The sequence below is a fragment of the Sphingobium sp. WTD-1 genome (genome assembly GCF_030128825.1).
Lineage (GTDB): Bacteria > Pseudomonadota > Alphaproteobacteria > Sphingomonadales > Sphingomonadaceae > Sphingobium.
The window spans coordinates 1-56,848 of the sequence record NZ_CP119130.1; the positions used below are offsets into that span (position 1 = coordinate 1).

The 56,848-nt window shown below is 63.0% G+C and carries 51 protein-coding genes and 5 pseudogenes (1 of these 56 cut by a window edge); 22 read left to right on the top strand and 34 right to left on the bottom strand.

The annotated features are described in order from the left end of the window. Positions 1-139 precede the first annotated feature (139 nt). Positions 140-595, top strand: coding sequence for a hypothetical protein (locus N6H05_RS27815; protein WP_037474351.1), 456 nt, complete (start codon positions 140-142; stop codon positions 593-595). A gap of 72 nt (positions 596-667) precedes the next feature. Here the strand turns inward: N6H05_RS27815 and N6H05_RS27820 are convergent, their stop codons facing one another. Next, complete coding sequence (locus N6H05_RS27820) at positions 668-1,381, bottom strand: TonB-dependent receptor (RefSeq protein ID WP_004212917.1); 714 nt, start codon at positions 1,379-1,381, stop codon at positions 668-670. Here N6H05_RS27820 and istB point away from each other — a divergent pair. The 3 genes and pseudogenes from istB to N6H05_RS27835 form a co-directional block, all read left to right on the top strand. Then, positions 1,302-1,640 (top strand): annotated as a pseudogene (istB, locus tag N6H05_RS27825) (IS21-like element ISSsp5 family helper ATPase IstB); the annotation flags it as partial. The gene N6H05_RS27820 and the pseudogene istB sit on opposite strands and share 80 nt — an antisense overlap. A 72-nt stretch (positions 1,641-1,712) precedes the next feature. Continuing rightward, positions 1,713-2,867 (top strand): TonB-dependent receptor, encoded by a 1,155-nt coding sequence (locus N6H05_RS27830; RefSeq protein WP_004212916.1) that lies wholly within the window; start codon positions 1,713-1,715, stop codon positions 2,865-2,867. Next, complete coding sequence (locus N6H05_RS27835; protein WP_004212915.1) at positions 2,867-4,567, top strand: alkaline phosphatase D family protein; 1,701 nt, start codon at positions 2,867-2,869, stop codon at positions 4,565-4,567. The genes N6H05_RS27830 and N6H05_RS27835 overlap by 1 nt, the downstream gene beginning before the upstream one ends. Here N6H05_RS27835 and N6H05_RS27840 read toward each other — a convergent pair. Then, the gene (locus tag N6H05_RS27840; protein WP_004212913.1) at positions 4,560-4,829 is read right to left on the bottom strand and encodes a hypothetical protein; all 270 of its coding nucleotides are present in this window, start codon (positions 4,827-4,829) and stop codon (positions 4,560-4,562) included. The genes N6H05_RS27835 and N6H05_RS27840 overlap by 8 nt on opposite strands. A gap of 171 nt (positions 4,830-5,000) precedes the next feature. Between N6H05_RS27840 and N6H05_RS27845 the strand changes: the two genes are divergently transcribed. Beyond that, complete coding sequence (locus tag N6H05_RS27845; RefSeq protein ID WP_143058613.1) at positions 5,001-5,183, top strand: hypothetical protein; 183 nt, start codon at positions 5,001-5,003, stop codon at positions 5,181-5,183. 455 nt (positions 5,184-5,638) lie between these two features. On the opposite strand, the pseudogene N6H05_RS28365 reads toward N6H05_RS27845, so the two are convergent. Next, positions 5,639-6,429 (bottom strand): annotated as a pseudogene (locus tag N6H05_RS28365) (IS5 family transposase). 74 nt (positions 6,430-6,503) lie between these two features. Here N6H05_RS28365 and N6H05_RS27860 point away from each other — a divergent pair. Both N6H05_RS27860 and N6H05_RS27865 read left to right on the top strand, forming a co-directional pair. Beyond that, the gene (locus tag N6H05_RS27860; protein ID WP_502958988.1) at positions 6,504-8,909 is read left to right on the top strand and encodes a TonB-dependent receptor; all 2,406 of its coding nucleotides are present in this window, start codon (positions 6,504-6,506) and stop codon (positions 8,907-8,909) included. Next, positions 8,909-10,027 (top strand): glycerophosphodiester phosphodiesterase, encoded by a 1,119-nt coding sequence (locus N6H05_RS27865; RefSeq protein ID WP_004212909.1) that lies wholly within the window; start codon positions 8,909-8,911, stop codon positions 10,025-10,027. Before N6H05_RS27860 ends, N6H05_RS27865 begins: the two co-directional genes overlap by 1 nt. Before the next feature lie 727 nt (positions 10,028-10,754). Here N6H05_RS27865 and N6H05_RS27870 read toward each other — a convergent pair. The 3 genes from N6H05_RS27870 to N6H05_RS27880 form a co-directional block, all read right to left on the bottom strand. After that, positions 10,755-13,238: a TonB-dependent receptor gene (locus N6H05_RS27870; protein WP_004212907.1), complete on the bottom strand. Its 2,484-nt coding sequence runs from the start codon at positions 13,236-13,238 to the stop codon at positions 10,755-10,757. A gap of 81 nt (positions 13,239-13,319) precedes the next feature. Next, a complete protein-coding gene (locus N6H05_RS27875) occupies positions 13,320-14,219 on the bottom strand; it encodes a FecR family protein (protein WP_051156939.1) in 900 nt (299 codons plus the stop codon). Further along, positions 14,216-14,791, bottom strand: a complete 576-nt coding sequence (locus tag N6H05_RS27880) for an RNA polymerase sigma factor (RefSeq protein ID WP_004212904.1) — start codon at positions 14,789-14,791, stop codon at positions 14,216-14,218. Before N6H05_RS27880 ends, N6H05_RS27875 begins: the two co-directional genes overlap by 4 nt. Positions 14,792-14,915: 124 nt before the next feature. Between N6H05_RS27880 and N6H05_RS27885 the strand changes: the two genes are divergently transcribed. Then, entirely contained in the window at positions 14,916-16,412 is a 1,497-nt protein-coding gene (locus N6H05_RS27885; protein WP_037472268.1) for an alkaline phosphatase D family protein, read from the top strand. Positions 16,413-16,486: 74 nt separating this feature from the next. On the opposite strand, the pseudogene N6H05_RS27890 reads toward N6H05_RS27885, so the two are convergent. Both N6H05_RS27890 and N6H05_RS27895 read right to left on the bottom strand, forming a co-directional pair. After that, positions 16,487-17,929: pseudogene (locus tag N6H05_RS27890) on the bottom strand (catalase); the annotation flags it as partial. Continuing rightward, positions 17,928-18,794, bottom strand: coding sequence for a recombinase family protein (locus N6H05_RS27895; protein WP_004212898.1), 867 nt, complete (start codon positions 18,792-18,794; stop codon positions 17,928-17,930). The gene N6H05_RS27895 and the pseudogene N6H05_RS27890, both read right to left, overlap by 2 nt. 321 nt (positions 18,795-19,115) lie before the next feature. Here N6H05_RS27895 and N6H05_RS27900 point away from each other — a divergent pair. Beyond that, positions 19,116-19,778, top strand: a pseudogene (locus N6H05_RS27900) (Tn3 family transposase); the annotation flags it as partial. Between the two features lie 294 nt (positions 19,779-20,072). Here N6H05_RS27900 and N6H05_RS27905 read toward each other — a convergent pair. Beyond that, positions 20,073-21,244 (bottom strand): IS3 family transposase gene (locus N6H05_RS27905; protein ID WP_116462942.1). Its coding sequence is split into 2 segments (ribosomal slippage): positions 20,073-20,980 and positions 20,980-21,244, totalling 1,173 coding nucleotides; the frame shifts between segments, so codons are not numbered across the junction. 25 nt (positions 21,245-21,269) lie between these two features. On the opposite strand from N6H05_RS27905, the gene N6H05_RS27910 reads away from it, so the two are divergent. Continuing rightward, complete coding sequence (locus N6H05_RS27910; RefSeq protein WP_349666234.1) at positions 21,270-21,617, top strand: GNAT family N-acetyltransferase; 348 nt, start codon at positions 21,270-21,272, stop codon at positions 21,615-21,617. 89 nt (positions 21,618-21,706) lie between these two features. On the opposite strand, the gene N6H05_RS27915 is transcribed toward N6H05_RS27910, so the two are convergent. From N6H05_RS27915 to N6H05_RS27935, 5 genes are all read right to left on the bottom strand, one after another. Further along, the gene (locus N6H05_RS27915) at positions 21,707-22,819 is read right to left on the bottom strand and encodes a replication initiator protein A (RefSeq protein ID WP_062069515.1); all 1,113 of its coding nucleotides are present in this window, start codon (positions 22,817-22,819) and stop codon (positions 21,707-21,709) included. A gap of 733 nt (positions 22,820-23,552) precedes the next feature. Next, on the bottom strand, positions 23,553-25,229 hold the full coding sequence (locus tag N6H05_RS27920; RefSeq protein WP_066268898.1) for a type IV secretory system conjugative DNA transfer family protein: 1,677 nt from the start codon (positions 25,227-25,229) through the stop codon (positions 23,553-23,555). 6 nt (positions 25,230-25,235) lie between these two features. Next, positions 25,236-25,526 (bottom strand): hypothetical protein, encoded by a 291-nt coding sequence (locus N6H05_RS27925; protein ID WP_062346066.1) that lies wholly within the window; start codon positions 25,524-25,526, stop codon positions 25,236-25,238. Next, a complete protein-coding gene (locus N6H05_RS27930; RefSeq protein WP_066268892.1) occupies positions 25,523-25,747 on the bottom strand; it encodes a conjugal transfer protein TraD in 225 nt (74 codons plus the stop codon). Before N6H05_RS27930 ends, N6H05_RS27925 begins: the two co-directional genes overlap by 4 nt. A 37-nt stretch (positions 25,748-25,784) precedes the next feature. Continuing rightward, complete coding sequence (locus N6H05_RS27935) at positions 25,785-26,090, bottom strand: conjugal transfer protein TraD (RefSeq protein ID WP_066268908.1); 306 nt, start codon at positions 26,088-26,090, stop codon at positions 25,785-25,787. Between the two features lie 174 nt (positions 26,091-26,264). On the opposite strand from N6H05_RS27935, the gene traA reads away from it, so the two are divergent. The 3 genes from traA (at position 26,265) to fliE (ending at position 31,010) form a co-directional block, all read left to right on the top strand. Beyond that, positions 26,265-29,369 carry a Ti-type conjugative transfer relaxase TraA gene (gene traA, locus N6H05_RS27940; protein ID WP_066268888.1) on the top strand — a complete coding sequence of 1,035 codons (3,105 nt, stop codon included), beginning with the start codon at positions 26,265-26,267 and terminating at the stop codon, positions 29,367-29,369. A 14-nt stretch (positions 29,370-29,383) separates the two neighbouring features. Next, the gene (locus N6H05_RS27945; RefSeq protein ID WP_066268885.1) at positions 29,384-30,094 is read left to right on the top strand and encodes a DUF6118 family protein; all 711 of its coding nucleotides are present in this window, start codon (positions 29,384-29,386) and stop codon (positions 30,092-30,094) included. A gap of 469 nt (positions 30,095-30,563) precedes the next feature. Then, a complete protein-coding gene (fliE, locus tag N6H05_RS27950; protein WP_251652458.1) occupies positions 30,564-31,010 on the top strand; it encodes a flagellar hook-basal body complex protein FliE in 447 nt (148 codons plus the stop codon). A gap of 356 nt (positions 31,011-31,366) precedes the next feature. Here fliE and N6H05_RS27955 read toward each other — a convergent pair whose 3' ends face one another. After that, a complete protein-coding gene (locus N6H05_RS27955) occupies positions 31,367-31,837 on the bottom strand; it encodes a YybH family protein (RefSeq protein WP_043150629.1) in 471 nt (156 codons plus the stop codon). Between the two features lie 295 nt (positions 31,838-32,132). Here N6H05_RS27955 and N6H05_RS27960 point away from each other — a divergent pair, with 295 nt between their 5' ends. After that, on the top strand, positions 32,133-32,339 hold the full coding sequence (locus N6H05_RS27960) for a DUF6118 family protein (protein WP_051519908.1): 207 nt from the start codon (positions 32,133-32,135) through the stop codon (positions 32,337-32,339). A 63-nt stretch (positions 32,340-32,402) separates the two neighbouring features. On the opposite strand, the gene N6H05_RS27965 is transcribed toward N6H05_RS27960, so the two are convergent. The 4 genes from N6H05_RS27965 to copC all read right to left on the bottom strand — a co-directional run bounded on the left by N6H05_RS27965 (position 32,403) and on the right by copC (position 38,628). Beyond that, complete coding sequence (locus N6H05_RS27965) at positions 32,403-34,340, bottom strand: FTR1 family protein (protein WP_066269063.1); 1,938 nt, start codon at positions 34,338-34,340, stop codon at positions 32,403-32,405. Positions 34,341-34,576: 236 nt separating this feature from the next. Continuing rightward, the gene (locus N6H05_RS27970; protein WP_037475977.1) at positions 34,577-37,264 is read right to left on the bottom strand and encodes a vitamin K epoxide reductase family protein; all 2,688 of its coding nucleotides are present in this window, start codon (positions 37,262-37,264) and stop codon (positions 34,577-34,579) included. A gap of 64 nt (positions 37,265-37,328) precedes the next feature. Further along, entirely contained in the window at positions 37,329-38,255 is a 927-nt protein-coding gene (gene copD / locus N6H05_RS27975; RefSeq protein ID WP_037475979.1) for a copper homeostasis membrane protein CopD, read from the bottom strand. A 4-nt stretch (positions 38,256-38,259) separates the two neighbouring features. Further along, positions 38,260-38,628 (bottom strand): copper homeostasis periplasmic binding protein CopC, encoded by a 369-nt coding sequence (copC, locus tag N6H05_RS27980; RefSeq protein ID WP_037475981.1) that lies wholly within the window; start codon positions 38,626-38,628, stop codon positions 38,260-38,262. Between the two features lie 207 nt (positions 38,629-38,835). Between copC and N6H05_RS27985 the strand changes: the two genes are divergently transcribed. Continuing rightward, on the top strand, positions 38,836-39,834 hold the full coding sequence (locus N6H05_RS27985) for an NAD(P)/FAD-dependent oxidoreductase (protein WP_052027673.1): 999 nt from the start codon (positions 38,836-38,838) through the stop codon (positions 39,832-39,834). Positions 39,835-40,114: 280 nt separating this feature from the next. Further along, positions 40,115-40,519, top strand: coding sequence for a four-helix bundle copper-binding protein (locus tag N6H05_RS27990; protein WP_082736288.1), 405 nt, complete (start codon positions 40,115-40,117; stop codon positions 40,517-40,519). An 88-nt stretch (positions 40,520-40,607) separates the two neighbouring features. Here N6H05_RS27990 and N6H05_RS27995 read toward each other — a convergent pair whose 3' ends face one another. The 9 genes from N6H05_RS27995 to N6H05_RS28035 all read right to left on the bottom strand — a co-directional run bounded on the left by N6H05_RS27995 (position 40,608) and on the right by N6H05_RS28035 (position 49,812). After that, entirely contained in the window at positions 40,608-41,399 is a 792-nt protein-coding gene (locus tag N6H05_RS27995; protein ID WP_231725740.1) for a DUF2231 domain-containing protein, read from the bottom strand. A gap of 86 nt (positions 41,400-41,485) precedes the next feature. After that, the gene (locus N6H05_RS28000; RefSeq protein WP_047100380.1) at positions 41,486-41,935 is read right to left on the bottom strand and encodes a DUF411 domain-containing protein; all 450 of its coding nucleotides are present in this window, start codon (positions 41,933-41,935) and stop codon (positions 41,486-41,488) included. A 58-nt stretch (positions 41,936-41,993) separates the two neighbouring features. Further along, positions 41,994-42,377: a DUF305 domain-containing protein gene (locus N6H05_RS28005; RefSeq protein ID WP_037472990.1), complete on the bottom strand. Its 384-nt coding sequence runs from the start codon at positions 42,375-42,377 to the stop codon at positions 41,994-41,996. Between the two features lie 48 nt (positions 42,378-42,425). Next, positions 42,426-43,700, bottom strand: a complete 1,275-nt coding sequence (locus N6H05_RS28010) for a copper resistance protein B (protein ID WP_066269059.1) — start codon at positions 43,698-43,700, stop codon at positions 42,426-42,428. After that, positions 43,690-45,705 (bottom strand): copper resistance system multicopper oxidase, encoded by a 2,016-nt coding sequence (locus N6H05_RS28015; RefSeq protein WP_066269052.1) that lies wholly within the window; start codon positions 45,703-45,705, stop codon positions 43,690-43,692. Before N6H05_RS28015 ends, N6H05_RS28010 begins: the two co-directional genes overlap by 11 nt. Positions 45,706-45,793: 88 nt before the next feature. Further along, positions 45,794-46,366 carry an RNA polymerase sigma factor gene (locus N6H05_RS28020; protein WP_066269048.1) on the bottom strand — a complete coding sequence of 191 codons (573 nt, stop codon included), beginning with the start codon at positions 46,364-46,366 and terminating at the stop codon, positions 45,794-45,796. Next, on the bottom strand, positions 46,363-46,782 hold the full coding sequence (locus N6H05_RS28025; protein WP_037473048.1) for a periplasmic heavy metal sensor: 420 nt from the start codon (positions 46,780-46,782) through the stop codon (positions 46,363-46,365). The genes N6H05_RS28020 and N6H05_RS28025 overlap by 4 nt, the downstream gene beginning before the upstream one ends. A 20-nt stretch (positions 46,783-46,802) precedes the next feature. Next, positions 46,803-47,087: a hypothetical protein gene (locus N6H05_RS28030; protein ID WP_004212939.1), complete on the bottom strand. Its 285-nt coding sequence runs from the start codon at positions 47,085-47,087 to the stop codon at positions 46,803-46,805. Between the two features lie 580 nt (positions 47,088-47,667). After that, entirely contained in the window at positions 47,668-49,812 is a 2,145-nt protein-coding gene (locus N6H05_RS28035; protein ID WP_066269041.1) for a TonB-dependent siderophore receptor, read from the bottom strand. Between the two features lie 294 nt (positions 49,813-50,106). On the opposite strand from N6H05_RS28035, the gene N6H05_RS28040 reads away from it, so the two are divergent. The 3 genes from N6H05_RS28040 to N6H05_RS28050 are packed head-to-tail and all read left to right on the top strand — an operon-like array spanning position 50,107 to position 51,864. After that, a complete protein-coding gene (locus tag N6H05_RS28040; RefSeq protein ID WP_004212937.1) occupies positions 50,107-50,472 on the top strand; it encodes a DUF7673 family protein in 366 nt (121 codons plus the stop codon). Between the two features lie 37 nt (positions 50,473-50,509). Further along, positions 50,510-50,905, top strand: coding sequence for a hypothetical protein (locus N6H05_RS28045; protein ID WP_062069509.1), 396 nt, complete (start codon positions 50,510-50,512; stop codon positions 50,903-50,905). Then, positions 50,902-51,864 carry a tyrosine-type recombinase/integrase gene (locus N6H05_RS28050; RefSeq protein ID WP_004212934.1) on the top strand — a complete coding sequence of 321 codons (963 nt, stop codon included), beginning with the start codon at positions 50,902-50,904 and terminating at the stop codon, positions 51,862-51,864. Before N6H05_RS28045 ends, N6H05_RS28050 begins: the two co-directional genes overlap by 4 nt. On the opposite strand, the gene N6H05_RS28055 is transcribed toward N6H05_RS28050, so the two are convergent. The 3 genes from N6H05_RS28055 to N6H05_RS28065 are packed head-to-tail and all read right to left on the bottom strand — an operon-like array spanning position 51,861 to position 53,025. Further along, the gene (locus N6H05_RS28055) at positions 51,861-52,481 is read right to left on the bottom strand and encodes a histidine phosphatase family protein (RefSeq protein WP_037492298.1); all 621 of its coding nucleotides are present in this window, start codon (positions 52,479-52,481) and stop codon (positions 51,861-51,863) included. The two genes, N6H05_RS28050 and N6H05_RS28055, sit on opposite strands and share 4 nt — an antisense overlap. A gap of 9 nt (positions 52,482-52,490) precedes the next feature. After that, on the bottom strand, positions 52,491-52,772 hold the full coding sequence (locus N6H05_RS28060; RefSeq protein ID WP_004212931.1) for a type II toxin-antitoxin system YafQ family toxin: 282 nt from the start codon (positions 52,770-52,772) through the stop codon (positions 52,491-52,493). Next, positions 52,759-53,025: a type II toxin-antitoxin system RelB/DinJ family antitoxin gene (locus tag N6H05_RS28065; protein WP_004212930.1), complete on the bottom strand. Its 267-nt coding sequence runs from the start codon at positions 53,023-53,025 to the stop codon at positions 52,759-52,761. Before N6H05_RS28065 ends, N6H05_RS28060 begins: the two co-directional genes overlap by 14 nt. A gap of 403 nt (positions 53,026-53,428) precedes the next feature. On the opposite strand from N6H05_RS28065, the pseudogene N6H05_RS28070 reads away from it, so the two are divergent. From N6H05_RS28070 to N6H05_RS28080, 3 genes and pseudogenes are all read left to right on the top strand, one after another. Further along, positions 53,429-54,069: pseudogene (locus N6H05_RS28070) on the top strand (transcription elongation protein SprT). 75 nt (positions 54,070-54,144) lie between these two features. Beyond that, complete coding sequence (parA, locus tag N6H05_RS28075; RefSeq protein ID WP_004212927.1) at positions 54,145-54,798, top strand: ParA family partition ATPase; 654 nt, start codon at positions 54,145-54,147, stop codon at positions 54,796-54,798. Next, positions 54,795-55,109 carry a ribbon-helix-helix domain-containing protein gene (locus N6H05_RS28080; protein WP_066269038.1) on the top strand — a complete coding sequence of 105 codons (315 nt, stop codon included), beginning with the start codon at positions 54,795-54,797 and terminating at the stop codon, positions 55,107-55,109. Before parA ends, N6H05_RS28080 begins: the two co-directional genes overlap by 4 nt. Before the next feature lie 672 nt (positions 55,110-55,781). Here N6H05_RS28080 and N6H05_RS28085 read toward each other — a convergent pair. The 3 genes in view from N6H05_RS28085 to N6H05_RS28095 are tightly spaced (at most 28 nt apart) and all read right to left on the bottom strand, a layout consistent with a single transcriptional unit that may run on beyond the window. Next, positions 55,782-56,078, bottom strand: coding sequence for a GNAT family N-acetyltransferase (locus N6H05_RS28085; protein ID WP_257011066.1), 297 nt, complete (start codon positions 56,076-56,078; stop codon positions 55,782-55,784). Positions 56,079-56,106: 28 nt separating this feature from the next. Beyond that, the gene (locus N6H05_RS28090) at positions 56,107-56,706 is read right to left on the bottom strand and encodes a GNAT family N-acetyltransferase (RefSeq protein ID WP_004212923.1); all 600 of its coding nucleotides are present in this window, start codon (positions 56,704-56,706) and stop codon (positions 56,107-56,109) included. Next, positions 56,703-56,848, bottom strand: the end of a protein-coding gene (locus N6H05_RS28095) for a YgjV family protein (RefSeq protein ID WP_004212921.1). 409 nt of this gene lie beyond the right edge of the window; the window shows 146 of its 555 coding nt (coding positions 410-555); its start codon lies beyond the right edge, outside the window; the stop codon is at positions 56,703-56,705. Before N6H05_RS28095 ends, N6H05_RS28090 begins: the two co-directional genes overlap by 4 nt.

Sequence of the window (56,848 nt, forward strand, 5' to 3'; positions counted from 1 at the left end):
TGCCTTCTCCAGCTCGACGTAGGTGATTACGGCTACGGCCATCATAGGGGTGGCGTGCCGTTGTTTCCCGCCCGGCATCAGGCGCCCGCGCCGCCTCCGCCTATCGCCACGCAGGACTAAGGTCGGCTAAAGTTCACTGATGCCCCATCGTCCTGACCTATTGATCTACGCACTTTCGCTCGGAAGCGCAGCGCCCGTGGCGGCTCAGCAGGTGGTGCCCGCCAAACCACGAACCGCCGCGGGTGCGTCGAAGTTCGTCCAGGACATGCTGACCCGCGGCACAGCCGTCGCAAAGCCTTGGCCGGGTTTCGTGCGGAACAGCAGGATCACGAGCGTAGGAGTGAAAGGTGGTTGCCTCGTTACGCTCACGCTCGCCGACAAAAGCGCCCTCAGCGTGAAACTAGATCAGGTGGTTGCGATCCGACCGCTTTACTCGGCCAACGCGCCCCAGGCGTCGGTGGAGATCAAAGGGGGCGCGCAGCCCTACGAGGGTCTCGATATATTCGTCGGGGACAACGACGCGGTGCGCCGCGTCGGTGATGCCCTGGAGTTCATGCGCCAGTCCTGTGATCCATCGGCGAAGACTGGTTTCTAAACCGGCCAGCGGCGTCTCACCGACTTTTGCGAGGGCGGCTTGATCCGCACCCGACCAAGTTGGCCAACACCGTTATAATCTCATTCTAACCGTTGCGCGCACCGTCGTCGGCGCGCCGGGCATGATGTTGTTGTCGTTGTAGGCGGACGAGAAATAATCGCTGTTAAGCAGATTCTCGACGTTGATTTGCGCCTCGATCTGGGGGGTGAGCTTGAAGAATGCGGCGGCATCGACGCGGGTGAAGGCGGGCAGGATGGCGGTGTTGCTGATGGACGTGAAGCTTTTCGACTGGTGGTAGACACCGGCGCCGGCCCCCAAGCGTGGGGTGAGGTCGTAACGCGTCCAGAGCGAAGCCTGTTGTTTTGGAACCAGCGGAACCTCGCGCCCGGCCGGGGCGGCACTCGTCGTTTTGCGAATTGTCGCGTCCTGCAGCGCATAGCCCGCGCTGATCTGCCACTGGGGTGTGATCGCGCCGCTAAGGCCGAGTTCGAGCCCTTTGCTGCGCTGCGCGCCCGTGAGCACCGTCCGTGCGGGGTCATTGGGGTCGGCCGCGCGGGTGTTGGTGCGGTCAAGCTGGTAGATGGCGGCGGTCAGGTTCAGCGTCGGGCGGATATCCCATTTGAGGCCAAGCTCGTAATTGTCGAACCTCTCCGGCTCCAGCGCGGCGCTGGTGACATCGAGCGATGAGAATTGATCCCCCGACTGCAGCGAAATGATGGAGGCCCGCGACGAGCGCCGTCTTCTGCGCTTCCAGAAGCAGATGGCCGGATACAAGCTGCTCATCATCGACGAACTGGGCTTTGTGCCGCTCTCCAAGACCGGCGCCGAACTGTTGTTCGAGCTGATCTCCCAGCGTTACGAACGCGGCTCCACCTTCATCACCAGCAACCTGCCCTTCGACGAATGGACCGAAACCTTCGGATCTGAGCGTCTCACAGGCGCGCTCCTCGATCGCCTGACCCATCACGTCAGCATCCTCGAGATGAACGGCGAAAGCTATCGCCTCGCGCACAGCCGGGCCCGCAAGGCCAAAACCAGACCCTGAAAATTACACCAATGCCGGGGGGAGTGGCCCTCGGGCTACGCCCTCACGCCACTCCCCCCGGCATGTAACACGATGGCCTGGTTTTACGCCGCCGAATGGCCGACTTTTGCTCCGCCGTTGACAATCGAGGCACGGCTGCAGAATCGCGACAAGGGCAACATCAACTGGACGGTCGGCGGTGCCTGGTTCAAGGACAAGATCAGCCTGTTCAGCACGCTGGACGGCGCCGACACCTTCCGTACCGTGTTCGAAGCGAACTATCTGCAGCGGCGCGAAAGCCTCGCGGCCTTCGCAGACGTCGATTTCAAGGTCGCGCCGCGCCTTCGTGCCGATCTGGGCGTGCGCATCAGCAACGAAAAGAACCGCTTCAGCGGCTACACGCATGATCTCAACCCCTATGGCGTGTCGATCGGATCGCTGGTGTTCGCCCTGCCCGCCGAATTCGACAACAAGCTCAGTGAGACGAGCCCTTCGGGTCGCGCCACGGTCACGTATGAACTGAGCGAGGATGCACGGGTCTATGGCTCGGTCGGACGCGGCTTCCGTGCCGGCGGTTTCGACGGCAGCACGATCTGGTCGACCCCCGAAGCCGATGCATTCAAGTCGGAAAGCGTATGGGCCTATGAAGGCGGGGTGAAGTTCATGCCTGCGCGCGGCCCTGTGCAGTTCGAAGTTGCGGGCTTCTATTATGATTTCTCGAACATTCAGGCCGGTTCCTTCCGCACCTATGATGGCGCCACCACCAGCGTACGCACCAATGTGGGCAAGGCGCGCAGCTATGGCGGCGAGGCCAGCTTCACGATCCGCCCGGTGCGCCCGATGACCATCAATTTCGGCGTCGCGCTGCTCGACACGAAGGTCACCGCGATCGAGGCGATCACCGCTGCCGAAAAGGCGCGCCTGGGCAACGACTTGCCGTTCGCGCCGAACATGACGCTGAACGGCTCGATCCGCTACGAGTTCGCGCTGAACGATCGCATGACGCTGACGCCTCAGGTCGATGCCCGCTACGTCGATGCCTATTATGGCGATCTCGACAATACGGCGCCGGTCGGGGACTTCGCGCTCGTCAATGCGCGCATCGATCTCAAGATCGACCAGCGCTGGACCGTGGCCGGCTTCGTGCGCAACATCGCCGATGTCGATTACACGACCGGCGGATCGGCGACGCAGGCATTCAGCGGCACGCCGCGCACCTGGGGCGTTTCGCTCGGGGCGCGTTTCTGATGGCGCTGACGCGGCGCGGCGTTCTTGCGGGATCGGCGGCGGGCGGGCTTTTGCTCGCCGCCGGTCCCGCCGGGGCAAAAACGAACATGGTCTTCGCGCATGGCGTGGCGAGCGGCGATCCGCATGCCGACAGCGTCCTGCTGTGGACCCGCGTGACCGATCCTGCCCATGGGCCGGTCAGCGGCACATGGGAAATGGCCGAGGATGAACTGTTCACGCGCATCGCTGCGCGCGGATCGTTCAGCACATCGGCGGCGCGGGACCATACGGTCAAGGTGATCGCCTCCGGCCTGAAGGCGGGCCGCGAATATTTCTACCGCTTCCGTGCCATGGACACGGTATCGGCGATCGGGCGGGCAAAAACCCTGCCAACGGGACGCATCGATCGTCTCGATATCGTGCTCGCCTGCTGCGCCATGTATATGTTCGGCGAATTTCACGCCTACCGGGCCATTGCCGATCGGGAAGCGGTGGACCTCATCCTCTTCGTGGGCGACTATATTTACGAATATGGCGCCAACTCGATGCCCGCACTCATGGATGTTCGGGCGATCGAGCCAACGCACGACACGGTCACGCTCGCCGACTATCGCGCACGCTATGCACAGTGGCGTCGTGATCCGGCCCTGCGCGACGCCCATGCCCGCGCGTCGTGGATTTGCATGTGGGACGACCATGAAATCGCGAACGACGACTGGATGCATGGTGCCCAGCATCACGATCCGGCGGCCAACGGCGACTGGGAGGAGCGCAAGGCTGCGGCGGTTCATGCCTATCTGGAATGGATGCCGATCCGCGATCCTGTCACTTCCGATCCCTATGGCATCACCCGCAGCTTCGCGTTCGGCGATCTCGCGACGCTGGCCCTGCCCGAAACCCGGCTCAAGGCCCGCCAGCAGCAATTGTCGCTGGCCAAGGATCTCGACTGGCATGTTGTCGACCGGCGCGGCAGTGGGGAGCGGGTGATATCCGACCCGGCGGAACTCAAGACACTCGACCTCAAGGCCCTGCCGCAAGGCGTCACGCGCGAACCCGATGTCGCAGCCTTCCGCGAGAAACTTGCCGATCCCGCGCGCGAAATGATCGGCGCGGAACAATGCGCATGGCTGGCGGACGAACTGAAGGCCCATAAGGATGCTCGCCGCCCGTGGTTCCTGTTCGGCAGCGCGACCATCCTGTCCAGCTACGTCTATCCCGATCTGACGAAGTTTCCCGATGGCAAGGTAGCGCTGGCGCCGATGTACGCCCTGACGCGCTATGGCCTGCCGCTTCTCAATGTCGATTCCTGGGACGGCTATGCCGGCGAGCGGGACAAGCTGTACGACCAGTTCGAGAAAAGCGGCGCGAACCTGCTCGTGCTGTCGGGCGACAGTCACATGGCCTGGATCAACGAACCCCATCGCGGGGACCGCCGGATTGGTCTCGAGCTTTCCGCCTCCACGCTGACCGGTCCTTCGATCGGGGAACTGCTCCTGCCGTCGGGGCCGGTCGGCGACGCCTTTGTCCACGACAATCGCGATATACGCTGGTGCGACACCAATGCCGTTGGTTTCGTAACGGTATCGCTGACACGCGACCGGGTGGAGGCCGACTTCGTCCGCGTCCTAACGCCGCGCCAGGCGATCGGAAAGCTCGACATCGCGCGCCATGCCAGCGCACGGATCGCCGAAGATGGGTTGAGCGGCTGGGAGATCAGCTGACCGAACGGCACTGCGTCGGAGCGATCCGGCGCAGTGCCAGCAGGCCGATGAGGCCAGCCAGGCATGAGGGCAGCGCGTAGATCGCCCGCAAGGTGGTTTCGCCTAGCCCATGCGCGGCACCCGGCAGGAAGCCGATAAAGGCGAGCGCCGTGAGCGCCCCGAAAACGCCCAGCGCGGCGGCGAGCTTGTTCGCGACATTGAACGGCGCATAGTGCGTGGCAGCAAAGCCATTGCCGCCCGATCGCACCAGATCCGACACCATCGCCCGCAGCAGCTATATAGTCCGCACCCCATGCGAAACTGCGGATGAGCAGATGGGCCAGCAGCAGCGCCCCGGTCCACCCGTGAATCCCCAGTGCCTCCTCTATGAAGAAGAGCGTCACCGCCCCTTCTGCCGCGTCGGCGGCGCCGAGCGCCCGCATAGAGCAACAGGATGAGCACCAGTTCCCGGCGCAGCAGTATCGGGACCAAGGAGTCTCGATTGCCTTGGTACATCCACATCGACGAGGAAAAGACCGCGAGGTCGCTGGCGCTCAAAGGCGCTTTTCTTGCTCCTTTCATGAACGGCTTGTCGCTGACATGGAACGACCGCCTTGCAGGATCTGATGATGATTGAGTTACAAATTACGACGCGGACTTTTTTGTACGAGAGATTCTATCCGTAAAACTGACTCACGGCATAGCAACCGGGCACAACAACTATCGGCTCGGGAGAAAATAGTCTCTGAGCCCAACCCACTATCGTCATTTGCTGCACAATGCCCGATGCTCGCCTGCGAACTTTCCCCTTACCGAAAAGCTTGGGCTACTTACTGAGCGCAGACGGACCAATACACAGCCACGCCTGATATCTCTCGCCGAAATTCGGACCTACACCGCACCTTGACCGCCATCATAAGCGTCAGGACGCAATGCAACATGTCCGCCGCCCAAATGTCATCAAATCGACCCGAAACGGACCGGAAATCGCAACTCGCTCCATTTAACGCGATGCTGCAAGTGCGAAATTGCGCGCTGCTTTGGGGATATTGGGTCATGAATATTTTGCACACGCGTTCGCGCGCCTGCCTGCTAGGTTTCGTGGACAAAGGGTATCCATTGCAGGGCTGAGACGAGATTGACGAAGCCGAGGTAGGACTCTTTGGTTTTGTCGTATCGAGTTGCGATACGCCGCCAGTTCTTGAGTTTGTTGAAGAGGCGTTCGACAAGATTGCGCCAACGGTATTTTTCGCGATCGTGTGGGATTGGATCGCGCCGATTGCTTTTGGCGGGAATGACAGCCTCAACGTCAGCATTGGCCAATTCCTCGCGGATGGCATCTGCATCGTAGCCCTTGTCCGCCAACAATGCCTCGATCTTATGAGCAATCAAACGGAACAGCGGGCCAAAGCCTTGGATATCGTGGCTCTGGCCCGGCGTCAGGACAAAGCCGAGCGGTCGGCCTTTGGCATCGCAGCGGGCGTGGAGCTTTGTGCTGAATCCGCCTCGCGATCGGCCAAGCGCCTCGGTTTCCTGAGTCCCTTTTTTATGCCGACGGCACAATGATGTGCTCGGACCACGGTGCTGTCGATCATGTCCGCAGTGGCATCACGAGCCACCATTTCGCCCAGTGTCTCGAGCATCGCCTCGAACACCCCGGTCGTAACCCAGCGCCGGTAGCGGCGGAAAACGCTGTTCCACTTGCCATATTCATCCGGCAAGTGGCGCCATTGCGAACCTGTGCGGGCGATCCACATCATGCCTTCGAAATACAGCCGGTTGTCCTGTGCTGGACGACAGCCACGACCACGCTCAGATGGCAGTAATGTGCCGATGATCCCCCACTCGTCCTCCGTCAGCCCAATACGCTCGCCCAACGCCACCTCCAAAAGGCAGCCTTGAATCAACGCCCGATCCTGCTGTCAACCTTTGTCCACGAAACCTAGGCAGTGCCGGCCTGCTCGCTCTGGTAGTAAGCGCGCCCGCTTTTTCGCAGACGCCCACGCCCGCAGCAGACCAAGCGGCGCAGGTCGATGGCGAGGCAACGTCCATCGTCGTGACCGGTGTTAAGGCTACACGCTCTGCGACCGCCATTACCACAACCGAAATCCAGAAGATCCTGCCGGGCGTTGCGCCGTTCAAGGCGATCCAGACCCTGCCGGGTGTCATGTATGTGACTGCCGATCCGTGGGGCAACAACGAGCAGAACGCCTCGCTCTTCATCCATGGCTTCAGCGCTCAGCAGTTGGGCCATACCCTGGACGGCGTGCCGCTGGGCGATCAGAGCTACGGCAATTTCAACGGCCTCTCTCCGCAGCGCGCTATCATCTCCGAAAATGTCGGCAGCGTCGTTGTCGCCACCGGCACCGCGGAACTGGGCATCGCGTCGACCAGCAACCTGGGCGGCGGGATCGAGAATTTCTCCAGCGATCCGCGCCAGCAGATGGGCGCACAGTTGAACCACACTTTCGGCAGCTACGGGACGGCCCGCACATTCGTTCGCCTCGACAGCGGCGAGTTTGGCGACGGCAATAGCGGCTATGTCTCGGTCCTGCGCCATCGTGCGCGCGCCTGGGATTTCCGCGGCAAGCAGAAGGGCTGGGCCGCCAACGCCAAATTCGTCCATGACGACAGCAATGGCAAGCTGACCGCCTATTTCAGCTATTCCGACAAGCAGGAACCCAATGAGGACGCGACCACCGTCTTCAAGAACCCTACCAATGCGGCGCAGGCCTATCAGCCCTATACCCGCCCCTTCTTCTACCCCGATTTCGCCGGCGCGGTCGCTTATCTGAACGCCAGCGGCAATGTGCCGGCCGCCGAGGCGCAGAATTATCGCAACTATTACAGCGCCGCGATCCGGACCGATTATCTGGGCTACATCAAATATCAGGCCCATCTGTCCGACCAAGTCGACTGGTCGAACCAGGTATATTATCATAATAATGACGGCGCGGGCATCGTCGCCGGACCGATCACGGTCGCGGGCCTGCCCAACCTGTTCTCGCTCTATTTCCCCGGCCAGAATCTGAAGACGGCCACCGGCAATTCGGGCTATGCGATCCGTACCACCGAATATCGCATCGATCGCGGCGGCATCCTGTCCTCGATCGACGCGACGTTGGGCAACCATCAGATTCAGCTTGGTGCGTGGTACGAATATAACAGCTCGGCCGCCTATCGGAACTGGTATGCGCTCAATGTGACCCGGCCGCAGGACTACAACCCCTATTCGCTGCCGCCGCATGATCCGCTGTTCACCCAATATGCCAGCGAGATGCGCACCAATGTTCTGCAACTTCATGTGCAGGACAGCTGGCAGGTCACGCCCAGCCTGCTGGTCCAGGGCGGTTTCAAGTCCAGCCTGCAATTTGCCAGCGGCACCTTCCCGGTCCAGCCGATCATCGGATCGCTGCCTGGTTCGGCAAGCGCCCTGCCCGAAGGCGAGATCAACACCAAGCGCTGGTTCCTGCCCGCGATCGGCGCGAAGTGGGACTTCACCGACAGCGAGCAGGTCTATGTCAACGTGCAGAAGAACCTGCGCCACTTCCAGCCTTATGGCGGCGGCGGCGTCACGCCGTGGAGCAGCGGCAGCCAGGCGGCATTCGACAATCTGAAGTTCAATGGCCGCCCCGAAACCTCCTGGGTCTATGAAATCGGCCTACGCAGCCGCCGGACCATCGACAGTTCGTTCCTGACCGGGATCGAAGCGCAGGTGAACTATTATCATGTCGATTTCAGCGATCGCCTGCTTGGCATCACGCCTCCCGGCGCGATCGGCGGCATCGGCGGCAGTGGCATCAGCGGCGGCACACCCGCCGTGTTCAACGTCGGCGGCGTGAAGACGGACGGTATCGACGCGGCGCTGACGCTGCGCTTCGGGCAGGTCTTCTCGCTCTACAACGCCGTGTCCTACAACCGCTCCATCTACGACAGCGACTATAGCACTATCACTGGCGCCGCGACTGGCACGCGGATCGGCGGCATCGCGACCGTGGGCGGCGTCGTGCCCACCGGCGGCAAGCTGATCCCTGTCAGCCCGAAGTGGATGAACAAGACGGTTGCGACGCTGACGCTCGGCGATTTCGATGCCCAGATGATCGGCGACTATGTCGGCCGCCGTGTCACCACCTTCACCAACGATGCATCGGTCAAGTCGGTGTTCCAGGCCAGCGCCCGGATCGCTTATCGCCTGCCCGCCAGCATGGTCGGCCTGCAAAAGGCGGAGATCAGCCTGAACGTCACCAACCTGTTCGACACGACGGGTGCATCGACGGTGCAGGCGAGTGCGAACACCAACAATTACAATGTCTACCCAATCCCGCCGCGCCAGTGGTTCGCCACATTGTCGGTGAACTACTGATGCAGGACAGGTCGGTATCCCGCCGTTCGCTGCTTCAGGCGGGTGCCGGCCTGACCGCCGCATTTGCGACGGATGTGGGGGCAGCGATCGCCGCCCCTGCCCGTCGCAAGGGTCCGCCGCTGCTCATCGCCCATCGCGGCGCATCGGCGCTGCGCCCAGAACATACGCTTGCCGCCTATGCCAAGGCGATCCAAGACGGGGCCGACTATGTCGAGCCTGACCTGGTCGCTACGAAGGACGGCGTGCTGGTCGCGCGGCACGAGAATAATATCGCGGAAACCAGCGACGTTGCCGCCCGGGCCGATTTTGCCGCGCGCAAGACGGTCAAAACGATCGACGGCGAGCGACAGGAAGGTTGGTTCACGGAGGATTTCACCTTCGCGGAACTCAAGACGTTACGCGCGAAAGAGCGGCTGGGCGCCATACGGCCCGAAAGCCAATCCTATGACGGCGCATTCCAGATCGTGTCGATGGAGGAAATCGCCGATTTCGTGGCGGCCGAATCCGCCGCGCGCGGCCGGACCATCGGCCTGATCCCGGAGATCAAGCATTCCACCTATTTCGCAGGCATCGGCCTGCAACAGGAGCAGCGGCTGATCGATATCATCGGCAAGAGCGCCTATCTGCAACGCGCGCCGTTCGCCATCCAGTCGTTCGAGGTCGCTAATCTACGCGCGTTGCGCGGCAGGATCGGCGCCTATCCCAACATCCAGCTGGCCCAGTTGATCGGCGACCCGGCCCAGATGCCGGCCGATGTGCAGGCGGCGGGCAACAAGCGCTTCTATCGCGATATGCTGACGCCCGCAGGTCTTTCCGAAATCGCCAGCTATGCAGATTATCTTGCGCCCCATGTCCGGATGATCATTCCTGTGGACGAGGATCAGCGCCTGACAAAACCCACGGGGCTCGTCGATGCCGCACATGCGGCGGGCCTTCTCGTCAGCATCTGGACCTTCCGCCCGGAAAATCAGTTCCTGGCCGCCGATTTTCGCAGCGACAAAGGCGTTTCCGCGCGCAACGAAGAAGGCAGCATTGCAGAGATGCAGCGCTATCTTGCAACGGGTGTCGATGCGATCTTCACAGACGATCCGGCTTTGGGACGGCGTGCGATTTCCTAGGATAGAGAGAATAAAAACTGCCTATTCCAAATTCACCTCTACCGGTCATTTGATCGCCATCTGGACTGGCCAGCCACAGCAAGTCCACTTCTCTTGACCATCTGCAAGCCCGATCGCAGTTTCGGATCTTCGCGCCGCTTGTGGTCGAATTGCAGCCGTTGGTTGCGCCACCCGAGCCGGCGCGCGCAGTTGCTCCCAACGTCGATCGGCTTTCCAGTCACGTCAGGCCTGATTGGGAAAGCCTGATCCTAGTGCATCTGGAACCCGGCCCGCGCCCGTGCAATTCGTCAGCAGGGCACCGCCCATATATGCTTCGGCGTGAACCGCGTCCGCATGGTGCCATCCTCTGCTATCGTCGGGGAATCGTGATCTTTCGACCTGGATCAGGCCGCACTCGATATGCTCATACGTGCCCAGCCCCTGCCGGCAATTCCCGCCGAGAGCCTGATGTCGTCGAGCTGACGATCCTCGTCGCTTTCAGCCTGCGGTGATCCATGCCATCTGAAGCTGCCACGGTGATGGATAGGCGTCGGCAATGAAGCCGCCTCGTCACCTAGCGCTACCTCCGGCCCGTTTGGCTGCCGATATCGACCGATCTCTTCTACCCGTCAGGACAAATGCGCCATAATGACAAGGCGCCACCTGCCAAGGCATTGGCAGATGGCGCCTCACCGGGCGACCCGAAGGCTGGAGGCCCCGCATAAGCGGAGCCACCTTCGGCCGGTTTTTAGAAGCTCATGCGAACGCCCATCGCATAGGTGGCGGGCGCACCGACCATACGCGACGCGCCGTTCATTTCGGGATAATAGACTTCGTCCGTGATGTTTCGGCCCATGGCATAGATCGACCAGCCATGCGGCGATTCCAGCTCGATCCGGGCATTGAGCAGCGTGTAAGCCGGCGAGGTGTTGCCGACGACCGCGTTCAGGCGGTTCGATTCCTTGCCATGATGGAAGATGTTGGCGCGGCTCTTTAGCACCCAGCCATCACCGAATCTGTAGCTGTGGACGAGGCCGACCCGACCGGTCCATTTCGGCGCACCGGGCAGCGGATCGCCGACAGTCGCGGTCACATCGGCGATGCGGTTGGAATTAAACTCGGTGATCTTCGAATAGAGATAGGTGCCCGATGCGTCGAAATCGAGTTTGTGCCCGCCGCTGTTCAGCAGGTTGACGTCCAGTGCGGCTTCGAAGCCGCGGGTCTTGGCCTTACCGACATTAGTGCGGCCGTTGGTGTCATTGTCGAGGCGCGTCGTCGCCTGAAGATTGTCGAAATCATTGGCGAAGGCGTCAAGCGACAGACGGATCGGCCCTTTATAATAACGCACGCCCGCTTCATAAGCCCAGACCGTCTCGGACTGGAACGGCTCCGTCTCGGCCAGCGTCATGATCGACGTGCCATCAAAGCCGCCCGAACGATAGCCGCGCGCGACCGACGCGAAGACATTCAAATCGTCGGTGATGAACCACTGCGCGGCAGCACGGCCGGACAGGTCGTCATCCTTGAACTGCTTGTCCCACTGAAAATTGGGCGTCGTCGCGAAAAATGTGGCGTAATTGGATATGCCCCAAGGGTTATCGTCGATGTTGCGGCCCTGCGAATCCACATCGTCCTTGGTATAGCGCAGGCCCAGCGTCAGCTTGATCTTGGGCAACAACTCATAATCAGCCTGACCGAACAGCGCGGCGCTACGGCGGCGCTGATTATGGACATTATGATATATGGTCCGCGCGGCCCAGCTGGTCCATTGGCTCTGATAGTCGATCTTGTCGCTCATGTAGAAGCCGCCGATCAACCAGTTGAAACGCCCCTGCTGCTCGTTGCGCAGGCGCATTTCGAGCGATGCCTGGCTCAGATCTTCATCGAACAGATATTCATATTGGGGATAGGGCGTGCCATCGCCATTGCCGCCGATATTGCGCTGGCTCGACTGCCAGCCGGCGACCATGTCGAAGCGGGTGGCATCGTTCAGCAGGTGCGAAAATTGTGCGGACGCGCCTTTGATGTCGATCCGTTGCTGAAAATAGGCCCGCGAATAGAAGCTGTAGGGGTCTTTATCTTCGCCGGCATTGAGAACACTGCTGTCCTCCGCTGCGCTGATGCGGTCATATTGACGGGCATCGCCACGGTCGCGACTGGCAAAGGCCTTCAGCGTCAGACTGGTATCTGGACCGAAATCGATATCCACCGTACCGCGCGCGGCGAACAGATCCTTGTCGCCAAAGCCCTTGCGTGCGCCCGGATCGTTGATCGCAGGCACCTGTCTCTGGACCACGCCGCCGACGCTCAGTTGCGCGCCCGCCAGATCGCCCGCGCCCTTCCCGTTCATGAAGCCGCCGCCCTGATCGGTCATCACTGCCAGTCGCACGCGCATATTGTCGCTGACCGGACCGCCGATCGCCGCTTCCGCGCGCAGGCTGTCATAGCTGCCATAACGCACATCGGCATAGCCGTCGAACGTGTCGCGGCCGCCGCGCGTGATCGCGTTGACGACGCCGGCCGTGGTGTTGCGGCCATAGAGAGTGCCCTGCGGCCCACGCAGCACCTCGATCCGCTCCAGATCGAACAGAGGCATGCCGAGATAGGCGTTGGAGCTTTGATAGACGCCGTCCACATGAAGGGCGACCGACGGGCTGCCATTGGGCTTGTAGTCGTCGGCGCCGCCGATCCCGCGGATGGTCAGCAGGCCATAGCTTTCGCCGCCCGTGCTGTAGTTGATCGACAGGCCCGGTACTTCATCGACCAGACTGGCGAAATCGGTAATCTTGCGTTCTGCCGCTTCCACGCCCGAAACGACGGTGATCGCCTGCGGTACTTTCGACAGGTCTTCGACCCGCTTTTGCGCGGTGACGATGATGTCACCGCCACCCGCAACGCCCGCCCCCGCTTCGGCAGCCGACAATTCGGTCGGCGCCTTGGCGACGGCGAGCGAGATCATCGCCGCGCCCTCGTAGGAAATGGCCACGCCTCGTCCGGCGATCAGGCGGCGCAGCGCCTCGGCACGGGAAAAGCGCCCCTTGAGCGCGATCGAGCGGCGACCGGCGATGGCGTCATAGGGGAAGACCATCTGCACGCCGGCCTGCCGACCGAACTCGTTCAGCGACGTCGCCATATTCTGCGCCGGGATGTTGAAGGCGATAGCGCGATCGCTCGCGGCACTGGCGGGCGCCGCGGCGAGGATCAAGGGTAGTGCGACGACATGAAAACTCATTATTGCCCTCCGATGGAAGCGTCTCTCGGAGGATGGGATGGGTGGGCGCGGCACGACCTCTATCGCAGCTGCAAAAAATTATCAGCCGGCCGTGAGGGTAATGGCTCCATTTTCGCTGCGCTGCGATCGGATGCCGAACGACGCATGCAATGCGGTCAGCAGATCATTGGGGTTGGTGGTCGTAAAACGCCCCCCCAGCCGAATGCGCGACAGCGCCGGATCGGCGATGACGATCCTGGGGTCGAGATAGCGATTAAATTCGGCCACGACGAAGTCGAGGCTCTCGCCTTCGAACACCAGTTGACCATCTTTCCAGCTGCGCGCCCGGTCCAGCGTTACCGGGTCGGCCGGTCCGATAGCCACGTTCTGGCCGATCACGCGCGCCATCGCCCCTGCTGTAAGCCCATCGCCCCGTACGCTATCGGCCATGCCATTCAGCACGAGAAAGTCGAAGGATTCAGGTTGCTGTCGCGCATTGAAGCTGCCGGTGCCGAGTGTGAATCGTGCGCTTCCTGCCTCCAATGTCAGCTTGCCGCGCAGCGAAGCCGGAACCGTAAGGCCGATCTCGCCACGCTCCAACCAGATGCGGCTTTCCCCCTTGTCGATCCGCCAACTGATCCGCGTGCCTGTATTAAGTTCGATCCGGGTGCCATCGTCCAGCACCAGCGCGCGCCGTTCACCTATCGCCGTTTTGGCATGTTCGCGCGCAGTGGCGCGTACCGCCAGCAGCGCGCCGGCGACCGACGCACCACCGGCCAAGACGCCGGCACGCAACATCCCACGGCGGTTGATGGCGGTGGGCGCCGGTTCGGCCGGACGGTCCTCGACCGCGCGTAGACGCTCCACCTGCTCGAAGGCATGAGCCACCTGGGCAAAGGCGATGGCATGGCGGGGATCGGCCGCACGCCATTGTTCGAAAGCCTGCGGCGTGACCGAGCCTGCATCGAGCGCCGCCAGCCAGCCGGCGGCTTCCTCCATCATTTTCTCTGGTGTCGGTGGCGTTGCCATAAGCGCGAAAACGGGGCCCTTTCTTCCTGCGGTGGCGCTTCCTGCATCGCATAGGCAAGAATGGCCAGCCCTTTGGCAAGATGCTTCTCTACAGTAGAGACCGACAAACCCATCCGCACCGCTATATCGCCCGGCAATAATCCTTCGATCCGCCGCATCTTCACCACCGCGCGCGCCTGTGGCGGCAATTGCTCCATCAGCGCGATCAGCCGTGCCAGCTCCATATTGCCCGATAGCACTGCAAATTGATCCGGCGCGCTATCGGCAATTTCCATCGCTTCCATATCGGCCAGATGCTCGAACCGCACGACGGTGGCGCGACGATGACGTTCATGCGCCAGATTGCGGATGATGGTGAGGACGAAGCTGCGGGGATTGACGATCTCGCGATGATGCGACGCATTGATCGCGCGGGCATAGGCCTCCTGCACCAGATCCTCGGCCTCGGCCGTGGGGACCAGCCGAGCCGCCTGCCGCCGGAAAGCGACCCGGTGCGGCAATATCTCATCAATGAACCAGCGGTCTACATCCCTCAACCAGGTCACGGCGGCTTCCCCCTTCAGATGAGCGGGGCGGTTAGTCAGTCGGCATGACAATATCGGGACAATATCCACATTCGTCGGGGGTCGCTGTCGCATTACTGTCAAACGCCGCCGATAGGGCCGCCCGATGCAAGCCTCTCCCTGGCATCGCCGCGCCGTGCTGGGCGCCATGGTCGCGCTTGGCGCCACGCCGCTCCGGGTGCTCGCCGCACCCTTCACTGCGCAGGCCGACCCCTTTGCGCTCGGCGTCGCCAGCGGCGATCCATCCCGCGACGGCTTCGTTTTGTGGACGCGCCTCGTCGGCCCCGACGCCCACCCTCTTCGGGCCGGATCGATCCCGGTCCGTTACGAGGTCGCCGAGGATGAAGGATTTCGCAACATCGTCCGGACCGGCGCATTGAACGCGCATCCCGAGGCGGCGCACAGCATCCATCTCGAACTGACCGGACTACGACCGGGGCGCCCCTATCATTATCGCTTCCATGCGCTTGGCGCGACCAGCCCGGTCGGGCGTACCGCAACCGTGCCGGACCGCACCAACCGGTTGCGGCTGGCGCTCACATCCTGCCAGCATTGGGAATTGGGATGGTTCGGCGCCTATCGCGACATGCTGGCGGGCGATCCCGACCTGATCGTGCAGGTCGGCGACTATATTTACGAAACATCCTATCCCGACCAGCCCAAGGTCCGCGATTTCGGCGCGCCCGAACCACGCGATCTGGATGGGTACCGCGCCCGCTACGCCCTCTATCGCACCGATCCGGATTTGCAGGAAGCGCACCGGCGCGTGCCCTGGCTCGTCACATGGGACGATCATGAGGTGCTGAACGATTATGCCGCGCTCGCCAATCGAGAGGGGCTACCTCCCGAAATTTTCGCGGCGCGGCGAGCGGCGGCCTATCAGGCCTATTTCGAACATATGCCGATCCGCCCCAGCCTGTGGCGCTCCATGGCCAGCCCGCGCCTCTATCGTGGGGTGGACTGGGGCGAACTGGCATCGCTTTCCATGCTCGACACGCGCCAATTCCGGTCCAACCCGCCATGCGCGGCGCCGTCGGTAGCCCGCAACGTCCGGCTCGATCATTGCGCCGAACGGTTGGCGCCCGATCGGACCATGCTGGGACAGGCGCAGGAGGCATGGCTGGCTCAGCGCCTTTCCCAAGAGCGGCGCCCTTGGACTTTATTGGCGCAGGGCGTGTTTTTTGCGCCGCTGGCGCTCGATGGCGGGGGTGACGCTGTCTATAGCGACCAGTGGGACGGCTATGTCGCAGGCCGCTCACGGCTGCTGGATCAGCTCGCCCGCCCCAATGTCCGCAATCCCCTAATTCTAAGCGGCGACGTCCACAGTTTTTGGCTGAATGATCTGCATCGGGCGGATGGCACCCCGCCAGTGGCGACCGAAATCGTCACCTCCGCCCTTGCTGCCCAATCGCCGCCAGCCGGCCGCTTCGGCGAGGTTCGCGCAAATAACCCCCACATCCGCTTTCATGACCTGAACCATAGCGGCTACGTCCGCATCGAGATCGAACCGACGCGACTAGTGGCACAATTTCGTGCACTGAATCTGAAATCGGCCCGGGCAAAGCCCAAGATCCTGCAACAGGTGGAACAGGATATCAGGTAGGCGACAACTGCATTTAGCCCGGCTAAAAGACATGAGCGACCAGGCGTTAAACTGATCGCTCATCATGTCTTCTCTCAAGCCAGCATACGCAGCGATGGTTCGCGGTCATAGAAGCGGAGAGCCGCCGCCTTGACGAACGCTGCATCGACCCCCGTGACGCCCGCGTCGGGCACCACGCCGGCCTTGTCGAGCAAGGGCTGCGCTGTCTCATTCGCGCCAATCGCCTTGAGATGGCCAAAGGCGTTCATCACAAATTCGACCGCCGCGCCTTCGTTCAGCAGCGTCGCGCAGCCCTCCTGCGACACTATGATCGCCACGGCATCGAAAATCTGACTCGGCGATCCTGCCAGCTGACCATCGGCCTTCTGCTGCTTGCCGTTGGAGAGCTTTGCGCCACCGACTTTGGGCGCGACGATCACAGCCTTGCCCTTGGCTTTTTCTACTGCCGTGACGATTGCTGCCAGTTCGTCCGCATCGCTGCCGTCCGCGATCAGAATGCCGACTTTGCGCCCCTCAAGCGTCGCCAGCATATTCTTATGGATCGAAAGTGCGTCCGAAGGCGGCATGTCGATCGGCTCCTTGGCGGCGGGCGTCTTTTTCGGCAGATCGATCGCTAAGCCGTCCGCAACCCGGCTCGCCAGGTCTTCGTCCACATTGCGTAGATTGGCCACCATCCGGCCGGGCACCTGATCGAGCTGTGCCACCTTCGAGAGTTCGAACACGAAGGACGAGGCGATATGGGCTTGTTCACTGATCGTCTGTGAACGGTAGAATAAACGCGCCTGACTGTAATGATCGGCGAAGGTTTCCGCCCGCACGCGCAGCTTGTCGCCGCTCTCTTCAGGGCCAGTGGCGGCGTTTGCCGTTACAAAGCCGACGTCCGGGCTTTCGCGCGGTCCACCTTCCTCGCCATGCGCCGCCAGGCTGTTGGGTTCATAATTGGCACGGCCCTTGGGCACCATCGTCTGCATTTTTCCGTCCCGCTGGAAATTGCCGAACGGACAGCGCGGTGCGTTTACCGGGATCTGATGGAAGTTGGTGGTGCCGAGACGTGAATTTTGCGTATCCAGATAGGAGAAGAGCCGGCCCTGAAGCAGCGGATCATTCGAAAAATCGATGCCTGGCGGAACATTCGAGGGCAGGAATGCGACCTGCTCGGTTTCGGCGAAGAAATTGTCGACATTGCGGTTGAGCGTCAGTGTGCCGATCAGGCGCACGGGCACATCCTCTTCCGGGATGAGCTTGGTCGCGTCGAGCACGTCATAGGGTTGCGCCTCGGCAAACGCCTCGTCGAACAATTGGATACCCAGATCCCATTGCGGGAAATCGCCGGCGTCGATCGCCTCGAACAGGTCGCGGCGCTGATAGTCATTGTCCGCCGCCTGGAGCTTCAGCGCTTCGTCCCAAATGGTAGACTGAATCCCAAGTCGGGGCTTCCAGTGGAACTTGGCCCAGTCGGCCCGAAGCTGCGATTTTGGCCAGGTTGAAGAACGAACACTGAACGCTTGATTGATTCTACCAGGACCGTTGCTGACCACCGACCTCGTAGATATCGGCTTCCATGGAGCAATTGTAGCTCTCTGCGATGTTGAACATCTCGGAGAGGAGGCTTTGGATTTCCTCATCAAGGGAAATGCCATCCGGATCGGGGTCATAGGCGACGGTCAGTTTGTAATCACAATTGCCGTTTTTTACCATGGCGTAGTCGCGTTCCAGCATCGCCTCAATCCGCTCCCGAGCGGGTTTTCTACCTCTTCCACGCTTGTTGAAGTTCTCGATAATCAGATGCAGGGCGATGCTGGCAGTGGGCGGCTTTTCCGGCAGTTTGGTCTTTGACGGAATAATGTCGAGCGCCCGATAGACGGTCATTCGTGAGACCTTCAGGTCGCGGGCAACGCGGGCCTTGCTGGCGCCGGCGGCAAGGCGACGGCGGATTTCATCGTCATCGACGTTCTTCTTCCGGCCTTTGTAAACGCCTTCGGCGCGCGCCGCTTCGATCCCGGCGCGCTGACGATCCTTGATGAACTTCAGCTCCATATCGGCGACCATGCCGAGTATGGTGATGACCATTCGCCCCATGTCGCCCGCCGTCGTCACCTCTGGCTCAAGGATGCGCAGCGAAGCTCCCTTTTCATCAAGCTCATGCACCAGGTTCAGGACATCGCGCGTGGAGCGGCCGAGCCGGTCGAGCCGCAGCACGACCAGCTCGTCGCCGGTGTGCATAAACTGCATGATCGTTTCCAGTTCCGTGCGCCCGCTCCGCGAGGCCCCCGATCCGGTCTCGGAACGGATAATTTCGCAACCTGCATTCTTGAGGCGGCCAATCTGGATATCCAGATCCTGGTCCGTGGTGCTGACGCGGGCATATCCGATACGAGCCAAGTGCAAAATCCGTCACATTAGGGTGGCTCTTGCAGTGTATCGTCACATTGAGCGCAAACCCACCCTTTTGTGACAGACGAATGGTGTCACTCGGCCCTATCACTCTGGGGTGTACCCAAATGTTATAGGCCGATCAGCCGCCTCACGCTGCAAGCCGTCCAAAATCAATCCGGTCGTTCAGGTCGAGGTCGAAGCGGCCATAAAGGTAGCCGACTGGCTCAAATATATCGAAAATGGCGCGGCAAAATCGGGCACCGCCGATCCGATGGGCACCTATGACTTTACATGGATGTGGGAAGAACTGGGGCTTAGCGACCTCCGGCGGTAACGGCCATCATACGGTTCTTGAAATGTTCTCGCTTAGCGTTGTCTGGCGTACCTTCCACGCGATGCCCTCTCCCTCAGAAAAGACTCTATGCCTTCACGCCCAACGCGACGCCGGCCAATGTGCGAGCGCTGGTCGGAGGTAAGATCAATGAACCGCTCATCGAGCGCAACTGGCCCGACATCCTGCGCATCATGGCGACGATCGCAGCGGGGATCGTCGCCCCCAGCCAGATTCTTCGCAAGCTCGCCTCTTACCCGCGCCAGAATGAGCTGGCCCTCGCATTGCGAGAGGTGGGCCGCATCGAGCGAACCCTGTTCATGATCGACTGGATTCTTGATGCCGGCCTCCAGCGCCAGGCTCAGATCGGCCTCAACAAGGGTGAGGCCCACCACGCCCTAAAGCGCGCCATCAGCTTCCACCGCCGAGGTGAAATCCGGGATCGATCCGGCGAAGGCCAGCACTATCGCATCGCCGGAATGAACCTGCTCGCCGCCATCATCATATTCTGGAACACCATGAAGCTCGGCGAGGTCGTCAATACCCGGGCCGCCAGCGGTACCCATATCGCGCCTGATCTACTCGCCCACGTCTCGCCGTTGGGATGGGAACACATCAATCTAACCGGGGAATATCGCTGGCCCAAATCCTTAGCGTAGGATTCCGCCCCCTCCCGCAAACGCCCCCACACTGTCCTATTGCCGCCACGATTTTCGGCGAAGCAATCACGCTATGGTAGTTATTAGGCACGCGATCTTTCCTCGTGACACAGCTTCGGTGCTGGGCATCTGGCGTGAGTTCATCGCTAATTCGCCGGTCAATCTCGACTATCAGAATAATGACGCTGAGTTTGCAAACTTGCCTGGGAAGTATGCGGCGCCCAAAGGATGCGTGAGGTGGTCCCGCCTTCTTGGACAGTTTGGCGGCTGAGTTAAGCTAATCCCGGTTGTCGTTCATGCCGCCTGCTTGATCATCAGATCATGGGGGGCATGCCCCCCATGATCTGATTGCCCGATCCGCCCATAGGCCTCGAACGGGGTTCGCCCGGCCAGGCCCGAGTGCGGACGCTTGGTGTTGTAATAGGTGATCCACCGGCCAAGGCCAGCCTTCAACTCCGATCCGGTCTCGAAGGCATGGAGGTAGACGCACTCGTATTTCAGGGAGCGCCAGAGGCGCTCGATGAAGACGTTGTCCATCCAACGCCCCCGACCATCCATGCTGATGCGGACCTCGGCGTCGCGCAGCACGCTGGTGAAGGCGAAGCTGGTGAACTGGCTGCCCTGGTCAGTGTTGAAGATTTCCGGCTTGCCGAACCGGGTAAGCGCCTCCTCCAGCGCCGCAACACAGAACCCGGCGTCCATGGTGTTCGACAATCGCCAGGCCAAGACCCTCCGGCTTGCCCAGTCCATGATCGCCACCAGATAGAGGAACCCGCGGCGCATGGGGATATACGTCACGTCGGCGCACCATACATGGTTGGGTCGCTCGATCGCCAGCTTTCGAAGCAGATAGGGATAGACCCGGTGCTGCGGGTGCGGATCGCTGGTGCGTGGCCGCTGATAGATCGGCGACAGACCCATCTTCGCCATCAGGCGCCGTACCCGCCGCCGCCCGACCTCATGGCCAGCGCGCCGAAGGTGCCGCGCCATCTGGCGGCTGCCGTACCATGGGCACTCCATGAAGGTCTCGTCGATCACCGTCATCAGCGCCAGCGTCTCGTCCGTTTCCGGCACCGGGGCGTAGTAATAGGACGAGCGGCTGATCCGCAGCAGGCGGCATTGCGCCGAGATCGACAGGCGATGGTGAGCAGGTTCGACCATCGCCCGCCTCCGGTCCACGCTCATCGACCGAAGGCTTTCGCTAAAAAATCCCGCTCCACCACCAGTTGCCCGATCTTGGCGTGCAGCTTTTCCACCTCGCTCTCGCTGACGGCCTTGGCAGCATCACCAGCCCCCGAGAACGTGCTCGTCATCCCGTCAATGGCCTGGCGTTTCCACGATGCGATCATCGTATGGTGCACGCCGTGCTTGGCTGCCAACTCCGCCAGCGTCAGGTCGCCCCGGATCGCCTCTAGCGCTACCTTCGCCTTAAAATCCGCGCTGTAGCGCTTCCTCGTCGTCTTCATTCCCGTACCAATCCATCAGGTCGGGATTAGCTTAGCGTCCTGTCCAGAAAACCGGCACCACCTCAGCGTGCTGCTTGCGGACCGGGAGGGGGAAATCGAAGGCTGCGTAGCGATGCGCCAAGTCACACACGAGATATGCGAGATGAAACGACTATATGTTCGTCCCCAGGCTCAGGGACGGCATCTTGGTCGCGCGCTCGCTGAACGTCTGATCGAGGAAGCTCGCACTGTGGGCTACAGCGAAATGAGGCTCGATGTGCAAGCGAAGTTCGTCCCCGCGCGCAAGCTGTATGAGACTCTTGGTTTCGTCGCGGCGGAGCCGATTTCCTTCAACCCGGTTCCCGGCGCATCCTTTCTTGGACTTCACCTGTAGTCGAGTCCGTAGCTATCGACCAGAAAGTGACAAAGGCGGATCAGTCGATATGTTTGCATGTGGACATGAACGCTTGTCCACATAAGGGATCAGCGCAGTGGCTTGCGTTCGTGCCGTTTCTTGCAGAAGCCTAGGAAAGCGGCGCGGGGGCTTTTCAGCTCGGGCTTGCCCATGTCGTGCCACCACGACACCCATTCGTCATAAAGCGCATACACGTCATAGCCTGGCGCGGCCGTCTTGGCGTCGTGCATGGTTTCCGGGTCGATATAGGGCGCATCGTCGCCGGCGTTGGCGAGCGGATCGGGCTTGGACTTGAGGCCCGAGCGGTTGCGGAACAGGATCACGTCATCATTCATCGTCACCGCATAGTCGGGGAAATGGCCGTGGTCCGCGTCATGCTCGCAGACCTTCTTGACCAAGGCCCGGAACACCCGGAGCGGGCTGTTCGAGCCGCATTTCTTTTGCAGCAGCTCCAGGCCGATCTTCCATTCGTCCTTCACGCCGCAATGCTTGCGGGCCAGCTCATACATGCGCCGCTCGAACGGCTTGCGGAGCCGGAAATAGTCGCGGTGAAGCGTCAGAACATTCTTGCTGATGACCGAGCGATAAACCCAATCCGACAGGGTGATTTCCAGATCGAGCATACGGCCGTCGAACGTCTTGCGTGTGATTCTGGCTTCTTCGATCAGCCCGAAAATCCGCGTTTCCTCGACACCGCCCGTCTGGATATTGGTCCGCACCGTGGTCCCGCGCAGGCGGGTGAGGGCGTCGGCCATCAGCCGATAGCCTTCGCCGCTGGTTTGCCGGTTGGTGGCGACGAGCATGTCATAGGCTTGCAGGCGCACCGTGCGGCTAGGTTGCTGGCCCTGATTCATCTTCGCGACGAGCTGCGAAATACAGTAGATCAATATGTCCTTGTCGTGGATCGTCGCCAGCCCCTTGCCCGAGGGGATAATCTCGATAACGTTGCCGTTATGCTCATAGCGCCGCATCCGGTTGTCGGGCTTGGTCGAGAGCGAGAAAACCGGATGCTCCATCGAGGCCATGTCGTCCTTGGGGATGGCGTCGAGAACATCGCAGATGAACAGGTCTTGGTTAGGGTGCCGCACCGGCAGCAGCGGCGTGCGATCGTCGCCGTCCACGGCCATGGACGGCGCGGCGATCGGCGCGTCAAACAGGGAAGGGGCGGAGTCTATCGTCATTTCACTAACGCCACAGCTACTATCGTCATTTCACATACGCAAGCGGATTATCGTCATTTCAGATTCACCCCCGCGCTATCGTCATTCCGATTACGCTTGGAGGGGGCGGGCCTATCGTCAGAGTGGATTCACCCTATCGTCACTCTGGATTCGCTTTTTCGTCAGAGCGGATTCACCGCGCGTCACAAAAACGCCAATTAATACATTATTTTCAACGCACTATAAAACCGCCCAAATCCCGTAACACGACTCTAAACCCATATATTAACACTAGGGCGAGGCTGTGGATAACTTTAGGCTGCCCCGCTTGATGCGACGTTGAAAGGAAGAAAAGCACCGCCTCTTGGGGCTCCGCCCCGCCGGCTCGCGGCCTTCGGCCGCCCCGGATCGCTATGCGATCCTCCCACCCGGCATCCCCAAAATGAGCCGGCTTCGCCGGCACGCTTTTGTTAATTTGGGGTGTGGTGTAACCGTCACACCCCTATCGCCAGCGCATCATTGAACCCAGCCGCCGAAAATGGCTTTCCAGAAAAGCCAAGCGGATATGTGGGCGTTCTGATCGAGAGGGTAGAGGAGGCGGAAACGTCCCCACAGGGGGCGATTTCCGGCCCGCCCGGCCTCATTCCGGGCGTAGGTCAGGGTTTTCGGCGTCGGAACCGCCTATGGCGCTCTACGGGCTTCCCAGGGCCGCCCGATTTTTCCGGCGCGAGATCCACGCACCGTTTAAACGGCCTCACGCCTTGTCGAAGCGGCCCGCGAACTCGCGATCGGCATAGTATTTGAGCTTGGCGGCGACGATCGGCCGTTGCCCCGCGAGGAACAGGAGCTGGTAATCCTCGCGCAGCGTGCGGACTTCATCGGGGGTGAGCAGCGGGCGAGCGACATGCTGCGCGCCGAACGATATGCCGGTTTCGTCGCTGTCGATCGCGCGGCTCATGGTCTCGAACACGACCGTCTCCTGGCCGAGCAGATCGGAGACGAGCTTGGCACTGTCGTGATCGTTGACCCCGAATATCTGCAAGACGCCAGCGTTGGACAAGAAGGTGCCGGCACGGCGCTCGTAGAGCGCGCGGAGCTGGTGAACGTCTTGCAGGATCGGCCAGAGCTGGATGCCGTAGCCGGCCATGAGGCCCATAGCGCGCTCGACGGGTTCGAGGCGGCCGAGGGCGGCGAACTCATCGAGCAGGAACAGGACGGGGCGGGCGGGGGAGGCCGGCGCGCGCGCCAGATCGGTCAACCCTTGCGCCAGCATCAGGCGCAGCCACCGGGCATAGGTGGCGAGCCGATCGGGCGGCAGCACCAGATAGACGGTTGTGGGCTGCGTCTTCACATCGGCGAAGGTGAAATCCGAGCGGCCCAGCACGGCCGACATGCGCGGGGAATCGAGAAAATGGGTATGGCGCTGCGCGGCCGACAGCACGCCGGCCGCTTCGCGGTCGGACTTGCCCAGGTGGCGGTTGGCGGCACGCGCGATCAGGCCCCGCGCCTGCGTGCTGCGCGACATTTCCCGCAGCATCCTTTGGGAATTATCAGGCGCGAAGGTGAGGCAGTCGCGCAGGGCTTCCAGCGTGTAGTCCTGGCCTTGCGCTTGCGGGTCACAGGCCACCCACAAGAGGATACCGGCGATCAGCGCCTTGGCTTCCTCGTTCCAATGCGCCTCGCCAGCTTCGCCGGGAGCGTCATAGACCAGCGCGTCGGCCAGCGTCATGGCGTCGTCGGCGAGATCGAGGCCGGCAGGGTCGAGGCGATCGAGCGGGTTGAACGCGGCTGAGGGGATGCCCGTCACCCCGAAGGGATCGAGGACATGGACCGGGCCGAACTTCGCGCGATAGCGGGCGGTGATGCGGGCATTCTCGCCCTTGGGGTCGATGCAGATGACCGAACCGGGATAGTCGAGCAGATTGGGAATGATGGTCCCCACGCCCTTGCCGGTGCGCGTCGGCGCGATCGTCAGCAGATGGGCGGGACCGGCGTAGCGCAGCAGCTTGCCCGATTTGCGATCACGGCCGATCAGCAGGTCTTCGCCATTTTGGGCGAGCGGGCGCGTCTCGCGATCGGTGGCGAAGCGGGCCGAACCGTGGGTGTCATCGCCGGCAGGACCGCCATAGCGCAGGATCAGCGGTTGGAAGAGGGCGCGCAGCGTGACGAGGATGATGACCAGGCTCGTCAGCATCATTACGATTTGGTAGATGTTGGAATCGCGGGGCAGGCCGAGCAGCTTGCCGAGGATCAGCGGCACGCCGAGGCCCAGCACCAGGCCGGTGATGAGGAACAGGACCACCACGCCGAACAGGTGGCGGATCAGCGCGACCGGACTGGTGACGAGGGCCGTGATCGCCCATATCGGCTGTTCGCGCGCGATACGGGCGAGGTTGCGAAGCGCACGGCCGAGCTGGCGGAACCATTCCATCGCCGCTTACCCGTCCGCCCGGATCGTCGCCGGCGAGATCGCTAGCGCCGGGTCGGCGTCGGGATGATCGAGCAGCTTGAGAACGATCGCGGTGGCTAGGGGAGGGGGGACAGCTTCTGCGCGCAGCATGTCGAACAGGGCGTGTTCGTCGGCGTCGAGGTCCATGCCTTCGATCGCGAGATTGGCGCGGGCTTCGGCATCGCCTTCGCGCCACAGAGCGATTTCGGCGGGGGTGCCGCGGACATAATCGAGCGCGCGGACCTCTGCCCGGATCGCTTCGACATCGAGCCTGGTCATGGTGCGTCACTCCCTTCCGCTTCCGCGTCGAACGCGCGTTTGCCGCGCCGCTTCCACAGCGTCAGCATGTTGTCGGCATCCTCGCCCTGGGCGCGCGCGGCGAGATCGAGCATCGCGCCGTAGAGGGTCGCGCGATCATCGTCGGTCAGATCGACGAGGCCGGCTTTGTGGACGAGGCCGCCCAGCTCGATCAGGTGGCGGGTGCGTTCCCTGCGTTGCACAACCCATCCTCTCGTATCGGCGCGGCGCGCGGCGGCTTCAACCCTGCGCCTCGCCTGTGCCAGTTTCGTTTCCGCTTTCCGCGTTGCCAGCAGCGCGTCGCGAACCCTTGCGCCCGCGTCCTTGAAAGAAGGCCGCGCCTTTCGAGCGCCACGCCTCCTTTTCTTCCGTGCTGGCGGATGCGACGGCAGCGAGCAGCGCGCCCGCCAGCACATCGAGATCGAGCGCATCGGCCCCGGTGGTGGTGACGAGTTCGCCGAGCTGCTGGACCTTCCTGGCCTTCAATGTCCTGGCCTTGTCGCCGAGCGCTTTCAGCTCCGCGTCATAGTCCCGCACCTTGCGCATCATCCTCTCCCTCGCGCCCATCAACAGGAACCGCAGCGTAGCATGATCGGCGTGATAGGGTAGCGCGTCCGGCAGAAAATACGGCGAAGTCAATCATGCGAACGGCAGAGAGTGTGAGTCCGCGCTTATACGTCGTTGCCGACGTGCGCTCAGAAGTGCAATAAGCAGGGTGTCATGGCGATCTACCATTTCTCGGCCAAGGTTGTGAGTCGCGCCAACGGATCGAGCGCGGTTGCAAGCGCGGCCTATCGTGCAGCGGAACGGCTGCACGATGATCGACTCGGGCGCGACCATGATTTCTCGAATAAGGCAGGCGTCGTCCATTCGGAAATCATACTGCCCGAAGGCGCACCGGAGCGTTTAAACGACCGCGCTTGCCTGTGGAATGAAGTCGAGGCCGGCGAGAAGCGCAAGGACGCGCAGTTGGCGCGCGAAGTCGAGTTCGCGATCCCGCGCGAGATGAACACGGCTCAGGGCGTGAGCCTCGCCCGCGATTTCGTCGAAAAGCAGTTTGTCGATCGGGGCATGGTCGCGGACCTCAATGTGCATTGGGACAGGGGCAAGGACGGCGAGCCCAAGCCGCACGCGCATGTCATGCTGTCGATGCGCGAGGTTGGCCCCGAGGGCTTCGGGCAGAAGGTGCGCGAGTGGAACAGCAATGCGCTCCTGAAGGAGTGGCGCGAGGCGTGGGCCGATCATGTCAACGAGCGGTTGGCCCAGCTGGATATTGATGCCCGCATAGATCATCGCACGTTGGAGGCGCAGGGCATTGACCTTGAGCCGCAACACAAGATCGGACCGGCTGCGTCGCGGATGCCCGAACAAGGGCTTGAGGCCGAGCGGGCCGAGGACCATGCCCGGATCGCGCGCGAGAATGGCGAGAAGATCATTGCGCGGCCCGAGATCGCGCTGGACGCGATCACCCGGCAGCAGGCGACGTTCACGCGGCGCGACCTGGCGCAGTTCGCGTTCCGGCACAGCGACGGCAAGGATCAGTTCGACCAGGTGATGAGCGCGGTGCGGACCTCGCCCGAGCTGGTGGGGCTGGGCAAGGACGGGCGCGGCGAGGACCGCTTTACCTCCCGCGATATGATCGACACCGAGCAGCGGTTGGAACACGCCGCCGATCGTCTTGCCGACAAGGCGAGGCATGGTCTCCCGGCAGCGTCGCTGCAAAGGGGGCTGGACGCCGCCGGGAGTGAGGGCCTGGTGCTCGGGGGAGAGCAGCAAGCTGCGCTGGCGCATATAACCGGCGAGAAGGATATTGCCATCGTGGTCGGCTACGCCGGCACCGGCAAATCCGCCATGCTGGGGGTCGCGCGCGACGAATGGGAGCGCGCTGGCTACCAGGTGCGCGGCGCGGCGCTGTCGGGGATCGCGGCGGAGAGCCTGGAAGGCGGATCGGGCATCGCCTCGCGCACGATCGCCAGTCTCGAATATCAGTGGGACCAGGGCCGGGAGCTGCTAGGTCCGCGCGACGTGCTGGTGATCGACGAGGCCGGCATGATCGGCACGCGCCAGATGGAGCGGGTGCTGTCGGCGGCCGAGCGGGCGGGCGCGAAGGTGGTGCTGGTCGGCGATCCTGAGCAGTTGCAGGCGATCGAGGCGGGCGCGGCGTTTCGCGCGCTGGCCGAGCGGCATGGGGCGGCCGAGATCAGCGAGGTTCGCCGGCAGCATGAGGACTGGCAGAAAGACGCCACGCGGGCGCTGGCGACGGGCAGGACCGGCAAGGCCGTCCATGCCTATGAGGCGCATGGCATGGTGCAGGCGGCGGACACGCGCGAGCAGGCCCGGGCCGAGCTGGTCGACCGATGGGACGCGCAGCGCAGCGCCGATCCGGACAAGACCCGGATCATCCTCACCCATACCAATGCGGAGGTGCGTGACCTGAACCTGGCCGCGCGCGATCGGCTGCGCGCGTCGGGCGAATTGGGCGACGACGTGCGCGTGTCGGCCGAGCGCGGCGCGCGGGAGTTCGCCAGCGGCGACCGCATCATGTTCCTCAAGAACGAGCGCGGGCTTGGCGTGAAGAACGGTTTGCTGGGCAAGGTCGAGCGGGTGTCGCCCGACAGCATGGCGGTGCGGCTCGACGATGGCCGATCGGTGGCGTTCGACCTCAAGGACTATGCCCATGTCGATCATGGCTATGCTGCCACCATCCACAAATCGCAGGGGGTGACTGTCGATCAGGCGCATGTGCTGGCGACGCCGGGGATGGACCGCCATTCGGCCTATGTGGCGCTGTCGCGGCATCGCGAGGGCGTGCAGCTCCATTATGGCCGCGACGACTTCGCCGACACCGGCAAGCTTGTCCGCACGCTGGGCCGCGAGCGGGCGAAGGATATGGCGTCCGACTATCCGATGTTCCGCGACCGCGACGCCGAGGCGCAATCGTTCGCCGATCGGCGCGGGCTGTCGGGTGAGATCCGCGTTGCGGATGCGCCCGAGCGGAAGGGCGTGGAGATCCTCGCGCCGAGCGCGGGAACTTCACGCCAGATGGGCGACGACCGCGGCGCTGGCGAGGCGAAGGCCGCGGGCGAGGGGCGGCCGCGGCGGGGTATGTTCGACAATTTCCGGCCCGCACCCGAGCGGCCAGCGCCGGCGACCAATCGCGGCCAGGGCGAGAGGCCCAAGCGCGGCATGTTCGACGGGTTGAAGCTGTCGGCCGAGCCGGCGAAGGGCGCGGAGCGCACGCCGGCGTTGCCGGATCGCGGCCAGGATCGGACATTCGCGCGCGCGGTCGAGCGGACCTCGCGTTCGGCCGAGGCGATGTTGCAGGCCCGCGCATCGGGCGGGCCGGTGTTGGAACATCAGAAAGTCGCGCTCGAGCGCGCGACCGAGGCGCTTGACCAGATCAGGCCAGGAGCTTCGCGCGACCTCGCATCGGCGATGCAGCGCGATCCGGCCTTGCTGCGCGACGCGGCGGCGGGACGCAGCGGCCCGATGATCGAAGCGATGGCGCAGGAAGCTCGCGTGCGCACCGATCCGAACTTGCGCGCCGATCGGTTTGTGGAACGCTGGCAACAGCTCTCCCAGGACCGAGACCGCCTCTATCGCGCCGGCGACATGACGGGCCGCGAGAAGGCGGGCAAGGAAATGGCGGGCATGGCGAAAAGCCTTGAGCGCGATCCACAGGTGGAATCGATCCTGCGTAATCGCACCCGCGAGCTGGGGCTTGAGATCGGCATGGAGCGCAGCCCGCAGATGGGCGGCGGCGAGCTGGGCCGCCAGTTGACGCATGAGCTGGGAATCGGCCGCGACCGTGGACTTAGCCGGTAGGGAGAGAAACAAACATGGACGAGGACGAGTATCGCGAACCCCATGCCGGCGACGATCCAGTGGCCGCGTTCGAGCGGTTGCGCGGCGAGGTGTCGTTGCTGCGTCATGCGGTCGAAGGGCTGACCGCCGCGCGCGAGTCCATCGACATTCCCGATTATCAGCCGACGCTTGAGCGTACCGAAAAGGTGCTGGGGGTTCTGGCCCAGCAGATCGCCGCGATGCGGAAAAGCCCTGCCCTGTCGATGGACCCGGCGCATATGGCGGGCGAGATCGCGACGGCGGCGATCGGCGCGCGCCGCGAGGACCAGCGTCTTATCACCGAGGCGCGCACGGCGCTGGACCAGGCCGCGCGTGAGATCGGGAGCCGGCTTGCTTCCGCGCGGCGCGGCGACGAGCAGAATCGCTGGCTATATCTGTTCGGCGGTGGCGGCCTGGTGCTGGGGCTGTTGTTCTATGCCGCGTTGGCGGGGCCGATCGCGCGTCTGACGCCCGATAGCTGGCTATGGCCTGAAGGCGTGGCGACGCGCGTTTTGGACGCGCCGACGCAATGGGAGGGGGGGCAGCGGTTGATGCGGGCCGCTGCGCCGGAGCGCTGGGAGGCGATCGTCGCGACCGACAAGCTGTTGCGCGACAATCGCGAGACGATCGAGACGTGCCGCAAGTCGGCGACGAAGGCAAAGAAGCCGGTGCGCTGCACGATCGAGGTCAAGCCGGCGACAGAATAAGGGTGGATTCCGAGCATGATCGGGGTTGCGCGGGGCGGTAATGTCACGGTACAGGGCCGACCCCGCAGCGCAGGCACTTCGATGCCGCTCATAGGTGCACTCCCGGCAGCCGGGCCGACGAGGGAAAAAGCGCCGTCAGGCGCCAGCGTAGGGGCATCAGCGTGGCAAAGGTGAGCCCCCATACCCAAGCTGCCAGCGCGAGCGGCAAGGGTGTCGTGCGCGATTGTCCTTTGATTTAGCGAGAGAAGGCGCGCTGCACAATTAAAATGCCCCGTATGTAGTGAGTCCCATCTCGTCAACTGCCAATGATTAGACCTCTGGTCGCGCATCGTCTGGCAGGCTTGGACGAATCCTATAAGGATCGGCGCACGGCTTTACGATGAAGCAATCATTCCTAAGCGTCGTTAACCATCCTCTAACGCATGCGATGCGATTATACAGCTATGCTAGAGGTCGCACCGGGGTGAACATGAGCAGCATCTTCAACGACGTCATGGCCGTGCGAAGCGCCATCCTCGACAGGAATGCGGCGCTTCGAAATGTAGCAAGCAGCGCGGGTTCTGTTGGTAGCCCCGGGGGTGCGGGAGCAAAATTCGAAGCAGCGATGGATACCGTGCTTGGAAAGGCGGACGGTGCAGACTCGGTCGTAGGTCCAGGTTCGACCCAAGGGATCTCGGCTGCCGGGCGCGCGGAACCAGGTGGCTTTACCTCTACACTGCAAACACAGCTTCAAAAGATCAATGAAATCAACGCTCGCGCCGGAAAGTTGACGGTTGCCTATGAACGCGGCGAAGAGGTCGATATTGCAAAGGTAATGCTCGCGCGGCAGGAGTCGTCGATCGCGTTCGAGGCGACGTTGCAAGTTCGCAATAAGTTGCTTTCCGCGTATAAGGACATCATGAGCATGCCAGTCTAGCGAAAACCTTGTCGATCATATCATTGTAAGGAAGTCAGATACGAGCATCCCACCGTATCAGCTATGATGGGTTCAGATCGGCATCGAAGGGTATTCTGTTATGAGAAGATCGAGGGCGATTATCACAGCCATGTTTCTGTTACCTCTGGCCGTAACGGCTTGTGGCAGCAGCGAGGAAACGTCGGACATCTCCGAGGATCAGATGAACCATTATGCTGGCATACCGGAGCACGATCACCCGACGAATTCTACAAATGCGACACCGCAGTCGGCTACGCCGAATCCAGCGAAGAAGCAGTAGCGGCCATATTGCCGACCCCTGAAGCTGGATCCGGGCGCAATGTGATCTTGACCGATCAGGAGCCTTTCGGCTTGCGAGCGCTACTGTGCATGCTGATGATCTTCCAGCTGCTCCCCGAGCGCGTTAAGACGCTGGTTGCGACGCCAATACGTTCGGCAACAGCCCCGTTCTTCGGCTCGATCCGATAGCGGTAGGTCTCGGTGGCAAGTGCGACCGGACCCTCAAAGCGAACCTTCACCTTGTAGTCGGAAAATGTAAACGACTTGAAGGCTGCCAGCTCTGGCCCAAGATGATGGGCGAGGTATGTCGCGTAGGTTCCCTCCGAGCCACCCGTTTCGAATATCTGGGAGTCGGCCGCGAAGAGTCGCTCTGTTCCTTTCGCATCGAGCTTTTCAATCGCCGCCTTGTACTGCGACAGTACTGCCTCCACGGCCTTCGTATCCGCGAAGCGCGATGCAGGCTGGGCGGCGACCGCGATCGGCATCGCCAGTGCTGTGGCCATTGCCACCCTAAACGCCAAAATCATGTTTCCCCCTTCAAAATGCCAGATGGTTGAGGCCGCCATGCATGAAGGCGCGCCCCAGGAACCCTTGTACCGATATCGCCAGCGTCATCAAACCGAGCAAACCCCCAATACACCGCGCACGATCGGTCGGGCGCGGTGCGGTGCACTGTGGCCAGTTAGGCGAGGCCTATTCCAAATGTCGCGATCGAGGTGCCGAGCCAGCGGCGGCGGGAAGCTTTTGGTGCTGCTACTCTAGGTCCGCTGGCGGGGCCGATCGCGCACCTTGCACCGGCGAGCTGGCAAATGGCCCGAGCGCATGGCGGCGCGCGTGCTGGATGAACCCACCCTTTGGGATGCCGGCCAGCATCTGATGGTCAGCGCATCGCAGCCGAGCTGGGAGGTGATAGTCACGGCCGACAGGGTCTTGCGCGACAATCGCGAGACGATCAAGGGATGCCGCAAAGCCGCTGTGAAGGCGAAGCAGGCGGTGCGCTGCACGATCCAGAAAAAGGCGGCGGAATAGCTACGGACGCCTCCCGGCTCAGCCGCAAGAGGTGATGGTCTCCGTCATGGACTCGCATCGGTGCTAGTGAGCCGATGCCCTGCCCCGATCGCCGCGACGGTTCCAGGCGAACCCGATCGCGATAGCCACCGCCATCAGGAGCTGCGCCAGCACGGATTGCCATGTAGGGAACAGGCCAAGTATTGAGAGCCTGGGCACATCGCGAAGCGGCGCTATGGCAATGATGCCCGCCTCTTGGAGAGCGGAAACCCCCTTGCCCGCGAGCACGACCGTCAGGATCGCCATCAGCCAGGAGCTGTAGCGGAAGAACTGCGTGATCGGCAGCGTGCGGCTGTAGCGAAGCATGGCCCAGGCGATCACCGCAAGCAGGAGAACGGCCGAGCCCGCCCCGGCCAGCAGCACGGGACCGTTTCCTTGCGACCAGAGCGCCGCGTAGAACAGGATTGTCTCAAAGACCTCCCGATAGACCACCACGAACGCCAGCCCGAACAGGAACCAGCCCGATCCTCCGGTGAGCGCCCGTGACATTTTTTCCCGGATATAGCGTTGCCACTGATCGGCTTGCGCCTTGCCGTGCATCCATATTCCAACCGAGAGCAGCACGACCGCAGCGAACAGCGACCCAAACCCTTCGGTCAGCTCCCGGCTCGCGCCGCTGATCCCGATTGCATAGGTGGCCACCACCCAGGTGATCCCCCCGGCAACGAGCGCGCTGATCCAACCGCCATGCACGTATCGCAGCGCCTCTCCTCGCTCCGCCTTGCGAAGGAACGCGATCATGGCGACGACGATGAGCAAGGCTTCGAGCCCCTCGCGCAGCAAGATCGTGAATGCGCCCAGGAACGTGGACGCTTCCGTGGCGGCATCAGGCGCCAGCGCCGCTTCCGCATCGTCGAACAGCCCGTCGAGCACTGACACCTTTTCCGCGAGCTCGTTGGGCGAGGCACCGCGGTCGATCGCGGCGCGAAACTCGCCCATCGCGCCTTCGATCCGGCCCATCAGCGCCGCGTCGCGCGCGGTGAGCGTTGGTTCGACCGGCTCGAACCCGTCGAGATAAGCCGACAAGGCCAGCTCCCTCGCCCCGCGCGCATCGCCACGCCGCGCTGCCGCTAGGCTTTGGGCGAGCTTGGCGCGCGCAACCGCAAGCGAGCCAGGCGCGTGTTGCATCACCTGATCGGGATGGCGGCGGAGATAGGCCATGACCGCATCGGCCTTCGCTTCGCCAATCGAGGTGGCGAGCGCGGCCGGGGTGAGCGCGACGAGGGTTTTCAGGTCCGGTATGCGCTGGCGAAGCGCCGGGTTTGACTTCCACAGCCGCTCGCCTTCGCGCGCCTGTTCGTCGGTGAAGGCGAAGCTCCCGGCGCGGAAGGCGAGCGCCCAGCGCTGATCGTTCGCCACATCGGCGAAGCTCTGCATCCCTGTCCCGTCGATCCCTTGCGTCACCACCTGATAGAGCGCGAACACGCTTCGCTGGCGGGCGCGCTCGGCATCAGTGAACGCGATCGGCGGCGGATCGAGCTTGGCGGCGTCGGGGCCATGCCCGTCGCCCGTCATGCCGTGGCAGGACGCGCAGGATTGTCGAAACAGCGCATCGGCCGAGGCGAGGTCCGGAGCCTTGTCGGGCGCGAGCGGCACTGGATAGGCGCGCAGCAGATCAGCCGCCAGCCCGTGCGCGGTGGTCGCCACCTGTTCAGCCGATGCCTTGCGCGCGATCATCCCTTGCAGGTTGTCGGCTCCTTGAACCAGCGCCGGCCGTTCCGGCTTCGCCGGCAGATCGCGCAGCCGCGTCGTAACGGACGCGGAGAACTCGTTCATCTCGGCATACTCGGCCGCGCTCTTGACCCGGCCCTCGGCAACCGCACCGCCATAATCGACGGCGATATAGTCGAGCAGCCGCCATGCGGTTTGCACGTCGCCGGGTTCGGCCATTGTCGCGGCCGGGATGAACAGCGCGGTGAGCGTGATGGCAAGCCGCAGGAGGACAAGTTTGAGACGCGTCACTTCATATTATCTTTGTCTCGATGCGATGCAGCTTAGCCGCAGGCCACCAACGATCCTGCGAAGGAATCGCATTAGCATGCTGGACCGTACCGGAACAGTGTCGATGCTCGCTTAAAGCTGTAGCCGCGGTCCACCGCCCCCGTCATCACCCCCGCCGCCTGAATGACCGCCCGGATAGAACTCGGTACCTGGACTGCGCCATGCTGTGCCCCTCCTCTCTGGAGGCGAGTAAGGCCTCAAATTACGTATTTGTCCCAGCTCGCATAATGTTCGGGGCTGCGCTTGCCGCGCGGCAGGCTGAGCCCGATGAGCGCGATTCCCACGACCACCGACACGATCGCCCCAAGGGGGCCGGCCCCTGTCAGCAGGAACGGGGCAGCGACGAGCCATGCCCCGAACGCGACATTGATGAAGCGCAGCGCGCGAGCGACCTCCGCGGTGGCGATGATCGCCACGGTGATGACCAGCGCGCCGACGACATGGTCGCTGTTCGCCATCTCGCCTTCGTTCCCCAGGATCACCCGCGTCAGCATCAGGAAGGCGCCGAGCACGATACTGGCCGCCAGCGTCCACGGCAGCGTCAGCCCGCGCTTCGCATCCGCCCAGAAGGTAGAAGGCGAGGCCATCACGTCGGATGCGTCCTCGGCCCCCGCCTCGACCGCGTCGCCCTGGAAGAAGGTGCGGATCAGCGGCTTGCCGCGGCGCTTCGCCCAGGCGAGGAACTGGCCCATGGCAATGACCTCGTCCAATGCGAACGGGATCATGATCAGCATGGCGAGCGCGGCGATCAGCGCCAGCGTGCTCCACGTGCCGATGACGATCGGCTGGCTGATGATGAAATAGATGCTGACGACGCCGAGCGGAATGACGAGAATGCCGAAGAAGGTCACCATCCACGGCATGGTCCGCCAGCGGTCGCGGGTGCCCATCACCGCCATAAGAATTTCGAGCACGTAGCTGACTGTACCAAGACCGCCGTCGGGGATCGGCCAAGCCTTCGACATGTCGGATGTAATGATCTCCTCGGTCCCATTACGCGGGTCGGCCAGCGATCCAGCAAAGAACGGCTCCCACACAGTATCGATGTGGCCTAACTGGTAGGCCGTCAGGATACGCGAGGTCAGAAGCCCAATCAGCGCCATGGCGACGATCGGCAGCCGCTGCGCGTCCGTCGATGGCGAATAGGTCCAGCCAGGCGGGATGTTCTTGGGGTCCATCATGCCCGCCATGCTCATGCCCGGCATCATGGGGACCAGCACCGACAACGCGATCACGGCCGAGCCGATGAGCAGGTTGTTGTTGTACTGCGCGGCGCTCGGGCTCCAGAAGATCAGCGGCGCGAAGAACAGCCAGATGCCGATGAACGCGACAGCCCACTGCGCCCATGTCTTGGTGCGCGGGGCGAGCGACAGCGCGCCGAACAGCGCGATGGCGAGCCCGCTGACGACATCGCTGATAGCCAGTGCGCTGGCCCGCCATTCGATCGAAGGCAGCCCGCGATCGACGGTTACGAAACGCGCGGCTTCGCCGACGCTCTGCGTGGTCATGGAATCATAGATGAGCGGGCTGGAGGCGAGCCACAGACCGAGACCGATGTTGGCGTAAAGCGCCCAGCGTGCACGGCGCTCATCGCGGTCCATCAAGGCCATGTGATCGCCGTGCCCGCCGTGGTCCGACATGGCCGCGACCGCGGCGCCGGACCCGTGCCCCATCGCCGCGTGGTCCATTTTGCTGTGATCCATCCCGCCGTGATCTATGCCGCCCGTTCCGGCGGCCGCTGCGGGCTGGTGGTGGCCAGACCCCGCAAGCTCGGCCTCTGGCTCTTCATCCCACGCGACCAGGTTCTCGTTGAGCTTGTTGTTCCGGTACCAGGCCCGCGGATGCCGCTTGAGCGCAGCGACGATCGCCGGGAGCGTGTCGCGAAGGCTGTGCTTCGGTTCCCACCCGAGCAGCGACCGTGCGCGCGAGATGTCGAGGATATAGTGGTCGTTGCTGCTGTCGATCATCCAGGGCTGGATAAAGTCGTCGCTGCCGAGCGCTTCGTTCTGCAGGATGATCCCGGCCTTCGCGAGCGGCTGCGGGATGCGGATCGTCTTCCAGCCCTCGCCGTGGAGCGCCTCCCCGACGATGTCCTGGATCTCGGCATAGCCGGGCGGGTCGGGTTCGCCGACGAGCAGCGGCAGTTCTGACGGCAAGTCGTGCCGCCGATCGACGAGGCGCACCACGGCGTCGGCCAAGTCCTCGCGGTGCACCGATGACTGTGCCGCGCACAGCATGCCGGGATAGAAATGCGAGATCAGGCGGTGCTCGTAGATCTGCGATATCTGCTGCGCGAGAAACGCCGAGCGCCCGTCGTCGTCGTAAACTCCTGCGGCGCGGAGGAAGACGACGGGGATGTTCCCGTGGCGCTCATGCAGCAATGCCTCGGTGTCGACCTTGGACTGCGGATACGCCCAGGACGCACCGATTGGCGACTCCTCGCTGATGCGCTCCTCCGGAGTGGCGGTCGGCTTATGGACCAGCATCGTGCTGGCGAAGACGAATTGCTCGACCTCGAACGATTGCAGCCCGTCAATCAGCCGGCGGGTGCCCTGGACTGTCACCTTGTCATAGAGCGGGTTAGGCTTGCCGGTTATGTCGTAATAAGCGGCGAGGTGGATAACCGACGCGATGCGGGCGCCGTATCGTGCGCGCACCTCCTCGAGCGCGGCGCGGACCGCCTCGTCGGACCCGAGATCGATGGCGACCGCGGCCGCAGGAGGCGGCGGGTCCGGAGGACCGGCACGATCGAGTCCGACGACCGTGTAGCGTTCGCCGAGCCGGGCAATGAGCGCGGCGGCTATGAAACCGCTCGCACCCGTGATGAGGACGATCTCAGGAGCACCCTTGCCGCTCCCGGGCTCGCTGCGTTCGACGTCGGTCATGACTCTGCCACCCTCGTTCGTTCACCTTTGAATACATCAACAGACCCAGCAGAGCTAACCTCACCTACATGCCCGATGCGGGCGGTGCGAGGGTGCCGAGCCATGCTACGAGCGCCAAGATACCAATCACGCAGGTTGTCTCGACCGCCAGGCTGACCCGCAGCGTCATAAGCGCTCCGTCATGATCGTTCATGGCAATCGAGCGTTCGAAGGCCGGCGTGAGGCGGAACCGATTAAGCGACGCGAGTCCCAGCATCGCTGCGAACAAGACCAGCTTGGCGAGCAGCAGCAAGCCGTAGAGCGTCGTGCCCAAGGCCGTGAAATTGGCTGGGCCCACGAGCAGCCAGCTGTTGATCAAGCCGGTGATCACTAAAATGGCAACCACGAGCGTGCCCACCGCCCCGAAGCCGTGCAGCGCCCGATGGGTAAGCTGAAGGTGCGCGGCATCGATCGCCTCGGCGCGGCGCATCATCAGGAGAAGCAATCCGAACAGTGCGCCAACCCATATACCGCCTGCGAGGAGATGGAGAATGTCCGCGCCCAGGTGAAGCCATCCGGTGCTTCCCTCGTCCATGGCACCGTGCCCGTTCCACGCGAGTGTCGCCAACGCCGTAGCGGCGGCAATCATGGCCATCGCCAGCCATGATGCTCTGCCTCGCGCCAGTAGGACCGCGCCCCCGGCAATGACCAGCGCTACCATGCGCACCTTCCAGGCGGAGCCAACCGGTGGCCCTCCGAGCAAGGCAGCCACCGCGGCCTCGTCGACCGGCCAGAATGGAGATCCGGCCATCGACGAGGCCATGAGGATCAGGCCAGCGGCTGAAAGCAGCAACCCGAGCACAGCACTTCCCGAAAGCCAAGGCCGCAGAGCGATTGCATCCTCGCGCTCGCCGAGCCGAAGGCCATAGAGGCTGAACGCCGACAGGCCGAACAGCACCGCCAGGACGAGGTATAACGCCAAGCGGATGGCGACGGTCGGCCAGTCAATCATCCGCTCACTTCACCGTGAAGGTGTAGCTGCCAGTGATTTTGTGCGTGTCGCCGGAAACGACCTGCCAGTCGACGTTGTAACGCCCACGCGGGAGACGCTGCTTCGGGATGATCGTGAGCGTACGCCCGTCGGAGCCGACCGCGGCGCTGCTCGGCATCTTCATGGCCGCCATGCCAGGCATCGCGGCCATGATCAGTTCGGCCTTGGAGAAAGCAGGCACGAGTTTCTCGCTGAACTGGAGGCTGATCTTCTCCGGGGTCGCGACCGCCGCGTTGGCGGCGGGGCTGGCGGACACCAGCTTCGGGTGCGCGTTTGCCACGCCGCCTGCGAAGAACAAGGCGGCGGCAGCAGTCGTGATGAACAAGCGACGCATGCGGGTAATCTCCATTTCCGTTGAGTTCACCTGTATTACGCAGCAGGACGGGTCACCCCTCACGATCTTTTTTCGTGCCGCCGCACCCTCTTGATGAGGGGGAAGCGGCATCGGCACGTATTCACAAGGGAGTACAAAGCGCTTTCTACCTGCGCCTACCGCCCGAATGAGTAGGGCCGCGGGCCCGCCGGGCGCATGCGCGGGGTAATGATGAGGTTGCGGTTGACCAATCAAGGCTGGACTGGCGATCCCGAGGAGGTCATCGACTGTCTGATTGTGGGCGGCGGTCCCGCTGGCCTCACGACCGCGATCTATCTTTCCCGCTTTCTCAGGAGCTGCGTCGTTTACGACGCGGCGGCGGGGCGCGCCGCCTCCATCCCGCGCTCGCACAACCTCCCAGGATTTCCCGGCGGCATTTCCGGCGTCACGTTTCTTGCGCGCCTGCAGGCTCAGCTGCATGAATATGGCGGTACGGTCCAGAGCGGTGAGATCGACGCGATCGTCGCATCAGGCGATCACTTCTCGGCAAGTTGCGGACCGAACGTCCTGTACGCGCGGACCGTCGTGCTCGCGACGGGTGTCGTCAATCGACGTCCCGAGATGCCCGATGCGATGCATGACATCGGCGTCGCGCGTGGCCTTCTCCGCTACTGCCCGATTTGCGATGGTTATGAGGCTCGGCGGATGAGCGTGGCGGTGCTCGGCTGCGACCGCCATGGCGCTGAAGAAGCCGAATTCCTGCGCGCTTATGGTGCCAAGGTCACGCTTCTCGCCGAACGGTCGCTCGACCTCGCACCGACCGAATTTGCCAGGCTGACCCAGCAGGGCGTCGATGTCGCGCCCTCGCCTGTCGAGCAGCTGCGTCTTGGCGATTGTGTCGAGGTTCGATTGGCCAATGGCCTGGAGCTACAATTCGACACGCTTTACCCTGCGCTCGGCTCATCGCCTCGAACAGGGCTTGCCACTTCGCTGGGCGCGAAGCTCGCGGCAACGGGATGCGTGCTGACCGACGCCCACCAACAAACCTCGGTTGCCGGCCTCTACGCGGTTGGTGACGTTGTGGAAGGGCTCGATCAGATCAGCGTCGCGACCGGACAAGCAGCGGTCGCTGCGACCGCAATCCATAACCTGTTGCGCGACCGCGACAGCGGATTGGCATCCGCCATGGCCGGGCTGTGGCCGGCTCAGGGCCTACCGCCGACCTAGGGTGAGCCATTGGCAGTGCAACGAGTGAAAGCCCTAAACCGGAGCGCTGATTCGTACCACACGGCGATCGGCGACACGGCCCTTCTCGGTTCGATGATCCCGCACCACGATGGTGCGCGCGCGCAGGCGGCGTGGCCGTCGAAACTGTGCGCTACCCCCGGCGCCGGGGGTTAATCGATACGCCAAAGCGGCTGAACGGTCCGACGCAAAGGCCGGAACATTTCAGGTTCGTACCTCTTACTTAGACAGGGGGTGACCGCTACCTGAACAGGAGAGAACCATGCACCACATGCAAGAGATGATCGCCACGCATCCGGACGTGAAGGGAAACACGAACGACGCACTGATCCGCTGTATTGAGGAGTGCTACTCATGTGCTCAGATCTGCACGTCGTGCGCTGATGCCTGTCTGGCGGAAGAGATGGTCGCGCAGCTTCGCCAGTGCATTCGTCTGAACCTCGACTGCGCCGACATCTGCCTGGCGGCAGGTTCTCTCGGCACCCGCCGCACCGGCAGCAATGAGCAAGCGCTGGTCGCGGCTCTTCAAGCCTGCGCCATCGCCTGCGGGCTGTGCGCGGAGGAATGCGAGAAGCATGCGAGCACGCACGAGCATTGCCGCATCTGCGCTGAACACTGCCATCGCTGCGAGCAGGCCTGCAGCGAAGCAGTTCAGTCGATCCGCTGATCAGTCAAAGGGCGCGTCCTCGGTGAAGACGCGCCCTCGGCCGTGCCTGTTCAGAAAACGACCGCTTTATGCGCACAGCCGGACCGGTTCAGAATGCCAAGTGGTATATTCCGCCGTGCATGAAGGTTCCGCCAAGGAATCCCTGGATGGAGATAGCGAGCGTCATCAGGCCAAGCACCACCCAGTACAACGTCCGCGACCGCTCGGGAACCTTACGGTGGCGCGCTGGCATCCAAGCCAGCGCGACGCCGAAGACCGCGATCAAGGTCCCGAGCCAGCGATGCGTCATCAGGATCGGGTTGCGATCGGTCAGGTAGAACCCGCCCGCGAACCAACCCAGAAACGCCGCCGCGATCGCGCCTAGCGCGCCGACTACCAACATGATGTGGGCGACATGCTGATAGTCGCGGTTGCGGCGCCACAACCCGAACAGCTCCACCCCGAACGCACCGATGAACAGTGCGATGGGAAAATGAATGACCATGGTGTGCAGCCGGCCCAGCCAGCTCACAAGCCGTTCACCGAAACTCTTGTTCTTGTTGGCGGTCTCCTCGTGCATGCCGCCCATGTCCATGTCGTCGCCGGCGATGTCGCGGCCGCCCATGTTCATGTCCACGGTCGACATAGAGCCCATGCCCATGTGGCCGTCGCCAGCGTCTGCTCCATCCTTTTTCTGAGTCTCGACTGCGCTGTTAGCACCTGGCCCGGCCCCGAGCGCATCGTGATCTTCATGCGCCGCTGCCGATGTGCTTACTGACATTGCAACCGCAAGGAGCAAAGCGAAGGCTCCGCTTCGTTTACCGCGCATCACCCAACCCCTTGTTTCGTGTTCATCAATGCCCGTTTGCCTCACCCGGCCAAATCCTTTCGTGAAACCCATCGCCCGCTCTTCAAGACGAACTGGGCCGTGGAGCTACACCAGCTGCGGCGACCGCGTCTGCCGCCCCAGCCTGAAAAAACCGCCGATCAGCTGCCGTGGCGCGCGAACAGGCGGCGCCCGCCGGGACCGAAGGCGACCACGTCATAGGCCTGCGTCTTGACGCCCGGCACTTCCATTCCCGGCGAGCCGAGCGGCATACCGCCGACCGCGAGGCCTCGCACACCCTTGGGCCGGGTCGCGAGAGCCCGCTTCATATCGGCAATCGGCACGTGGCCCTCGAAAGCCATGCCATCGGCGATTGCTGTGTGGCAGGACGAGACGTCCGCAGGGACCCCCGCGCGCTTCTGCAGCGCCGGGCGATTGGAATCATCGACGACGCGCACCTGGCGCCCGAGCTGCCGCTGCACCTGCGCTGCCCACTTGGCGCAACAGCCGCAGCCGGGATCGCGGTGCATAACGATCGGGGTGGCCGCGCTGACGGCAACCGGAACCAACAAGGCTGCGGCAGTAAGCGCGGATCGTAAAGCTGTCTTCATGGAAAAACTCCTTGGTCATTCCTCCCGCCCCCTCGTGGGGCGGGAGGAACGAAGATTATCACTGAGGTCGCTTGCTCATCGACCGGAGCATCGCCTGGAGTTCACCGATGCTCTTGTTTTGCTCGGCAATAGACTTCTGAGCCATTTGCCGGGTCTTCGCATCGGGCGCCTCGCGGAGAACGATCTGCGACATGGCAATCGCACCGCGGTGATGCTCGATCATCTTGCGGGCCCACGTCTCATTTGCATTGGCGCCTTTGGCCCTCATCATCTTCTCGTGCATCGCCATCTCGGCGGGCATGAAGGGCGTGTTCATGCCAGGCATGTTGTCGTGGTTCATGCCCTGCATTTTCGAGTGGTCCATGCCTTGCATCTGCTGCTGAGCCAAAGCCGGGCTCGCTGCCATCGCCGCCAGAGCCAGAGCTGTAAGTGTCTTAAACATTGCCTGCTCCTTCTTGGACTTAGTCAACGCAACAAAGCCCAATCGGCCTCAAAACCATGTGCGAATGCCCAGAACAAGGCTGGTCGATGACGCATCCTCGCCGTCCTCGCGTGCAAAACGAGCAGAGCGGCCCACTCTGCGCTCGTATGAAACACCGATATAAGGGGCAAACTCGCGCTTCACCTCGTAGCGCAGCCGCAAGCCAAGCTCGAGGTCCGACAAGCCCGAGCCGATCCGGTCTTCCGGAACGTCTTGCGCCGCAAATTCCGCTTCGAGACGAGGCTGGAGGATCAGGCGCTGGGTGATACGCTGATCGTAATACCCTTCAACGCGGCCGAGCACGTCACCCTTGCTAGACAAGAACAGTGCGCCCTCCACATCGAAAAAGCCTGGGGCCAGGCTCTCGAACCCAACCGTAGCGTAGACACGGGAGGGGTTGGGCTTGAAGTCGTAACGAATCCCGGCCTGGAAGTCGGTGAAGGGTCCGATCGCCCGTGCATAGAGCGCCTGCAGCTCCGCCCTTTCCAGGCTTCTCCCAAAGTTCCCTTCGCCTTCGGTTTTAAGAACCAGGCGATTAATGTCGCCACCGTACCAGGCACCGCCATCCCATCGATAGGCGTCGCGACCGTCGCGGACCTGGTATTCGGCCAGATTAAATATGACCTGCGAGAAATTCTGCCCCCCGTGCATCTGCAGATGCTGCTGCGAATGCGCCATGGCGGCGGCAGAGTAGACTTGGTCCGCGGCCCGATCCGTCGGGATCGGCGGCGGCGGAGCGTTGCCGGCCGGCAGGTTGGTCCCGACCATCGTCATGCCGGTCGCCGAAGGAGGCATGCTTCCCATGTCATGACCCGCCATGCCTTGCATAGCGCCCGAACCATGGTCCATGCCCTGCATGGCACCTGGCTGGCCGGGGGCGGCACCGCCGGAGGTATCTGGCATCGCCGACATGTCGTGCCCGGCACCAGGATTGGGGTTGGCTCCAGGCGTAGTCATGCCCGGCATGGCCGTCATGTCATGACCGGCGTGAGGATCGGCAACGACCGCTCCAGGGGCCGGCGGCTTGGCGGACCGACTTGCGGCGGGCCTGGCCGCCGATCCCGCCTTCGCGCGCGGTGTCGACCTGGCGGCAGGCTTCGCGGACTCCTTGCGCGCGGCAGGCTTGGTTGCTGCGGGCTTCTTGGCGACAGGCTTTTTCGCCGCTGGCGTCTTTGGCGGCGGCATCTTCATGCCGGGCATGTTGGAATGGTCCATCTGCGCGGCCACCGGACTTGCGAGGGCAAGTGCCGCGCCGCCAGCGATCAAGAGGAACTTAGGCTGCATCGCGGTTCTCCTCGCCCATCGGGCGAACCGTCACGACACGCATCATCCCCGCGGTCATGTGATAAAGATTGTGGCAGTGGAACGCCCAGTCGCCGGGCGCATCGGCCGTTACGTCGAATGTCATCTTACCGCCGGGCGCCACATTCACCGTGTGCTTGCGAGGCGCGAAGTCGCCATGTCCGGTCACCAGCTCGAAGAAGTGGCCGTGCAAATGAATTGGGTGCGGCATCATCGTGTCATTGACCAGGGTGACGCGCGCGCGCTCGTCCTTGCGGAACGGGATGGGGTCGGCAGGGTCGCTCATCTTCTGGCCGTCAAAGCCCCACATGTAGCGCTCCATATTGCCCGTCAGGTGGATCTCCAACTGACGCGACGGGGCGCGAACGTCCGGGTTGCGGTCGAGCGCGACAAGATCGCGATAAGTGAGCACGCGATGATCCGCGTCCTCCAGCCCCTGCGGCGGCTCGCCCGTGCGGTCCTTCGGCATCGGCGAGATGGTCTGCACTCCCGGCCCCATCTTGACGCCGGGCGCGTTCTTGGGGTTGCGCATGTTCATGTCCATGCTGCCGCCTGACCCATGATCCATCCCGGCCATGCCGCCGCTGCTCATCTGACCATGGTCCATGCCCGCCATCCCGGCAGCGCCCGCCGCCATTTGGCTATGGTCCATCCCTGGCATAGCGCCGCTCATCTGGTCGCCCCCCATCCCAGCCATGCCGGCCATCGCAGCGCCTACCGCCTTCGTTCCGTGATCGGTGGGCTCTTTCCACCCGGTGAGCTTCCACAGGTTGCGCGAGGCATTCTGCATCAACGTGGGATCCGGCCCGCGCTTTGCGACCGGGTTCTCGTCCGCCATACCGGACATCCCCTCCATCCCGCTCATGCCGCTCATGTCCATGCCCATGTCGGTCATGGTCAGCAACGTGCGCGGGCGGAGCGGCGGGACCGGGGCGATCATGCCCTCGCGCGGGGCCAGTGTCGCGCGCCCCATGCCGGATCGGTCGATCGCCTCGGAAACGAAGCTGTAGGCGCGGTCCTCGGGCGTCACGATCACGTCGAAGGTTTCCGCGACGCCGATCTGGAATTCGTCCACGGTTACCGGCCGGACGTTCTGGCCGTCGGCCTGCACCACCGTCATCGGCAAGTCAGGGATGCGCACGTTGAAGTTGGTTTGCGCCGCAGCATTGACGATGCGCAGCCGAACCCGCTCGCCCGGTCGGAAGAGGCCCGTCCAGTTGTCGTAAGGGCCAAAGCCATTGACGAGGAAGGTGTAGGTCGACCCCGTAACATCCGCAATATCGGCCGGGTCCATGCGCATCTTGCCCCATTCCATCCGATCCTTGAGGCGCATCTCGCGGCCGGCGAGCAGCCCGCTCAGCGTCGGGCGCTGATAGTTGAAATAGGCGCCGCCCATCTGCTTGAGCTTGCGGAAAATTTCCTCGCCCGTCATTTCGCTATGGTCGGAGAGGACGATCACATGCTCGCGGTCGAATGCGATCGGGTCGGGTCCCGCGGGATCGATGACGATGGGGCCGTAGAGCCCGCCCTGCTCCTGCTCGCCCGAGTGGCTGTGGTACCAGTAGGTGCCTGACTGCACGACTGGAAATTCGTACACGAAAGTCGAACGTGCCTTGATGCCGGGGAAACTGATGCCCGGCACGCCGTCCATTTGGAACGGCAGAATGAGGCCGTGCCAGTGGATCGAGCTATCCTCGTCAAGATTGTTGGTCACCGCGAGCCGGACCTTCTGGCCCTCCTTGAGGCGGACGAGTGGCGCCGGGACCGTGCCGTTCACCCCGATCGCGGGCGTTGTAATTCCGTCCATGACCAGCTTCATCCGGTCGATCGTCAGGGCGATTTCCGTGCCCGATACGATCGGCAGCGGCTTGGCGATGCCGCGCGACACGGGTTGCGCCCAAGCTGGCAGGTAGGCCGACATGGCCAGCGTGCCGCCGAGCATGGCGGTTCCGCGCATCACGTCGCGCCGGTTCAGATTGCGGCTCATGCCGTTCTTTCGCTCCATTCAATGCTTGCGGCCGGCGGGAGGGGGCCGCCGTCGTTACCCTTCATTACGCGCGAACCGGCCCATCCCCTCATGCGAAGTCGAAAATTTTCGACAACTTCGCGCGCGCGCGCCGGAGCCGCATCTCTACGGCCTTGCCGCTGATCCCCAGCGCGGCTGCGGTCTCCGCTTCGGACAAGCCTTCCACGGTCCGCAGCAAGAGCGTCTCCTTGAGCGTTGCCGGCAGCTCGGACACCGCGCGCGAAAGCCGGACTAGTTCCGCGCGGTCGAAGGTTACCGCGTCGGCGCCTGGCGCCTCGTCCCACTCACTTTCCATCGTCTCGGGCGGCAGCGAAGAAGCGAACGATAATATCTGGCGTATGCGCCGCCGCCGATGCCAGTCGCGGCTCTTGTTGATCGCCACGCGGGCCAGCCACGCAGCGAGCGGCCGATCTCCGTCATATCTTGGCAGGTTCTGAAAGGCGGACGCGAAGCATTCCTGAGTGAGGTCAAGCGCCTCTTCAGCGTCACCGATATGTGCACGGATCAGGCGGTAGACTGGCTCCTGGTGCCGGCGCATGATCTCGGCGAAGGCGGCCTGACGTCCAGCGAGCGTCAAGGCGGCGAGTTCGCCGTCCGTGCAGGCCGAAAGTTCAAGACTCACCGCGCGTCTGCGGTCAGCGCCTTAACCACCGCGCGGTCGAACGTCCTCGCCTGGTCGGGCCGCAGGATCTGCCGCATCGCGAACATATGGTTCAACGTCTCCTTTTGGAGCTCGCCCATCGCGCCGTGCGAACGATCGACGGCCGCCGCGACCTGCGGCCCGTTACCATGTTCGGCCTCGATGGCGTCGGCAAGCCGGGCGTTGTCGGCCCTGAGTTCAAGCTCCAAGGCACGCCTTCGAACGGCGAAGCGTGACTCCAGCGTCTCGAGCTTGGTCCGTTGAGCTTCGTCCAGCTCGAGCCCGTCGTGGAGCAAGCTATGAAGTTCCACGCCCGGGCTCGGTGGGGAAGGGAACAACTCGCGCCCAGCCCACACGCCTGCGATCGCTGCCAAGAACACGACGGCCGCGATCAGCATCGTTCTCCGGGCGCTGCCCGTCACTGGAACGCCAGCAAGGTCGAAGGCGCTAGCGGCGCGGCAGGCCCGAAAGGCGTCAGCGTCGGCATCTGCGCAGGCGCCGCTGCGGACGACAATCCGCCGCCCACCACTCCCAAGGCGACCGCGCCTACCGCTGCCAGCATGCCAGTCCGCAGTGTCACTCCGCCGCCGGCGCGCCGCTCCGCCGCGATCAACCGCATGACATCGCCTTCCAGTTCAGCGAGCCGGGGATGAAGCGGCTGCTCGGCAAGGCGGCGCAAGGCGCTGTCCAAATCCATATCCATGTTCATTCCTCCGCCGTGCTCACATCCTTTACGCACGGCCGGCGAACACCCCTCGAATCCGACGTGAACGAATGTCACTAAGCGGGAACGCCCCCGGGCGCGGCGGCGCACTTTTCCATTGCGCCCAATCGTTCACAGCTCGCACGCAGGCCGGCGATCCACGCGTCCCTGTTTAAAATTCCCTGATTCACCTCTGTTGGCAGGCCGAGCGCAGCTAGGGCGGCAACCATGGTGTTCGTCAGGTCAAGCGAGGGGGCGACAATGTGTGCGTGGCGGCTGTGGGCAACGGCATGGCCGTGCATATGTCGACGTTTGTCGCGACCAGATAGCGCGATTGGCAACAAGCCGCCGATATTGCTCGTGAGCCGGGCAGCGGCACATGACCATTCCGCTGTCCGCAGGAGTTGGGTGACGGCAAGCGGAATGGTCCAAGAACGGGCAGCGGCGATAGATCGACACTATCGTCTTCTGGAGGAAATGGAGGGGCCATGTCTGTGTCTGCCCCCCCGCCGAGGAGGCGGTTTAGTGCGTGCTGAACAACTACGGTGAAAGCATCCAGCACCAAAGGAAAAGCCTTTGTCTAAAAGCTCATTCTAACCGTCGCTCGCGCGGTTGTCGGCGCACCGGGCATGATGTTGTTGTCGTTGTAGGCGGACGAAAAATAGCCGCTATTAAGGAGGTTCTCGACGTTGATTTGCGCCTCGATGTGGGGGGTGAGCTTGAAGAACGCGGCGGCATCGACGCGGGTGAACGCAGGCAGGACGGCGGCATTGCTGACCGAGGTGAAACTTTTCGATTGGTGGTAGATACCCGCCCCGGCCCCGAGGCGAGGGGTGAAATCGTAGCGGGTCCAGAGCGAAGCCTGCTGCTTGGGCACAAGCGGGACCTCGCGGCCGGCAGGAGCCGCACTCGTTGTCTTGCGGATTTTTGCGTCCTGCAGCGTGTAGCCGGCGCTGATTTGCCATTGGGGTGTGATCGCGCCGTTGAGGCCGATCTCAAGCCCTTTGCTGCGCTGCGCGCCCGTTAGCACCGTCCGCGTGGCGTCGTTGGGGTCGGTCGCGCGGGTGTTGGTGCGATCGAGCCGGTAGACGGCAGCGGTCAGGTTAAGCGTTGGGGAAACATCCCATTTGAGGCCGACTTCGTAATTGTCGAACTTCTCTGGTTCCAGCGCGGCGGTTGTTATGTCGAGCGATGAAAACTGATCGCCCGATTGCGGCAGGAAGGACCGGCTATAGCTGGCGTAGATCGAGACGGGTTGCACCGGCTTCAGCACTACCCCAAGGCGGGGAGACCAGAGGGTGTCGGTCCGGCTATAGCTCCGCCCGGCGACGAGATCATCGATGCTGAGCTTGAAGCGGTCGCGGCGAACGCCGCCGATGACATCGACATGTTCGCCGATCGAGATCTGGTCCTGCACATAGAAGGCCGTGGCGTCGGCATTTGTCCGGATAGACCGGTAGCCGGTGTTGGCGGTGGTGCGCAGCGTGACTGGCGGCACCGTGATTCGGTCAGCCAACGCGACAAAGACGCGCCGCCCTCCATTGACGATATCACCACTTCCGAAAAAGCCATTGATCCGCTGGTTGCGCGTGCGCTGATCGCCATATTCGAAGCCGGCGAGCAGCACGTGGCGGACGGGGCCGGTGGTGACGGTCCAGACGAGATCGTTCTGGTTGAGCAGGTTCTTGCGCGTCGTGGGATCGCTATATGCCTCGAGGCCGACGCTCTGGACGGCGCCGCGCGGGGTGGCCGGGGTTACCGCGAAAGTGTTTCGATAGAGCTTGTCATAATCTCCGTAGAGGACGCGACTGGTTACGGTCAGGTTGTCGCTAAACCGATGCTCGATGCGCCCGCTTAGGACCTTAGCCTCGAAATCGCTGACGTTGAATCCCGGCACACCAAAAAAGGTATCGCGAAAACCGGTAAGGGGGCGTGACGGGCTGGTCAGAGAGCCTTGGGCAGCCGAGGGAACGCCTCGATCGATCGTGCGCTTGTCATTGTTGTATTCGAAGCCCAGGTCGATCCGTGTGGTGCCGCCTAGCGATACGGCAAAGGTCGGATTGATCGCGAGCCGGCGTCCGTCGTAGAAGTCCCGGTTGCTGTTGAACTCCTCATAGACGGCGTTCAGTCGAGCCGAGGCGGACTGGCTGATCGGTTGGTTGATGTCGGTGTCGATATACCATGCGCCATATGTATCCGCCGAACCGCTGCTACTGATGAAGGCGTTGGCACCGGGGCGCTTGGTGACGCGGTTGACGATCCCACCCCCACCACCGCGGCCGAAGATCATTGCGTTGGGACCTTTCAGGACCTCGATCCGCTCTGCGTTGTAGAGGCCGCGGTAATATTGCACGTCGTCACGCAGGCCATCGACAAAGAAGTCTGCGGTGCTGTTGTTGCCGCGCAGAATGATCTGATCGCGGTGACCCTCACCCTGAGATATCACCGCGCCGGGGACATAGCGAAGCACGTCGGCGATCGAGCGCATAGCTTGATCGTCAATCTGCGCCTCGGTGATGATCGATGCCGCCTGTGGAACGTCCTTGAGACTGGTCGGAGTGCGGGTGGCGGTGCTGGTCGCATCGACCTGGTAGCCGTCCCGGACGCCGGTGACGATGATTGTTTGGCGTGCGTCCGTAGCCGGGGGAGCTGGCTGGTCCTGGGCCGTTGCGGGCACGGCCATTAATCCAAGGCCTAACGCGCCGCTTAATGTACTTTTTTTCATTTTACCCCCTTGCGAATCGTTCTCAATCTGTGCGCCGCCCTATGATATATGCAACTGCTTCGCAATAGCCGATGTCTGACTTGAAAGTGCGTGATGAAGGTAATGGTGCGCATCGACCCCCTAAGTTGGAGACGCCCGAACGGTGTGCCGCCAGATCGGTGAGCAAGCCCTGCCGTCGCTCACCAGATTAGGGGGCGAGTTCGGGATCTCGGCGCCTGCGGTGGTCGTTTCGCTAGCGTCGCGCCTCTATATGTGATAATGTCCTTTATCACACACTCTAGGGACCATGATCGCATGACCGGGACGGCCGCCACGACACCCCCGCAACGTCGCCCCGTCATCCGGGCCGTCAGTTTCGATGAGGCCGGCGCGGCGATCGGCAGCTTGCTGCCGATCGCGCGGCCGCCCACACGCGCGGCCGAAACCGGCGCATCCGGCAAGGTCGCGGATTTCCTGCTGGCCTGGTGGAACGGCGACGAGTGCGGGCATTTCCCGATCATCCACCTTTGCAACGTCGATGCCGTCATTGCCGAGGATATGCTTACGGTCATGGCCTATCTGGCGCAGGAGTCGACCACCTACGCCGATGCCTGGGGCTACCGCGACGCGATGGGCGACCTTTGGGTGCGCTATCGCGGCGACCCCGCAGAGAGCGTTTAAACGCCTCCGAAGATCCACCGCAAAAAGGGATGCCGGCATGATCGAAAATGACGACGAGGCTTTTGCCGACAACTACGCCGAGCGCGACCAAGCCAAGGCGCTGTGCGAGCAGGCGCGCGCGGGCGGGTTGCGTTTCGAGGCGTATCTACCCGGCGACATGGCCGATTGGCTGTTGGCGCAGGTCGAGCGGGGCCATTTCGTTGATCCGTCCGAGGCGGTGTTCGCGATCGTCAAGAACTTTATCGACATGGAGCCGCACCGCGATTTGCGCGACGAGCTGCTACGCCGGATATTAGACGAGTCGGTTGCGCGCGGGCTTGAGGACGTGAAGGCGGGCCGCGTTCGTCCCGCTGATGAGATGTTTGACGAATTGCGCCGGGAGCTGGCGAAGCCTCGCCCCGAGCCGGCCCGTTGGCAGAAGATCGCACGATGAACCAGCTCGCCCCCCTGCCCTCGCCGGCGCTGGCGTTGCCGGCCTTGATCGCGGCGGCCGACGACGCCACGCGGCTGCGCTTCCTTGAGTTCTTCGCCGTCACCATTCGCAACCCGCATACGCGCCGCGCCTATATGCGCGCGGCCGGCGACTTCCTGGCCTGGTGTGAGGCGCGCGGCGTCGCCTCGCTTGAGGCCGTGCAACCGCTCCACGTCGCGGCCTGGGTCGAGGCGCTGGGGCGCGAGCTGGCCGCGCCCAGCGTCAAGCAGCAGCTCGCCGGCGTGCGCCACCTGTTCGACTGGCTGGTGACGGGCCATATCGTGCCGGTGAACCCTGCCGGATCGGTGCGCGGGCCGGCGCATAGCCAGCGGCGCGGCAAGACGCCGGTGCTGGCCCCGGACGAGGCGCGGCGGTTGCTCGACAGCATCGACGTGACCACCCATGCGGGCCTGCGCGACCGCGCCCTGATCGGGTTGATGGTCTATAGTTTCGCGCGGATCGGCGCGGCGCTAGCGATGCGGGTCGAGGACGTGTTCATGCAGAACAGGCGGCTATGGGTCCGACTGCACGAGAAAGGCGGCAAGCGCCATGAAATGCCCTGCCATCACAATCTAGAGGATTATCTGACCGCCTATATCGACGGGTGCGCGCTGCGTGAGGATCGCAAGGGATCGCTGTTCCGCACGATCGCACGCGGGACTAAGCGACTAAGCGATACCCCCCTGCCCCAAGCCAATGCCTTCGCGATGGTGCGCCGGCGCGCAGGCGCGGCCGAGATCGGGACGGCGATCGGCAACCATTCGTTCCGCGCGACCGGAATCACCACCTATCTGAAAAACGGCGGCACGTTGGAGACGGCCGCGACGATGGCGAACCACAGCTCTACCCGCACGACCCAGCTCTATGACCGCCGGCCCGATGACGTGACGCTGGACGAGGTGGAGCGGGTGTTGATCTAGGCGGCGATCGCTGGCGCACATCCCCAGCGCCCGCCCTGCCAATGGAACCCTACCTGCTGCGCGTTGCTGATCGCGGGCGGCTCGCCCTTGTGCCAGAAACCGAGCATCTTGCCCCGATCGTCCAGATGAGCGTCGGCGACGATCGCGCGCGCGGCCTGGATGAATTGCCCATGCCCGAACACATAGACCAGCGAAGCGGCCGGCATGGCGGCGAGGCGGGCAAGCGCCGACTCGCAGCGCCGGAGCAGATTGGCGAAGCTCTCCGCCCCCTCCCCGTCGCAATAATCAGGATCGGCCTCGCTCCAATAGCGTTCGAGGTGCGGCATCCGCTCGGCGCTGCGCGTGCCGTTCCAGCGCGCCGGTTGCAGATAGGTGAACTCTTCTATCGGCCAGACTTCGACCGGGACGCCGGGGAAGCGCGCGATCGTCGGCGCGGCCGTCTGCCGGGTGCGGGTATAGGGCGACGTGACGATGAGCGCGGGCGCTTGCGTCCAGCTCGCCGCGACCTGGCGCGCTTGTTCGTGGCCGTGCTCCGTCAGCTCGATCGTCGCGAGATCGCGACACGGCACGCCGGCGTTGCCTGTAGATTCGCCGTGGCGGATGAAGATCGCCCGCATATGCGTCATCTATCCGAATACCTCGCTATGCGAGCCAAGGCGCGCGAGGCGCAGCGTTTCGTCGTCGGGCTTGGCGTAGATCAGCACCAGATCGGGCTTGACGTGGCAATCGCGGTAGCCCGCCCAATCGCCGCTCAGATCATGGTCGCGGTATTTGGGATCAAGCGGCGTGTCGGTCGCGAGCGCGGCCAGGACGGGCAGAAGATCGGCATCGAGGGTCGCTCGATGTCGGCCCTTTGATTCCCGCTTGTAGTCGCGCTTGAACCGGGTCGAACGATCAATCGTCCGCATGGAGGTCCGCCATCAGCGCATCGACGCTGGCAAACTTGGTCCCCTTCCCCGCCGCCAGCTCTGCCATTGCCTCGCGTGTCGCGGCGTTCGGAACCTTGACCTCGAAAGGCAAGCGCCGTTCGTCGGCGATACGCAGCATCAGCAGCCGGATAGCGTCGGAGATCGAAAGGCCCATCGCGCCCAGCGCGGCGGTGGCGCGTTCCTTCGTCGTATTGTCGATCCTGGCGCGGACATAGGTGTCGGAAACAGCCATTGGGATTTCCTTCTGAAAACGTAGTCCCAATGTAGTCACAAAATCTGATTTTGGCAATGGGTGCGGTGATTATGCGCCTGCCGCTGGCGCGGCACCGTGGCTCTAGTCGCTCACGCTCCCCAAGCCCGCAAGCGGTCTTGGCCCAAGGTAACGATCCACATGGCGGAAGCGAGATCGCTGCGCGGATCTCGCGCAGCAGTGCCGGGGGAAAGGCGGTCCCGGCCGCCTCTCCCCCGCAACGGCAATCAGCGGGACCGTGGCTCACTCGGCTGCGCCTCCCTGCGCCGCGCACCACTCCCGCAGATTCCCGCTGCCCCCCTCTCTCGCCGGCGTTCTTGGGCGTCCGTGTTCCGGCCGATGGCATGGCCATCGCCGGACAGGCGATTTGAAGGGAGTAAAGACGATGACCCACGAAACCCGCGAAAGCTGGCTCAATGCCGTGGCGCAGGGCATGGCTCTGCTGTTCGAGGCGCTGGACGCCCCCTGCCCGACCGCTTACGCGTGGCGATCGGCTTCACCAGCAGAGGCGCGAAGGGCAAGGCGATCGGTGAGTGCTGGGACAACCGACTTAGCGCGGACGGGCATTTTGAAATCTTCATTCGCCCGGACCTAGCGCACGCGCCCGATGCGATGCCGGCGCAGATCGCGGCCATCCTCGCGCATGAGCTGGTCCATGCCGCCGTCGGCATCCCGGCAGGGCATGGGAAGGCGTTTAAACGGGTCGCGCTGGGGCTGGGGTTGGTCGGGCCTATGCGCGCCACCACCCCCGGCGAGGCGTTCCTTGCGGCCGTCGCACCGATCCTCGATGCCGCTGGCCCCCTCCCCCATGCCCGTCTCGACACGGACGGGGAGTCGACCGCGCCCAAGGAGCAGAAAACCCGGATGCTGAAATGCGAGTGCGCGACGTGCGGCTATACCGCGAGGACCGCGCGCAAATGGCTTGAGCAGGCCGGAGCGCCGCTTTGCCCGATCGAGGATCACGGCCAGATGAGCCATGAGGCGCTGGACGATGACAGCGAGGATGAGGGCGGCGAGGACGGCTAGACGCCCTGCCCTTTCATCCGATAGCCGCTTGCGCTATGACCACATGCAAACATGAGTTCATGTAAGGATATTCACATGCCAACAATCGCGATCATCAGCCAGAAGGGGGGCGCGGGCAAGACCACCCTCGCCTTGCACCTGGCCGCAGCCGCCGAGGATTCCGGGCATACCGCGCTGGTGATCGATCTCGACCCGCAGGCGACGGCGAGCCAATGGGCGGCATGGCGGCAGGACGCGCCCCCGGTCGTGATCGACAGCGCCCCCCCTCGCCTTGCCGCCAAGATCGAGCAAGCGACGGCGCAGGGCGCGGAGTTCATCGTGATCGACACCCCGCCCCATGCCGACAGCGCCGCCAGCGCCGCCGTCGAGGCGGCCGACCTGGTGTTGATACCTTGTCGGCCGAGCGCGTTCGACCTGGCCGCGATCAAGACCACGGCCAGCCTTGTGAAGATGCGCGGCAAGCCCGCTTTCGTGATCTTCACGGCGGGAAGCCCGACCGCGCCACGCATGTATGACGAGGCGGCGCAGCTCGTGCAGGGTTACGGGCTGGACGCCTGCCCGCTGCGTGTCGCGGATCGCGCCGCGTTCCGCCATGCGGCGACCGAGGGAAAAACCGTGATGGAGATCGAACCGAATGGCAAGGCGGCCGATGAGGTGCGTCAGCTTTACAAGTGGGCATGTGAACATGTAAACATGCCAGCAGATAGGAAGCGGAGGGCCAGCGCATGAGCCGGAAGGGATCATTGCTTGCATTGCGGGATCGGGACGCAGCGCCGACGCCGGCGACGGCCGAGCCGGAGGGAAGGGCGGCCGCGCCGAGCGCCCGCAGCACTGGCATAGGCACCGGCAGCAGTTCGAGCAGCAGCCCGGTTGCGCCGAGCCGTCAGGGCAAGAAGGCGATGACGGGCTATTTCAGCCCGGAAATGTCGTTCGCCATGCACATGACCGCCCGCAAGCACGGCATGAGCTTGCAGGACGCGATGGCCGAGGCGTTCAACGACTGGCTCCGAAAGATGGGGGAAAGTCCTGTAGGCAAGTGAGCATGTTCACATGCAAACATATAGCTTAGGGGAAAACTCATGGCCGTGCTAATCGTGTCCGCCATCTTCGCACTGGTGATGATCGGATTGTCCATCCGGGCAAACGCCCGTTTCCGGCAGGAAAGGAAACTGCCGATGCAATGGCGGCTTTCACGATGATTGTGTTGAAAAACTCTCAGAGGCATTTCCTTGGGTAATATTCGAATTCAGGCGCAGTGGCAGGCGCATCAATGATTCGCAGGGCGCGGGCCGTCTGCATCATTGTTACCGAAAATCGGCGGGACGCACCTCAGCACCGACTTTTTCAACACAATCACGATCAGAGCCGCTTTCCAATTTGGTGAATTGGTCCGCACCTCGCGTTCTAGCTCTCAGCTTCACGCCCTTCCTTGCGATCTGTGTGCTGGGGCTGTTCAATGTTACCGCGATGACCCTAACGCCGAGGCCAGGGCAGGAGGGGATGCTGTTACCGTCCCCGATCTTTATTGGAGGCGCGTTCGTGGCGGCCCATGTTTTCCAGCTTTGGTTGATCGGAAGGAGCCTGGGCCGAAGTTAAACTCAATGTCGTCATGTTCACATGCAAACATGGCAGTTAACGCCACGACACTGGGGGCGTTTGCGGGAGGGGGCGGAATCCTACGCCAAGCTCGCCCAGATAGCCGGCGCGAGATCTTACTTGTTGCTGCCTTCTACGGTCGCGCCAGAAAGGCGACGGCTCAGTTCTATCCGGCGATGGCTACGCATTTTGAAGGTGTCTGGCCCAACGCGCCGATACTCAATGAAGCCGAGAGAACGCCAAAATCGCTCTGCCGCTTCATTCGCTTCCAGCACGGCCAACCGAATCTCTGTGGCACCTCTCGCAGCGGCCCAGCTTTCGACCGTCGAGTAAATTGAGCGTCCGACGCCACGACCACGCTGTCGAGCCGCTACCGTGAATCCGTGTCCCGATAATGTACAGGGGCCAGTCAGTCTGGAAAGGCGGGATGATAGTTATGCATCACGCTAACGCATCCTCCTCAGCATCAGCATCGAGCATTCGGCCCATCGCGTAGTAATCGCCAATAACGCCTGATTCTTTATTGGCTGCCACAACATCTCCGCACACGGTATAGCCAAGCCGTTCATAAAATGCGAACGCCCGGTCGTTGCGAACAGCGACGTGGAAGATCAGGAAGAGCAAGCCACGGCGACGTACCCATTCCTCGGCGGACTTCACCAGGCTTGCTCCAAGCCCACGTCCCTGCCACCGTGTCCGGATAGCCAGATTAAAAGAGGCAAATTCTGCAGCGCCTTCGATGCACACGCTCCGTACATCTATGTAGCCGACGAGGTCGCCTATGCGTTGCAGGACGAAGATGCCTCGCTCGCCGGCTACGGCGGCGTTTAGTTCGGCAGTTGTGCGGCGCAGGAGTTCCCCTCGATCCCGGACATCGAAGATCATATGTTCCGCTTCGCGAGCGAGGGCGATCTTCAAGCGTACCAAAGCTTTAGCGTCGTCAAGGTTCGCCGGCCGTAGCTCGCTCCAGCTCTGCTTTCCGCCTACTTGAGCTATCGAACGCGCCGGCGGGAGTGGGCGCGCGTATATTACCTGTGTCATGTGAGGATCTGGACTCCCTGTAACGCGCGCGCGCGCTTTGAGATCGCGAGTTTGCCGAGGGAAAGGTGACCAGAGCGGAAAGCGTGACGTGGGGAAAGCCGCGCCGGATAGCTGAGGCTGCGCGGCCCGTCCGCTTGACGCT

Bases quoted from the DNA above. Each gene is read 5' to 3' on its own strand.
- N6H05_RS27815 (WP_037474351.1), top strand. From the start codon at position 140: ATGCCCCATCGTCCTGACCTATTGATCTACGCACTTTCGCTCGGAAGC.
- N6H05_RS27820 (WP_004212917.1), bottom strand. From the start codon at position 1,381: ATGATGAGCAGCTTGTATCCGGCCATCTGCTTCTGGAAGCGCAGAAGA.
- N6H05_RS27830 (WP_004212916.1), top strand. From the start codon at position 1,713: ATGGCCTGGTTTTACGCCGCCGAATGGCCGACTTTTGCTCCGCCGTTG.
- N6H05_RS27835 (WP_004212915.1), top strand. From the start codon at position 2,867: ATGGCGCTGACGCGGCGCGGCGTTCTTGCGGGATCGGCGGCGGGCGGG.
- N6H05_RS27840 (WP_004212913.1), bottom strand. From the start codon at position 4,829: ATGGTGTCGGATCTGGTGCGATCGGGCGGCAATGGCTTTGCTGCCACG.
- N6H05_RS27845 (WP_143058613.1), top strand. From the start codon at position 5,001: ATGAGCACCAGTTCCCGGCGCAGCAGTATCGGGACCAAGGAGTCTCGA.
- N6H05_RS27865 (WP_004212909.1), top strand. From the start codon at position 8,909: ATGCAGGACAGGTCGGTATCCCGCCGTTCGCTGCTTCAGGCGGGTGCC.
- N6H05_RS27870 (WP_004212907.1), bottom strand. From the start codon at position 13,238: ATGAGTTTTCATGTCGTCGCACTACCCTTGATCCTCGCCGCGGCGCCC.
- N6H05_RS27875 (WP_051156939.1), bottom strand. From the start codon at position 14,219: ATGATGGAGGAAGCCGCCGGCTGGCTGGCGGCGCTCGATGCAGGCTCG.
- N6H05_RS27885 (WP_037472268.1), top strand. From the start codon at position 14,916: ATGCAAGCCTCTCCCTGGCATCGCCGCGCCGTGCTGGGCGCCATGGTC.
- N6H05_RS27915 (WP_062069515.1), bottom strand. From the start codon at position 22,819: ATGACGATAGACTCCGCCCCTTCCCTGTTTGACGCGCCGATCGCCGCG.
- N6H05_RS27920 (WP_066268898.1), bottom strand. From the start codon at position 25,229: ATGGAATGGTTCCGCCAGCTCGGCCGTGCGCTTCGCAACCTCGCCCGT.
- N6H05_RS27925 (WP_062346066.1), bottom strand. From the start codon at position 25,526: ATGACCAGGCTCGATGTCGAAGCGATCCGGGCAGAGGTCCGCGCGCTC.
- N6H05_RS27935 (WP_066268908.1), bottom strand. From the start codon at position 26,090: ATGCGCAAGGTGCGGGACTATGACGCGGAGCTGAAAGCGCTCGGCGAC.
- traA (WP_066268888.1), top strand. From the start codon at position 26,265: ATGGCGATCTACCATTTCTCGGCCAAGGTTGTGAGTCGCGCCAACGGA.
- N6H05_RS27945 (WP_066268885.1), top strand. From the start codon at position 29,384: ATGGACGAGGACGAGTATCGCGAACCCCATGCCGGCGACGATCCAGTG.
- fliE (WP_251652458.1), top strand. From the start codon at position 30,564: ATGAGCAGCATCTTCAACGACGTCATGGCCGTGCGAAGCGCCATCCTC.
- N6H05_RS27955 (WP_043150629.1), bottom strand. From the start codon at position 31,837: ATGATTTTGGCGTTTAGGGTGGCAATGGCCACAGCACTGGCGATGCCG.
- N6H05_RS27960 (WP_051519908.1), top strand. From the start codon at position 32,133: ATGGCGGCGCGCGTGCTGGATGAACCCACCCTTTGGGATGCCGGCCAG.
- N6H05_RS27970 (WP_037475977.1), bottom strand. From the start codon at position 37,264: ATGACCGACGTCGAACGCAGCGAGCCCGGGAGCGGCAAGGGTGCTCCT.
- copD (WP_037475979.1), bottom strand. From the start codon at position 38,255: ATGATTGACTGGCCGACCGTCGCCATCCGCTTGGCGTTATACCTCGTC.
- copC (WP_037475981.1), bottom strand. From the start codon at position 38,628: ATGCGTCGCTTGTTCATCACGACTGCTGCCGCCGCCTTGTTCTTCGCA.
- N6H05_RS27985 (WP_052027673.1), top strand. From the start codon at position 38,836: ATGATGAGGTTGCGGTTGACCAATCAAGGCTGGACTGGCGATCCCGAG.
- N6H05_RS27990 (WP_082736288.1), top strand. From the start codon at position 40,115: ATGCACCACATGCAAGAGATGATCGCCACGCATCCGGACGTGAAGGGA.
- N6H05_RS27995 (WP_231725740.1), bottom strand. From the start codon at position 41,399: ATGGGTTTCACGAAAGGATTTGGCCGGGTGAGGCAAACGGGCATTGAT.
- N6H05_RS28000 (WP_047100380.1), bottom strand. From the start codon at position 41,935: ATGAAGACAGCTTTACGATCCGCGCTTACTGCCGCAGCCTTGTTGGTT.
- N6H05_RS28005 (WP_037472990.1), bottom strand. From the start codon at position 42,377: ATGTTTAAGACACTTACAGCTCTGGCTCTGGCGGCGATGGCAGCGAGC.
- N6H05_RS28010 (WP_066269059.1), bottom strand. From the start codon at position 43,700: ATGCAGCCTAAGTTCCTCTTGATCGCTGGCGGCGCGGCACTTGCCCTC.
- N6H05_RS28015 (WP_066269052.1), bottom strand. From the start codon at position 45,705: ATGAGCCGCAATCTGAACCGGCGCGACGTGATGCGCGGAACCGCCATG.
- N6H05_RS28025 (WP_037473048.1), bottom strand. From the start codon at position 46,782: ATGCTGATCGCGGCCGTCGTGTTCTTGGCAGCGATCGCAGGCGTGTGG.
- N6H05_RS28030 (WP_004212939.1), bottom strand. From the start codon at position 47,087: ATGGATATGGATTTGGACAGCGCCTTGCGCCGCCTTGCCGAGCAGCCG.
- N6H05_RS28035 (WP_066269041.1), bottom strand. From the start codon at position 49,812: ATGAAAAAAAGTACATTAAGCGGCGCGTTAGGCCTTGGATTAATGGCC.
- N6H05_RS28040 (WP_004212937.1), top strand. From the start codon at position 50,107: ATGACCGGGACGGCCGCCACGACACCCCCGCAACGTCGCCCCGTCATC.
- N6H05_RS28045 (WP_062069509.1), top strand. From the start codon at position 50,510: ATGATCGAAAATGACGACGAGGCTTTTGCCGACAACTACGCCGAGCGC.
- N6H05_RS28050 (WP_004212934.1), top strand. From the start codon at position 50,902: ATGAACCAGCTCGCCCCCCTGCCCTCGCCGGCGCTGGCGTTGCCGGCC.
- N6H05_RS28055 (WP_037492298.1), bottom strand. From the start codon at position 52,481: ATGCGGGCGATCTTCATCCGCCACGGCGAATCTACAGGCAACGCCGGC.
- N6H05_RS28060 (WP_004212931.1), bottom strand. From the start codon at position 52,772: ATGCGGACGATTGATCGTTCGACCCGGTTCAAGCGCGACTACAAGCGG.
- N6H05_RS28065 (WP_004212930.1), bottom strand. From the start codon at position 53,025: ATGGCTGTTTCCGACACCTATGTCCGCGCCAGGATCGACAATACGACG.
- parA (WP_004212927.1), top strand. From the start codon at position 54,145: ATGCCAACAATCGCGATCATCAGCCAGAAGGGGGGCGCGGGCAAGACC.
- N6H05_RS28080 (WP_066269038.1), top strand. From the start codon at position 54,795: ATGAGCCGGAAGGGATCATTGCTTGCATTGCGGGATCGGGACGCAGCG.
- N6H05_RS28090 (WP_004212923.1), bottom strand. From the start codon at position 56,706: ATGACACAGGTAATATACGCGCGCCCACTCCCGCCGGCGCGTTCGATA.